The organism is Pseudomonas sp. NFACC45 (genome assembly GCF_900113505.1).
Lineage (GTDB): Bacteria > Pseudomonadota > Gammaproteobacteria > Pseudomonadales > Pseudomonadaceae > Aquipseudomonas > Aquipseudomonas tehranensis.
Genome location: NZ_FOPO01000001.1, coordinates 230,337 through 288,007, shown reverse-complemented (window position 1 = coordinate 288,007; position 57,671 = coordinate 230,337). Strand labels below are relative to the sequence as shown.

The window sequence follows — 57,671 nt, the reverse complement described above, 5'->3', positions numbered from 1 at the left end:
CAGGAGTGTCCAGCGCCGCCAGCACCAGGTTCAGCCCGGTATTGTCCTTGTCGTGTCTCAAGTCGCCCGAGATATGGGCGGCCCAGGCCTGAGCCCGTATCTGTTTCGCTTTCACGGACATCCACTCGGCCTGCCGACGGCGCGCCGCGAGCTGCAGTTCGGCCGGTAACCGGACCCCTACGTTGGCTCGTTCAATGACCTCCACGATCTGCGTAAAACTCAGCGGTCCTTCTACCGTAACGTGAGCGGCGTTGCGTTCGTCGGGGGTGAGGTTGGACATCGCCCACTCCGTCAGGGAGCGCCGGTCGTCAACTATCGCCTTGATCTTGTTCAGTGTGACCCCGGAGCCAAACGGGGATTCGCCCGTCGGTGCATGGGGGTCGACGATCTGCTTGCGTATGCTCAGAGAAATCTGGTCCGGGTCGGCCGGCGCGTATTTTTCCTTGATGAAGTCGGCAAGCAGCGTGCGGATCCGGTCCTGGAGAGCGTCGTGGGTAGCCAGGACCACCGGATCCGGCGGTGGTGATTTGTCTTCCACGGCTTTTTGCAGGTCCTGCACCGCCCTCCACCAGGCCACACGCTCGCTACCGGTTACATTCGGGTTGGCGTGCAACCAGTCGTCGAGCTTTTTTTGATTCAACCGCCATTCTCGCTCGTCCATGGCCCCCGCCAGATCCAGCCTGTCCCGCAGGTTCGCCGCCGCGTCCATCCGGGCCACCCAGTTGCTGAGTTTTTCTCCCTGTGCCGGACCGCCCAGCAAAACGTTGCTCATGGCTGTTTTCTGCTCTGCCCGCAATTGAGTGACCAAGCGGGTAAGGAAGCTCTCTGCTATTGGCGCCGTGTCCACCTTGTCCTGAGCGTTGTCGTCCTTTGCCAGGCTGCGCTTCAACGTCGACAGGTCAGCATATGTTTCCAGTGGGTCGCCTGGGCGATAAAGCACCGCGCTTGCGGAGTTGTCTTGATTGTCATGCTGCGTCAGCGCAACGGCGTATGGCATCGGGACCTCGAACCCCCATCCTTCGGGGGTGATACTCAGGCTGTAGACCCCGGGTCGGAAACGCTCCGCCAGTTTGGCGCGAGACGCCGCGTCCTGCGCCGACAGCCCAAGGTCCGTCAGCGCCTTGTGCATCGGCAGGCTCAGCATCCCGTCGAGCCGATGCAGATCCGCTTGCGCCTTGAGTTGTGCAGCGAACTCATCCGTCAGCCAGTCGCTGACGTTGCGGCCCTGGCTGAAGGGGGCAGGTTTATCCCAGAAATCATCCAGCGCCTGTGTCAGGAGTTGTTCATAAGCCTGCGGCGTGATGTGTAACAGCCGCTTGATCTCTTCCTTTGCGTTACGGCTATTCAGCGCCGCCGGCATTTGCGTAAGGCTGTCCTTGCCGGTGATGAGGTCGATGCTGCCTGATTCGAGAAAGAATTCGCGCGCATTCAACTGTCCAGCAACCGCACGCCAGAACAGTGTCTCGAGGGGGGCGGTATCCGTCACCGTCCGTTTGAAAACGGGTCCGTCGGCGGTGCGCTCGGAACTGGGAGTAACCTCGTCCTGTAACCTGCAAACCAGGATTTCTTCGACTGACACGCTGCCCGCCAGGGTGGGGAAGGCCCTTGTGAACCAATCCTCCAAGTGCTGCGCAGCCACCTTCGAGCCGTGTGGGACGGCGTCATTCAGGCGGATCATCTGCTGTTGCGAGGCGTCGAGTTGCTCTATCAGCTGCGCGCTAGCGGTTTGTATCGGGTTGTTCTCCTGCATGTTCTCTTCCTGAAAATAATCGGAAGGAACAACTTATTGAAGATGCACAAGGAAAGGGCGATATATAGATACCGCACATTGACGTATCCGCTGCGGTACGAAAAAGTGCCGACATTCAATACGCACACGGGTCTTTATTTGTTTCGTAAAAACGCCAGAATGGCTTCGCGGGTAAGCTGGGTTTTTTCTTCCAGTGGCCAATGCCCGGTATTGTTCAAGATCAGAGAGTGCGGTTGCGTAGTAATATGTTTGACCTGTTCGGCCAAGGTCTTGCCTCTTGAATGGTCACCACCCAGGGTGAGCACCGGCGTGGTCAACTTATGCTTGGCGAACGCCTGGTTGTCATTCACATCCTGTTCTACCCAGGCTGCATAAAGTTTGAAGGCCGCCTCCATACGTCCGGCCCGGGAATAATCCCTCACCAACGCCTCCTGAATCCAGTCAGGCACTGTAGGGTTACCTGGGAATACAAAGTCCTGAAAAAACATATTGAGATAGGTCTTTTCCCGACCTTGGATCATGTTGACGGCGGTCTTGCCGAAAAAGCGAAAGTGCCATTTGCTTGCAATGCCGGCTGCGGGGTTTCCGTTGTAAGCAGTTTCCCACCCTGAGATACCTGGAATAAATCCATCCATCAAGATAATGTGTTTGGTTTCATCCGGATAAAGCGCTGCGTAGGCATAGGCAATAATCAGCCCCATGTCATGGCCGATAATGTCAATGTGTTGAAAGTTCAAGTGAGCGATCAACCCACGCAAGTCGTGCGCCATGCTTTTTTTATCGTAGCCAGTATCCGATGCCTCTGTTTTTCCAGCGCCGCGATAATCGGGAACGACAGGGGTGTAACCCGCACGCATCAGCGTCCCCATCAACGCTTCCCAATTGCACCAGCTTCCCGGAAATCCATGAACCAGCAACACCGGATGTTCGCCATCACCGCCGATGAGATAGTGAAAACGGATGCCGTTGACATAGGCATACTCACTTCTAAAAGTCGCCCCATCCACAACGATACTGCTGGGTGTTTTTGAAGCGGCTGACTGTTCCGGTAGTGGTTTTTTGTTCATGTGGTATCCCACCTTGAACTCAATAAAAAGCTGAGCAGCAGCTTCCATGGCTAAGGCGATGGTATCGAAGCGTTAACCCGCCTTACTCTTTTTCAGGTTTTAAAAGATTGAAGCCATCCCAAGTCTGTCGGTACTGTCAAAGATAACAGTCCCGACAAACGGCAAGAGTGCTTGTGGGGCGCGGCACCTGTGGTTACATCCGAATCACTGCCAGCGCCGGAAAATCAACGAGGTATTGACCCCGCCAAAAGCAAAGTTGTTGTTCATCACGTACGTGTTGCTCATCGACCTGAACTCGTTGCGCAGGTAGTCGAGCTTGCCGCACTGGGGATCGACCTCATCGAGGTTGAAGGTGTGCACGTAGCGATCGCGGTTCATCATTTCGATGCTGAACCACGATTCCAGGGCTCCGCAGGCGCCGAGGGTATGCCCGAGAAAGCTTTTCTGCGAGCTGATGGGCATGTGTTCGCCAAACAGGCTGCTGGTGGCCAGGGTTTCGGCGATGTCACCCTGTTCCGTGGCGGTGCCATGGCCGTTAACGTAGCCAATGGCAGACGGCTCGAGGTTGGCGTCCTGCAGGGCCAGTTCCATGGCCCGGCGCATGGTGCTCAATTCGGGACGGGTAGCGTGTTGACCGTCGGCGTTGCTGCCGAAGCCGACGATTTCGGCATGGATTCGCGCGCCTCGGGCCAAGGCGTGTTCCAGCTCCTCAAGTACCAGCATGCCGGCGCCTTCACCGATCACCAGGCCATCGCGGTCCTTGTCATAGGGGCGCGGGCTGGTCTGTGGTGCATCATTTTTCAGGCTGGTGGCGTACAGCGCATCGAAGACCATCGCTTCGGTCGGGCAAAGTTCTTCCGCGCCACCGGCGAGCATCAGCGGCAGGCGACCGAACTTGATCGCCTCATAGGCATAGCCGATGCCATGGCTGCCGCTGGTGCAGGCGCTGGAGGTGGGGATCAGCCGTCCGGTAAGCCCGAAGAAGATACTGATATTGGCCGCCGTGGTGTGGGGCATCATCCGTACATAGGAGTTGGCGTTCAGCCCTTCGGCCACGCTGTTGAGCAACATGTTGCCGAACGCCTTGATCTCGTCGGTACTGCCGGTGGACGAGCCACAGGAGACGCCCATGCGCCCGTCCTTGATCGACTCATCGCCCAACAGCCCCGCATCAGCCAGGGCCTGCTCCGCGGCGCCGACGGCCAGGCGCGAGACCCGGCCCATGCTGCGCAGTTGCTTGCGCGTCCAGTGGGCCGGGACCTGGAAGTCATCGATGGGCCCGGCCAGGCGGGTGTTCAGCTCGGTGAAGCGGTCCCATTCATCCATGCGTCGTATGCCGCTGCGGTTGGCGGCGAAGTTGGCGGCGATGGTTTCCCAGTCGCTGCCCAGAGAGGTAATGCCGGCCATGCCGGTAACAACAACGCGTTTCATCAGCACAGGCCTCCGTTGACGGCCAGGACTTGCCGGGTGATGTAGCCGGCCTCGGCGGACATCAGGAAGTTCACCGCGCTCGCGACTTCCTCCGGGGTGCCCATGCGTTGGGCGGGGATCATTTTCATCAGTTCTTCCACGGGCACGTTTTCATCGAGCATGGCGGTATCGATCAGCCCGGGCGCGACGCAATTGACGGTGATCTTGCGCTTGCCCAGCTCGATTGCCAACGCCTTGGCCGCGCCGATCAGGCCGGCCTTCGACGCGCTGTAGTTGACCTGGCCGCGATTGCCGATCAGCCCCGAAACCGAGGTGATGCAAACGATTCGCCCAGCGGCGCGGCGACGGATCATCGGCATCATCACCGGGTGCAGGACGTTGTAGAAACCGTCCAGGTTGGTCCGCATCACCACATCCCAGTCGTCCTCGCTCAAGGCCGGGAATGCGCCGTCGCGGGTCAGCCCGGCGTTGAGCACCACGCCGTAATAGGCACCGTGGGTTTCAACATCAGCCTCGAGAATGGTTTTGCACGCGCTGCGGTCCGACACATCGAATTGCAACACTCGGGCATTGCGGCCCAGGGCCTGGATTTCGACCTGGACGGCCTCAGCCTCGGCGCGTCCGCTGCGGCAATGCAGCACGATGTCGTGCCCGGCCTGGGCCAGGCGCAGGGCGATGGCACGGCCGATGCCACGGCTGGAGCCGGTGACCAGTACGGATTCAGTCATGGCGTATTTCCTGTTGCGGACGGTTCATGAAGGTAATGAGCTGGCTGAGGTGGCCGGAACACATTCAACCGGGCCATGGCATGAATGCCCGGGGCGTTGATGTGGCATTCGAACACGCCCATGCCGTTGTCGTCTTCCAGCGAGCGCAAACCGTGTATGGTCAATTCGGTCCCGGCCGGGAAAAATTCGACATTGCATTCGAACTTGCGGGTGCCGAGCAAAAAACCCAGCTCCACGGCGTCGCCGCGACGGCGTGCATGACAACCGGCAAACGCGGCGACGCTTTGGGCCATCAACTCAATGCCGACCCAGGCAGGCAGCCCGCCGTCGTCGCGGCTGAACAACCCGTCGGGCTTGACGGTGGCGAGGGTGTGGATTTGCTCATCATCGAACGCCAGGACGCGGTCGATCAGAATCATGTCGCCGGCGTGGGGCAGCAGTTCGGCGAGCGGCCAGTCAATCATGGGGCGTCTCCGATAATCAGGCTGACGTTGTTGCCGCCGAAGGCGAAGGAGTTGCTCATCAGGCGGCGCGGTGCTGTCGGGTTCAGGCGGGTGCCGGTAGTGACCCACTTCAACGCCGGCAGTTGAGGATCGGCCTGGCCGTCCCAGACATGAGGCGGCAAGGCCTGGGCAGTGTTTTGCGCACTCAGGCTCAACCAGCAGAACGCCGCTTCCAGCGCCCCGGCGGCCCCGAGGGTATGGCCGGTCATGGGCTTGGTCGACGAACAGGGCACTCCTGCTGGAAACAGCCCGGCCACTGCCTGGCTTTCCATGGCGTCGTTGTGTTGCGTGGCGGTGCCGTGCAGGTTCAGGTAATCGATCTGGCCGGGTTGCAGGCCGGCGCGACGCAAGGCTTTTTCCATGGCCTGGCGGGCGCCGCGACCACTGGGCTCCGGCGCTGAAATATGGTGGGCATCGGAGCTGGCGCCGTCACCCAGCAAGGCTATTGGTGCCGGATGGCCTGGCGTCCTGCTCATGAGAAACAGCACGGCGGCCTCGCCGATGTTGATGCCGCTGCGGTTGACCGAAAACGGATTACAGCGCTCGCCCGATACCGCTTCCAGGGCCGAAAAGCCGTTGAGGGTCAGTTTGCACAGGCTGTCCACGCCACCGCAAAGCACCGCATCGCACAGGTCCAGGTCGAGCAAACGTCGGGCGCTCATCAAGGCCCGGGCGCTGGATGTGCAGGCGGTGGATATCACATAGGACGGGCCGCTCAGGTCCAGCCAGTCGGAAAGGAAGTTGGCCGGCGCGCTCAGTTCCTGTTGCTGGTAGTCGTAGCCGTCGGGGAAGTGCTGCTCACGCAGGTAATGGGCAATGCCCTGACTGGCTTCATCGATGCCCGAGGTACTGGTGCCCAGCACGACACCGATGCGAGCGCGGCCGTAGGTCTGGATGGCCTGATCGATCTCACCGCGAATCTGTAGCCCCGCTTCGAGCAACAACTGATTGTTGCGGCTGCGATGCGCGATCAGCGATTGCGGTATGCAAGCGAGTTCACCGGGCACCGAGGCCACCGGCAATTGGCGCTCGGCCACCCAGCCATCCTGCACGCGCACGCCGCTGCAGTCGCCGGCAAACAGGTTGCGCGCCACTTCATCTTTACCCCGGCCTAGGGCGCAAATCACCCCCAGGGCATTCAAATAAGCGGTCATGGGGTGCTCTCGGTCAACGGCATGATGCGGTAGTGCGGGCCTTCGTGCAGGCCCAGTTCAAAATTCAGCGGTTGCTTGTAGCGCACTTGCCAGCGTTGGCCCAGGGTTCGTTGCCGAGCCTCTTGCCGGGCGGTGGGGTAGTTGCCCGGCAGTTCGGTTTCGGGCGTCAGGGCAAACAGCAGCGCGGCGAAAAGCTCACGGGCTTCGGCATTGGGTGGCAGCAGTCCGTCGGCTTGCCATTGGCCGTCCACCAGGCGTTGGCGGGCCAGGGGAATGCCCAGCGGGTCCATCATCGACCAGCGGATGCCGGCGCCTTCGCGCTGGATCACCAGCAGCCAATCCTGGCGCTGTCCGGCCAGTTGCCGCTCGACATGCAACTGCAGCGGCAGTGCCAGGGTTGGTGTGCGTTCCGGCAGCGGCGCCTGACTGGCGCAGGCACTGAGCAACAGCAAGCAGCCAAAAAGCAGCGCACGAATCATTCGGCAGTCCCTTCAACGGGTTTACGGGCCACTACATTGATCAGGGTTTCCTCACGCTCACCAAAGGGCCGCGGGCGGCGCAGGCCGAAGCGTTCGAGAAGGCCGAAATCCTTGGCGCGGCTCCACCACAGATAGGGATACGAGACGTTGGCGGCCTCGAACTGGAAACCCTGACCGCGGATCATCTCCAGGTACTGCGCGGCACTTTTCTGCACATGCATGGGATGACGGAACAGCCAGCGGATCACCCAGGTATCGATGTAGGCCGCAGTGGACTCCGCGAACATCAGATAGCCGCCGGGCTTGAGCACGCGATAGAACTCGGCGAGGGCTTTTTCCTGCTCTACCAGGTGATGGAAGGTTTGATGGCAGAACAGCAGGTCGACGCTGTCATCAGGCACCGTCAATGTCGCGCAATCGCTGCCGACCAGTTCCACGGCCATGCCTTGGCGTGCGGCTTCCGCCAGGCTCAGGTCCAGGCTATGGGGGTCGGCGTCGACGCCGATCAGGCGTTGCGGGGCGAACACCTGGCGCAGGTATTGGAACGATTTGCCCTGGCCGCAACCGGCATCCAGCAGCACCGGGGCCACCGGCAACGGGCCGCTGAATAGGTTGCGCAGGTCATTGATCGCCACCCGCAAGACATGGTGCTGCCAGGTGTGGCTGCGCAGGAACCAGAAGCCGAAGCGGGTCTCTTCGACGTAGTTGTCGCTCAGGTAGCTCATGGCTGCTTTCTCATGGTGCCGGGCTCGCACAGATTTCCGACAGCATGCGCAAGCGCCGCTTGGGTTCGCTGACGAACGGATTGCGCTCATCCCAGGCGTACCCGGCCAGGATCGCGCTGATCATGCGGCGAATGTCTGGTGAGCCGTCGGTGTAGAAAATCACATCCTGGAAGGTGCCGGCGTACCAGCCTTCGACGTAACAGCGGAAGGTATCGACGCCCCGTTTGAGTGGCTCGGCGAATTCGCTTTGCCAGTCCACGCTTTCGCCTTGCAACTGACGATGCAGTACACCCGCCGCCATGCTCGCTGAGCGCATGGCGATGGTCACGCCGGAAGAGAACACCGGGTCGAGGAATTCCGCGGCGTTGCCCAGCAGGGCGAACCCGGGACCATGCAGCGTTGTGACATTGGCCGAGTAGCCGCCGATGGTTCGCGCCGGGGTGTCCCACACGGCATTCTTCAACACACCGGCCAGGCTTGGGGTTTCGTCGATGAAACCGCGCAGGCAGGCGTCGAGGTCGTCGGTACGCCCGGCAAAATGCTCTGCCGCCGCGACCACACCCACCGAACACCGCCCGCCACTGAAAGGAATGGTCCAGAACCATACGTCGCGTTTGCTTGGGTGGGTGGTGATCAGGATTTTTTCCCGATCGAACGCCGGGGCGTCGATGCGATCTTCAATGTGGGTGAATACCGCTTGGCGTACCGGGAAATTCGACGGAGCCTCAAGGTCCAGCAGGCGCGGCAGGACCCGGCCATAGCCGCTGGCGTCGAGAACGAAGTCGGCTTCGACCAGGTACTCGCTGCCATCTTCGCGCTGCACGCCCAGTTGTGGGCTGGCAAGTGTGAAGACGGCGCGGGTGATGGCCTGCCCATAACGGATCTCGACACCTTGCAGCGCCGCCTGATCGGCCAGCAGCTTGTCGAAGTCGGCGCGCTGCACCTGGAAGGTGGTGGGCTTGCCTTTGCTGAAGGTATCGCCGAAATCGAAGGCGCTGTAGCGCTCGCCCCAGGCGAACGCCGCGCCGTTCTTGCGCTGAAACCCGGCGGCATTCACCGCGTCGAGCATGCCGGCCTCTTCGACGAAGTCCAGGCAATGGGACAACAGGCTTTCGCCGATGGAAAACCGAGGGAAATGCTGGCGCTCAATGACTAGCACATCGTGGCCCTTGCGCTTGAGCAACGCGGCGGCGATAGCGCCAGAGGGGCCTGCGCCGATGACGACGACCTGTCGACGTTCCATTTCAACTGTTGGCACTGGAGCTCCTGGCCGGGACGGCAATCGAGGGAATACGGTGGAGGCCGGCCAGGGCCGGCAGCAATGTCGCGATCAGGCCCATCAGCATCAGCGCAAAGTACAACGCCGGGCTGATGAGCTGTTGTTGTAGCAGCAGGTTGAGGAACACGATTTCACTCAAGCCGCGAATATTCAGCAAGACACTTTCGCGCCAGCGACTGGCGCCAGGGAATGAGGCCCCGGCCCAGCCCAGTCCCAGCCAGTTGCCCAGCAGTTTGCTGGCGATGGGTAACAGCAGCAATGCGCCGATCTGCAGCCAATCGAGGCGACTCAGGGCGCTATGGACGTTGATCTGCACGATGCCGAAGGTGAGGATCAGCGGGATCGCCAGGTAGGTCTGCAAACCTTGCATCCAGTTCGCGTTGAGCGGCAACACCAGCGGCACCTTGAGCGCGGCCATGCACAGCAGATAACCGATGCCGACAATCAGCGCGTTGAGCCGGTAGTGTTCGGCCACCACCAGCAGGGCGAAAAAGATCCCGCTGTGCAGCAGCGGCTGGCGCAGGCCAAGCAGTCGCAACAGCAGCGGCACACAGGCGCCGGTCAACGGCAGCAACAGGCTGGCCAGGTGCAGGCTGCCTTGGGCCAGGGCGAACAGGCTCCAGCAGATCAAGTCGATCAGAATCGCGGTTTGCACCAGGCGCCGTGTGGCGGCGGGCGGGTAGTCGATGTGACGCAGGTACAGGTACAGCACCGGGATGGCGGTGATCGCAAACAGCAGCCCCACCGCCAGGGAACTGATCCAGGGCTGTGGCGGCAGCAGCCAGAGTGCGGTCGCCAAACCGCAGGCGAAGGGAACGCCGAAGCTGGGCAGGGCGACTTTCACGCTCTGGCGGTCCAGTCGCAGGTCGATCACGTCGCTGAGGATGTATCCCAGCAACAGGGCGAAGGCGAGGCTGTAGAGAGTGCTCAGCCACACCGGCGCCACCAGTTGCGCGCCGCTGAGCTGCCAGCCTGGCTCGATCCAGAAGTACATCAGCAGCGGCAGGCCAAACGTCGCCAACAGCAATTGGCTGACAATCGGGATCAGTCCGAAGCGACGGCCTATGACTGTCGCCATTGCGAACAGCCCCAGGGCCATGATCCAGAACATGAGGATGATCACTGGGCGGGCTCCGTAACCGCTGCCGCGTGGGCCTGATGCCCGGCCCACGGCGCCAGCATGAAACTGAAGGCCAGCCCCAGGCTGACCGCCAGGCCGAAGTTGCTCACCGCCGGCGTGCTGGAAACTGCCAACAGGCCGAACGACAACCAGGTGGTGACTGCCGCCAGCAGGGTGCCCAGCAGGCTCACCGCAGCGCCGCCAATCTGTTCGCGCATCAGGATCGCGTAATCGACGCCGATGGCGGTGACCAGCAACAGACCGAACAGTCCGAAAAGGGTCAGCGGCTGGCCTAGCCAGCCGAGGCTCGCCAGGCTGCACAGCGCCGCCAGCAACGGCAGGGCGACGACGCGAAGGGCGCCGCCGACGCCGAACGGCCAGGTCAATAACAGCAGGATGAGCACGCAGGAGGCCAGTTTCAATTCGGCGGCGCTGACTTGCGTGGCGGCAAAGACCCGGTTCAGGTCCCCCAGGCGATCGACCAGTTGTACGCCGGGCAGATCCAGCGTCTGCACCCTGAGTAGCGCTGCATCATTCAAACCTTGCAGGCTGACGACCGCCGCCACGCCGTCTGTCGTTGGACCGAGCCAGAGTGTGCGGTACGGTTCGGCCAGGGGGCCGGTCAGCGCGGTATCGATGTCGGTCACCGGCAAGGCCTGCAATTGTGCCAGCTCGGTTTGCAGTGCGCTGACCGGAACGCCCAGGTCCAGCAGCGGTTGCCAGAACGCCGGCAACCGGGCCAGGGCTTCACGCACTTTCTGCTGTTCGGCGGGTGGGCTGAGCAGTTGGTTCAGCGACAGGTAGCCCTCCAGCTTCTCCAGGCCTATCAGCTGCTCCAACCGCTCGTTGAGCACCGTCTGACGCTCCAGCAGGTGTGACTGGTTATCGGCGCGGATCAGGAAGAACTGGCTGGTGGGTTGGAAACCGGTGATACGGGCGATGGCCTGGGCTTCGTCGGTCAACTGCTCGGGCGTGCCGATCCATTGGCGGATGTCGTTTTTCGTGGTCAGTTGCCAGAGGCCGCCGGCGCAGAAGATCAGCAAGAGCCCCAACAAGACCGGTGTACGCACCCGCGCCAGCAACGCTTCGCGCGCCCTGAGCAGGTGTTCGCACAGCCGCAGCGGCCACTGGGCCGGGTGTAAGTCCACGCCCTTGAGCAGCGCCGGCAAGAGGCAAACCGCTGTCAGGTAAGCACCGATCAAACCGGCGGCGGAAAATATCGCGATCTGGGTCAGGGCCGGGAAAGGCGTCCAGGCCAGGGCCAGGTAGCCGATGCAGGTGGTCGCCAGGCTCAGGCTCAGCCCCGGCAGGGTCAGGCGCAGGGCCGACCAACTGCGCCACGGTTTGAGGCTCCAGCTTTTGGACAGGTAGTGCAGCGGGTAATCCACCGCCACACCGATCAGGCTGGAACCCAGCACCAGGGTCATGACATGCATGCGACCGAACAGCGCCACGCAGGCCACCGCCCCGAACAGAATGCCCACCAGTACCGGTACGAATGCCAGCCACGCTCGCAAACGGCGGAAGGCCAGCAACAGCAATAGCAAAATGCCGATTGTCGCCCCGCCGCCGACCCAGGTGATTTCCCGCGAAGCCTGTTGTTGACCACTGGCGGCGTACAGCAGGCCGCTGGCCGCCAGCAATTGCCCTTGGGTCTGGCCCGCCTGAGCACGGCTGCGTTGCAGCAGGTCGGCCACTTGCAGCGGCAGGTCCATGTCGAAAGCGTTGCCATGGGTGCGGGCTCGCAACAGCACCCAGTGTTTGCCGTCGGCTTCAGCGATCAGCGCGCCGCTGCCCACGTCCAGCTGTATCGCTCCGCGTTGGGGCTGGCTGTTCTGGATGCGCCCGGTCAGGCCCAGCCAGTCGTCCTGGCTCGGCACCAGGCTGAAGCCGCTGAATGGATCGAAGAGCGCCTGCACCCGTTGCTGGATGAAAGCCTGGGGCTGATCGATCAGTTGTTGCCGATCCGCTGCCGAGAGCATTGCCAGTCGCCCTTCGAGCAATTGCGTGCGCAAGGCCGGCAGGTCGGCCTGCAACGTCCACTGGACCTTGTCGAACAAACCGCTGGCCTGCCACTGCTCGCCAAGGGTTTGCGCCAGAGTGATCGCCTGTTGGCGCTCGGTGTGCCCGACCAGTAGCAGCACCTCGCGGTTGAGGGGTTCTTGCATGCGTTGTTCGGCGATGAGCTCAAGCGCATCAGGCGCGGTACCGGGCACCAGCTCCATGAGGTTGGCCGACAGCGGCGCGCCATTGCGCCACTGCCAGCCGGCCAGCGCCAGCACCGCCAACAGCAGAATCAGGAACAGTCGCGGCAGCCTGTGTTCACTCGGCAAAGTCATGTTGCTCCGCTTCGCTCAAGGCTTTCGCGTGGGTGCTGTCCTGCATGCGCAGCACGGTACGGTCACCCTGGGTTTCCAGCAGTTCGATGCGCTGCACCAGTTCGCCGCCATCGATGTTGATCTGCTTGAAGATTTGTTTGAGCAGCACCGAGCGCGGGGTCAAGGTGAGTTTCCACTGCTGCGGTTGGCCCGACAGATTGAGGTCGAAGTCCCGCTGCAGGCCGCTGCTGTCGCCCTGTAACACCGCAAGGAACAGACGATTCTGCTCGGCGCCGGCACTCTTGTTCGGCAGTGTCTGCCAGGTGCCGCCATCGCGCCGGGCGATTCCCTGGGGGGTGATGCGGTAATCCTGCTGCAGCGGGGTTTGCAGCAGCCACAGCAGGCCATGGTTTTTTGCCAATACGAAACGGCCCTTGCTGGTGAGCGGCTGGGGCAGGGCGCGCAAGTGTTTTTCCTGGATGAACTGGCCGTGGATCACGTCCGGGCGCGCCAGTTGTTCGCTCAACTGTTGCAAGTTGAACGCCTGGGCCAAGGGCGCCAGGCCCCATAGCAGCAGCCAGATGAACAGGCGCTTCACGGTAGTTTCCTCTCGACGGCTTGGACAAAGACCCGCGGCGAGGCCAACAGCATTTCGCGACTGGCGACGTCCACCGCCACTTGCACCGAGCTGGCGCGGGTCAGGCGTTCGCCGGTGCTCGCGTCGCTGATCAGGTAATTGATCTTCAGGCGGTTTTCCCATTCCACCAGGCTGGCGCGCACGGTCAGGGTCTGACCGAACACGGCGCTGCGCACGTAGCGCAGTTGCAGGTCGATCACCGGCCAGGCATGGCCGGAGGCGAGCATGTCGTTGTAGTTGTGGCCGATCAGGTCGAGCAAGGCGCAGCGGGCCACTTCCAGGTACTTGACGTAGTGACCGTGCCAGACCACGTTCATCGAATCGACATCGAAAAACGGCACCACGATCTGCGTTTCGACGTGCAACACCCCTTGGCTACGCATGCAGCCTCCAGTGTTGCTCGGCGATGCGCTGCAGGCACAGGCGCAATTCGCCTTCCAAGGCCCGGTCTTCGATGACCGGCGGGAAATCCACAGCCAGTTGTTCGTGCATGTCGGCCAGGGCCGGCGGCAGCGGTCGGGCATCTTCGGCACGGCTGCGCAGCCACACGCCCTGGTTGGCGGCCAGCAGTGTCGCGGCGGCCACTTGTTCGGTCAGTTCCAGCACGCGGATCGCATCCCGGGCAGCGATGGTGCCCATGCTCACTTTGTCCTGGTTGTGGCATTCGGTGGAGCGCGAGAACACGCTGGCCGGCATGGTGTTTTTCAAGGCTTCGGCGGTCCAGGCGCTGGTGCCGATCTGCACCGCCTTGAAGCCATGGTTGAGCATCGCTCGCTCGGCGCTGGCGCCGGACAGGTTGCTCGGCAAACCGTGGTTGTAGCGTTCGTCGACCAATAGCGCGAGCTGGCGGTCCAGCAGATCGGCTACATTGGCCACCAGATTCTTGAGGCTGTCCATGGCAAAGGCGATATGCCCGCCATAGAAATGCCCGCCGTGCAGTACGCGCTCGGCTTCGGCATCGATGATCGGGTTGTCGTTGGCGCTGTTGAGTTCGATTTCGATGAATGAACGCAACCAGTTCAGACTGTCGGCCAGCACGCCGAGCACGTGGGGGGCGCAGCGCAGGGAGTAGCGATCCTGCAGGCGATGCAGCGGCGCGGTGGGGGCGTCGATCGCCAGGTCTTTGCGCAGCCACGCGGCCACTTGCATCTGCCCCGGGTGGGGCTTGGCGGCGAACAGGCGCTCGTCGAAGTGCTCCGGGTTGCCTTGCAGCGCGACCACGTTCAGCGCGGTGATGCGGGTCGCCAGTTGCAACAGGTAGTCGGCGCGGGCGAAGGCCAGGCAGGCCAGGCCGGTCATCACGGCGGTGCCGTTCATCAGCGCCAGGGCTTCCTTGGGGCGCAGTACCAGCGGCGTCCAGCCCAGTTCGCGATGCACATCGGCGGCGAGCCGACGTTCGCCACGGTACATCACTTCCCGTTCGCCGGAGAGGGTGGCGGCGACGTAGGACAGGGGCGTCAGGTCCCCACTGGCGCCCACCGAGCCTTCTTCCGGAATCAGCGGCAGGATGTCATGTTCGAGAAAGGCCTGGAGCCGCTCCAGCAGTTCCACGCGCACCCCGGACACGCCGTGGCACAGCGACTGCAAACGCGCGGCCAGCACGGCGCGGGTGGCCTGCGGGTCCAGCAGTTTGCCCAGGCCGCAACCGTGGAACGTATACAAGTGACGGGGCAGGGCCTCGACGTGGTGCAACGGCACGGCCACCACGCAGGAGTCGCCGTAACCGGTGGTCACGCCGTAGATCACGCCTTCCTTGTCCAGCAAAGAGTCGAGGAATTGCGCACCCTTGGCGATGCGCTGGCGGAATGCCGGATCATCCTGCAACCGCGTCTGCACCTGACGATTGGCCAGGGCCAGTACGTCCTCGATGCGCAAGGGGTGTTCGCCGAAAGTTACCGGCTCAAGAGTGGGCATCGTCATCGGTCTTCCAGAAAGGGTAAAAGTTGAACCACTGTTGCGGTGCCTGGAGGCAATAGTGCGCCAGGCGCTGGGCGTAGAGGCCGGCCCAATGGGTGATGACCTGCTCGCGGTCGCTGCGTTTCCACACCACCGCCTCGGCGAAGGGTTCGAGGGTGACTCGATAGCGTCCCTCGTGCTTGAGGCACATCAGCAGGTTGATCGGGCATTTGAGCAGCCCGGCCAGCAGCCAGGGCCCTTGGGGAAATGCTGCCGGGCGCCCCATGAAGTCCACGGTCACGGTGCGTGCGCCGTGCAGCGGGATGCGGTCGCCGGCGATCGCCAGCCACTCGCCGCGCTCCAGGCGTTCGCTCAGTTGCAGCATGATCACCGGGTCCAGCTCGCTGACCTGGATCAGCCGCAGATGCGTGGCGCCGGCTTCCCCCAGCAAACGATTGAACTGTTCGGCGTGCTTGGTGTGCACCAGCACGTTCATGGTCACTTTCTCGCCCAGCTCGGCCAGGGCCCGGCACATTTCCAGGTTGCCCAGGTGCGCGCCCACCAGCATTTGCCCACGGCCGTCGCGCAGGTGATTGCGCAGCAATGCCGGATCGACGATTTCGATCTGTTCCAGGCTCAGTTTGCCGTTCCAGACGTCGAGCTTGTCCAGCAGGGAGTCGGCAAACGCCATGAACTGCCCGAACACTCGCCAATGGCTGGGGCGCAGCTCGGTGCGGCCGCTCCAGTCGGCCAGGTGCTGCTGGTATTGCCAGGCTGCCTGCCGGGCGCTGCGGCCGAAAATGAAGAAGTACAGCACGATGCCGTAGAGCAACGGGCTCAATAAGCGGCGGCCCAATACCTTGGCGGCGAACGCAGTGAGTTTCATCAGCCAGAAACTGCCGCGCTCCTGGCGGTCGGCCCAGTGCTGCTTGTCTGTCTCAAGGCTCATGTTCGCCACCGTCGCCAGAGAATCAGGGGAGAGCGCACCAGCATGCCGAAGAACAACCGGGTGTGCATGCTGGAAATCAGTACGTTGTCGTGGAACAGGCGAAAGTGCGAAACCCCGTCCAAGGGGTAGTGAACCCGGGTACGCAACCAGCGCATCGGTTGATTGCGCCAGGCCAGGCGCACCAGGATGTCGGAGTCGAAATCCATGCGCTTGCCAATGTTCGCCGAATCGATCAGCGTCAGGACCGGTGGCAAGGGGTAGACCCGAAACCCGCACATCGAGTCGCGGATTTGCAGGGACAGGCTGTTGATCCAGACCATGACATGCGTCAGGTAGCGTGCATACAAGCGGCCTTTGGGCACGCTGTCATCGTATTGGGGATAACCGCAGATCACCGCCTCCGGGTGGGCGCGGGATTGCTCGATGAAGTTCTTTACGTCGCCAAGATCGTGTTGCCCGTCGGCATCGACCTGCAGGGCGTGGCTGAAGCCCAAGCGTGACGCTTCCCGCAGACCGGTCATCACCGCGCCACCCTTGCCTTGATTGACGGCCAGCCTGACCAGATGAACCTGCTCGCCCTCGGCCAACCGCTCCAATACCGCCGCGCAGGCCGGGCCGCTGGCGTCGTCCACCAGCACGCAGGGCAAGCCGTTGGCGAGCAGTGTCTGCACCACGGTCGCGATGGCGGTTTCGTGGTTGTAGACCGGGATGACGGCGCAGGGGTTATGCATAGATCCTGCCCTTTTGACGGGGGAGTTTGCTTGCCCTGTAGGAACTGCCGAGGGCTGCGATCCTTTGATCTTTCGCTTTGCACTCAATTGATAGGGACAAGATCGCAGCCTCGTTGCACTCGACAGCTCCTACGTAACCCCGCAGGAGTGAGCTCCCTCGCCACAGGAGGGCGGTGCAATTAATCATCGGTCACCCCCAGGACGATCCGCCCACTCGAACAGGCGGCCGTGTCATTGCGATAAGCGAAGTACAGCTTGCCGCGCTCGCGGTCGAAACGCAGGTGCAGCTGGATTTCATCGCCGGGGCGCATCAGTTGCTGGAACTTCAGCACTTCCATGCCGAGGAACCGCGGCGGCAGGTCCATCAGTTGTCGGCCCAGGCTCAAGGCCCAGTCGACCTGCACCACACCGGGCAGTACCGGTGCGGTGGGAAAATGGCCGCTGAAATACGCCAGGTCCGGGGGCACTAGCAGTTGCAGGCTCCATTGCCCGTCGGTTTCGACCTGTTCGAGCACTTGCGGGGCTTTGGGGCGCGCAGCCATCAGCAGGGCTTCGACTTCGGCCTGGGGCAGCTTGCCTTGGGCGTTGAGCGGCAACTGCCGCAGCCAGCGCCAGCGCCGAGGCAAGGCGAGGGTTTCGCAGTGTTCGCTCAAGTGACGGCGCAAGGCCTCGGTCACGGCGCGTCGACCCAGGTTGCGCAAGGCGTGCAGGCCGCTTTCGCTCAGCACCAGCAGCGCCCCGAGGGAGGCGCGATTTTCCTGGACCACCCCCAGTCGGGCTTCGCTGACCCAGTCGTGGGCCATCAACGCCTGTTCCAGCATGGGCAGTGATATGCGCTTTTCTTCAAGCTTGACGATGCGATCCAGCCGTCCGAGCAGTTCGAAGCGTCCATCCCCGGCGATCCGCGCCGCGTCGGCGGTGTGTTCCACATGGCCGGCCGGCAGATAAGGTGAGGCGATCAGCAAGGCGCCGTCACTGTCCTGGCTCAGCTTTACGTCGGCGAAGGGCTGCCATAAGCCTGCGCCCTGACGCCAGGCGATGCCGCCGGTTTCCGAACTGCCAAAGATTTCTGTCGGCCATTGCCCCAGTCGCTGGTGCAGGCTTTGGGCAGCCTCGGTCGGCAAGGCTCCTCCAGAGGAAAATACCCGGCGTACGCAGCTCAATGCTGGCCAGTCGAGGTTATCGCCCATGCGCTTGAGCAAGGCCGGGCTGGCGACCCAGGCAAAAGCCGGATACTGACGGCTGGCGCGTTGCAGGTCTTCGGGAAAGGCCAGTTGCCGGCGCACGAATGGACGCCCGACGCACAGCGGCCACAGCACCCGAAACAGCAGGCCATAGATGTGCTGGGTAGCGACGCTGCCGATCATGCAGGCCGGGCCCAGGTCGGCGCCCCACAATTGTTCCAGAGCCTGGACTTCGTTACTCAACTGACGCAGGGTTTTCTCGATGCGCTTGGGCTCGCCGCTTGACCCGGAGGTGCACAGGCTCAGGCAGCACTGATCGAGGTCCAGTTCAGTGCCCTCAAGGGGGGCTAGTCGCAGGTCGTCGAGACGGATGTCCGTGGGTTGATCGGTCAACCACAGGTCGACGTCCGCCGACCAGCGCTGGCGGGTCTGGGCTTGCAGGTCGGCGGGAAGCAGGACGCTGGCCCCGGCGCGCCAGGCACCGAGCAGGGCCACCGCCAGGTCGGCGGCGTCTTCCAGGTGCACCGCCAGGCGCCGTACGCCGCGGGCCTGCAGACCGGCGGCCAGGCTCAGCGCCGCGTCCCGCAGTTGCGAGTGGCTCAGCGCCGGGTCGACGGCCACAGCACGTTCCGGCTGGGCTGTGAGCAACATCTGCTCAAGTGTTATCCAATTCATGGGCGGCCTCTTACCCGTTGTCGTATAAGCCATTCAATGGCAAACAGCAGCCCCATCAATCCGTAGGAAATCAGGCCGGTGTACAACATCCACCAGCTCAGCGGCGCCCAGAGGGTCAGGGCGGCGGCGAGCAAGCCGTTACACAGGAAAAACACACTCCAGACCACCGTGACCTGGCGGGTATACACCACCGCGTTGGCCGGTAGCTGCGGTTCGCGCAGGCGCGCCAGGCGCTCGACCATCGGCGGACCGTATTTCAGGCTCAGGGTGAACAGCCCGAGCATGAAGGCGCTGATCAGCACCGGATACCAGCGCAGCAGGAGCGGGCTGTCGAACAGCGCGAGCAGTACACTGAAGGCAATCGCGGTAACCGCCATCCAGCGGCTGCCGGGCCCGCCTTTGCCGAGCAAAGCCCGGGCCAGCCACAGGCTACCCAGCAGCAGGCCGAACTGCCATGGGGCGAAATGCTCCATGCCGAAATACACCGCAAAGGGGTACAACAGGCCCACCAGCAGCAGGCCTAGGCCAATCAGCCGGGTCATGCGGCCGGTTGAACCAGTCGATAGACCGCCTCGACCACGTCGTTGACGGTGCGCACCGACTTGAATTCTTCGGCGGCGATCTTCTTGCCGGTCTGGCGCTTGATGTGATCGATCAGGTCGACCGCGTCGATGCTGTCGATTTCCAGGTCCTGGTACAGGTTCGACTCCAGTGTCACGCGCTCAGGGTCCAGCTCGAAAAGCTCGACCAGAGCATCGCGCAGGGTGTTGAAAATGTCGTCACGAGTTTGCATGGTCCGGTCTCAGGCTACGCGATTTGCAGTGACGAAGGCCGCAAGGCTTGCCACATTGCTGAAATGGTTGCGGGTGTCCTTGGCATCGGCATCGATCTTGATGCCGTACTCTCTTTGGATCGCCAGGCCCAGCTCCAGGGCATCCACCGAGTCCAGGCCCAGGCCTTCGCCGAAGAGGGTCTGATGGTCGCCGATATCGTCGGTGCTGATGTCCTCCAGGCCGAGGGCGTCGATGATCAGCTGTTTGATGTCATGGTGCAGATCGCTCATCTTCGGCGAGCTCCTTGATGTAATAGTGATGCAGAAAATCGTTGAGCCTGCGCGAAGCCTGCGGCGCAGGGCCGAGCGCGGCGAACGCCTGTGGATCTATATCGGCCCCCACGCGGAAACTGAAGTGCACGCGGCGCTGAGGGATGCGATACCAGGGTTCGGCCTTGGTCAAAGTGGTGGGGCTGACCTTGATGGTCACCGGAGTGAGGATTTTCGCACCTCGCAGCGCGATGGCCGCTGCGCCCCGATGAAAGGCCGGCGGTTGGCCTGGCCGAGTACGGGTGCCTTCGGGGAACACGATCAGGCTCTGGCCGTCCTGCAGGGCGTTGCTGGCGGCATCGAGCATGTCCATGCTGCCGTCGTTGCTGATGTATTGGGTCGAGCGCAGCGGGCCGCGGGTGAAGGGGTTGTCCCACAGGCTCTGCTTGACCACGCAGTTGGCGTCGCGCACCAGGCCGATCAGGAACACCACGTCGATCAGCGACGGATGGTTGGCGATGATCATTTGCCCGGGGCGACCGAGTTTCTCCGCACCGTCGATCTGGTACGTGAGCACGCCGGTGCGGGCCATGAAACGGATAAAGAACCAGAACAATCGCCCCACGGTACGGCGGGCTCGCAGGCGGTGGGCCTGGGCGTCGCCGGGCAGCCAGGTCAACAGTGGAAACACCAGCAATCGCAGGCACAGCCCGCCCAGCCCGAACAGGACGAAGCTTGCCGCGGTCGCGATCAGGCGCCAGTAGTAGGCGTCGCGATGTTTACCGTTCACCGGTTGCGTTGCCAGGTCCATACACGATTCTTCCAGGCATGTTGGCAGGTGGATAGGTTGTTCAGCAGCGTACGCAACAATCCCAGGGCATGGGGCCAGTCGCTGGCGGGCCTTTGATCGGTCTGGGTGGACAGGTCCAGTTGCCAATCGTCGCCTGGAGTCAACAGCAAGCCCACTGCATAGGGGAAGGGCACATCGTTGACCCAGGGAGCGTAGACCTGGGGTGGCTGCTCTTCGGCGATCACCAGCAGCACCGCCGCCGCTCCCTCGTTCAGCAGCGCGACGGCTTCCAGGATCCCGTGTTCCAGCCCGTCGCCCGTGGCCGCCAGGGCGGTCATTTCGCTGGTTTCGCCGCGCAGGATCGACCACAGGCCGATCACGGCGTTATGCACCGACAGGCTGAATTGAGTCGGCGATAACGGTTGGTTGGCTGCCAGGTCCTTGAGAATCTCAAACGTGCGCGGGGTTTCGCCATGGCGGGAAATAAAGACCAACGGCAGGTTCGGCCGGCCTTCGGCCAGTGGCCAGCCCACGCTGAAAGCCATCCGCGCCAGGCGACTGAGGCGACGGCGCTGCATGGCCGGCAGAAACGAAACGTCAGGGGCGGCATCGCTGGTGGGCAACACGACCGGCTGTCGGCTCCATGCCTGCCAGTCGTCCACGCTTTCGAGCCCAGGGGCCCACGCGCGCCATTGGGCGATGTTGAAATTGATCACAAATACACCCCACCCCTGCGGGCTTTTATTGTCACGGTTCAGTGGTTTGACCCGCGTCCAACCCTGCATGGTCTTGCGACCCAAGTGGCGCGCATTATCCGGGTGCGGTTGGCTTGTAGCAAATGCTGGTTACATTTTGCTCAGCGAAATCTACCGGTTCGTTCGTCCAGGCGCAGACAAGAGCTATTGTCGCGATTATGACGAGCATGTCTGTCGGATGTTTCTCTGATTATCGAGGTGAATGGATGCTCCGTTGTTCGAAAAAGCCACCGACCTTGTGGTCCGGCCACACCGAAGGTAGCGAAGCGGTATCGTGGCCTACTACACTCGGGAATCTTTGATACACGGAGGTTTTGACATGCGGCGCGTGGTGTTCAATCAGAAAGGTGGCGTGGGCAAGTCCAGCATCGCCTGCAATCTGGCAGCGGTCAGTGCCAGCGAGGGGTATCGCACGCTGTTGGTGGACCTGGATGCCCAGGCCAATTCCACTCAATACCTGACGGGCCTTACCGGCGACGACATCCCCATGGGTATCGCCGATTTCTTCAAGCAGACCCTGTCGTCCGGGCCCTTCTCGAAAAAGAACAAGGTGGATATCTACGAAACGCCATTCGACAACCTGCACGTCATCACCGCCACCGCCGAGCTGACGGATCTGCAACCCAAGCTTGAGGCGAAACACAAGATCAACAAACTGCGCAAGTTGCTCGAAGAGCTGGATGAGGATTACGACCGGATTTATCTGGATACCCCGCCCGCTTTGAATTTCTATGCGGTTTCGGCACTGATCGCTGCTGATCGTGTGCTGATTCCCTTCGATTGCGACAGTTTTTCACGTCAGGCGTTGTACGGGCTGTTGGCGGAAATAGAGGAGCTCAAGGACGACCACAACGAAGGGCTTGAGGTCGAAGGCATCGTCGTCAATCAGTTCCAGGCGCGGGCCAGCCTGCCGCAGCAGATCCTTGACGAGCTCATTGCCGAAGGCTTGCCGGTTCTACCGGTGTACCTGAGCAGCTCGGTGCGCATGCGTGAATCCCATCAGGCGAGCTTGCCACTGATCCATCTGGACCCGCGTCACAAGCTGACCCAGCAGTTCATGGAGTTGCATAGCTTGCTGGAAAGCGCCTGATTCTGGCCTGTGCCAAACCAAGGTGGGAGCGGGCTTGCTCGCGAATGCGGTGTATCAGACACATCGATGTCGACTGACACACCGCATTCGCGAGCAAGCCCGCTCCCACATTCATCTCATGGCTTCAGATCCCCTGGCTACGCAACCAACTCATCAACTGCGGCAACGGCAATGCTCCACTCTGGCGCGCCACTTCCCGGCCGTCCTTGAACAGAATCAGGCTGGGTATCGAGCGGATCCCCAACTGCGCCGATAGCGGCTGATTGGCTTCGCTGTCGAGCTTGGCCAGACGGCATTTGCCCACCAGTTGCGTGGCGGCCTGTTCGAACACGGGCGCAAAGGACTTGCATGGCCCGCACCAATCGGCCCACACATCCACCAGTAACGGCAGGTCGCCCTTGATCTGGCTGGCGTAGTCGCCTTGCTTGAGTTCGAACGGTTTGCTTAACAGCACCTGGGCTTTGCAGCGTCCGCACTTGGGCGCATCGCCCAGGCGTTCGGCGGGGATGCGGTTGAGCCCGTTGCAGTGGGGGCAGGGGATCAGCATTGGGGCAGTCTCCAGGAAAAATCATCGGTACAGATTGAACACTATATAGAAACCACCGCAAAACCCCCTGTGGGAGCGGGCTTGCTCGCGATGGCAGTGTGTCAGTCAACATCAGGTCGACTGTTCTGCCGTCATCGCGAGCAGGCTCGCTCCCACAGGTGTAGTTCAGTGTTGTTGGTTATTTCGCGCTGGTCAGCGTGTTGTAGCTGGTCATCAGGTTGCGGTAGTCCGGGATGTGGTTGGAGAACAAGGTCGCCAGCCCTTCCACATCGTTGCGCCAGTCGCGGTGCAGCTCGCAGGCCAGGCCGAACCAGGTCATCAATTGCGCACCCGAGGAGGACATGCGGTCCCAGGCCGATTGACGGGTCAGCTCGTTGAATGTGCCAGAGGCATCGGTGACCACGAACACCTCGAAACCTTCGGCCAGGGCCGACAGTGCCGGGAAGGCTACACAGACTTCCGTGACGACCCCGGCGATGATCAGTTGCTTCTTGCCGGTGGCTTTGATCGCCTTGACGAAATCTTCGTTGTCCCAGGCGTTGATCTGGCCGGGACGAGCGATGTACGGCGCGTCCGGGAACAGGCTCTTGAGCTCGGGCATCAACGGGCCGTTGGGGCCGGTTTCGAAACTGGTGGTGAGGATGGTCGGCAGCTCGAAGTATTTGGCCAGATCGGCCAGGGCCAGCACGTTGTTCTTGAAGCGGTCCGGGTCGATGTCACGCACCAGCGACAGCAGGCCAGCCTGGTGGTCCACCAGCAGAACGGCGGCGTTATCTTTGTCGAGACGGTTGTAGGAAGTGGTCATGGCGTTAGTCCTCTAAGTTTTGGCTGCCGAACGGTTCGGCGTGGTTGAAGTTTTCAGTGTTGGTGTGTTGCTAAGCGATGGACATAGATTAAAACTGGCACCTTTGATGCGCTAGACTGCAAAAATCAGCCCTAGCGTTCTATTTGGAGAACGATCATCGAAGACCTCAACACGCTTTACTACTTCACCCAAGTGGTCGAGCACGGCGGTTTTGCCGCTGCCGGCCGGGCGCTGGACATGCCAAAATCGAAACTCAGCCGGCGGATTGCCCAACTGGAAGAGCGCCTTGGGGTGCGATTGATCCATCGCACCAGTCGCCATTGCTCTTTGACGGAGATTGGCCAGGCCTACTATCAGCGCTGTCTGGCGATGCGGGTCGAGGCCGAGAGCGCGGCCGAAGTGATCGAACGCAACCGCTCCGAGCCCCAGGGGTTGGTGCGCATCAGTTGCCCGACAGCGTTGCTCAACAGTTGGGTCGGGCCGATGCTGACCCGCTACATGCTCAAGTACCCGCGGGTGGAGTTGTTCATCGAGAGCACCAACCGCCGGGTCGACCTGATCCATGAGGGTTTCGATATCGCGTTGCGGGTACGCTTTCCGCCACTGGAAAACACCGACATGGTCATGAAAGTATTGGGTAACAGCACCCAGTGCCTGGTGGGCAGCCCGGCCTACCGCGAGCGCCTGTCCTCACCCGCTTCACCGGCGGACCTGCACGGTTTGCCGAGCGTGCATTGGGGGGCTGCGCAGCGCGAGTACCAGTGGGAACTGTTCGGTCCGGACGGCGCCAGTGCGTTGATCCGCCATGAACCACGCATGGTCACCGATGACCTGCTGGCCCTGCGTCATGCGGTATTGGCGGGTATCGGCATCGCACACCTGCCCGGCGTGGTGGTGCGCGAGGACCTGGCGGCTGGACGACTGGTGGAGTTGGTACCGGGCTGGACGCCCAAGTGCGGGATCGTCCATGCGATCTTCGCCTCACGCCGCGGGTTGCTGCCGTCGGTGCGTACACTGATTGATTTTCTGGCCGAAGAATTCAGTCACAGCGACATGGCGTAGCGTGGAGGCAGCCATGCCAGCGGATTCTCCTTGTGGGAGCGGGCTTGCTCGCGAAGACGGTGTGCCAGTCAACATCTATGTGTCTGATACGCCGCATTCGCGAGCAAGCCCGCTCCCACAGGGAATCACAGTCCAGGCTTCTCCAAGGACGTTTATCAAGGCTGCCATTCATCAGGTGCGCCGCACTGAAAAGCTGTCAGGGCCTCAAAAAGACACCACGTATCTGTTTGCAGACTCAGGAGGTCCCATGAGCAATCCTCAAGACCCAACCATCCCCCCAACACCGGCCAACCCCAATGACGACGGCTTTGTCCTTGGCACCGCAGGCCGCGACGAAGACCCTAACGCCGCCCCGGCCTACGCCATCGACCGCCGCCACGAACGGGATGAACTGACTCCCGAAGACGCCCGCGGCATGCCCGGTTACCCCGAGAAAAAAACGCCGGCCAAACCGGCTGGCGAAGAGGGGGCCGAGACAGAACCGGGCATTGAGACGCCTGAGCAGGGCAACGACAAGGTTGGATGAGCAGGGCTCACACCCGCTCACATTGCCGGGCGTCGACACCCAGTCGGTGGTATGGGAGGTATTGAGCGGCAAACGCCCGCTCAATTTAAGGCAGATTCGCTGGTTGGTGGGGCGCTTCGGCGTATCGGTTGAAACCTTTATTTGACGGTTCGCTGTGGGAGCAAAGCTTGCTCGCGATACCGGCTCCTCGGTTTTGGGGAAGACCGAGTTGCTTTCATCGCGGGCAAGCCTTGCTCCCACATGTCTTGCCCTCGCAAGACTGAAGCCTTTACGACGAACAACTGATTTCCAGGTGCTTGCCCCACTCCGGCGGACGTTGCGCGTAGCTGTCCATACCCGGCTGTTCCTCGAACGGCTTGCTCAGCACCGTATGCAGGCGGCGCACTTCGTCGTAGTCGCCTGCCTCGGCAGCGTCGATGGCTTTCTGCGCCAGGTAGTTGCGCAGCACATACAGTGGGTTCACCGCGTGCATGCGGGCGCGCCGCGTGTCTTGATCGACAGCACCTTCACGGCTGACGCGGGCGACATAAAGCTCGCCCCAGGCGTCGAAGCCCTTGAGGTCGACGAAGTCATCGCGCAGGGCGGCGACGGCCTGCTTGGGGGACTGATCGCCTAGCCGGCGGAAGAACAGGCTGTAGTCGACGCCGCTGTTTTGCATCAATTGCAGCAGGCGCTCCACCAGTTTCTGGTCATCCTCCTCGGCGCTGGTCAGGCCCAGGCGGCGGCGCATCAGGTCCAGGTAGTGGGCCTGGTACAGCGGCAAATACAAACCGAGTGTTTCACGCAAGGCCTCGACGCTGATGAACGGCGTCAGGGCCTGGGCCAGGGCGCTGAGGTTCCATTGGCCAATCGGCACCTGGTTGCTGAATGAGTAGCGGCCCTGGTCGTCGGAGTGGTTGCAGATGAAATTGGCGTCGAAGTCGTCGAGGAAGGCGAATGGCCCGAAATCGAAGGTGATGCCCAGGATCGACATGTTGTCGGTGTTCATCACACCGTGGCAGAAGCCGTAGGCTTGCCATTTGGCGATCAGTTCGGCGTTGCGCTCGACGATCTCGCGGAACATCGCCAGGTATGGCTCCGGTTGTTCGCGGCACTCGGCAAAGTGCATGTTCAGCACATGTTCCGCGAGGCTGGCATGCAATTCGGGCTTTTTGGTGTAGTAGAAGTATTCGAAGTGCCCGAAGCGCACATGGCTCGGTGCCATACGCAACACCATGGCGGCACGCTCCTGCTTCTCGCGCCACACCGGGGTGTCGGAACCGATCACGCATAAGGCGCGGGTGGTGGGTATGCCCAGGGCGTGCAGCGCTTCGGACGCCAGGAATTCGCGGATCGAGGAGCGCAATACCGCCCGTCCATCGCCCATGCGCGAGAACGGGGTTTGGCCGGCGCCCTTGAGGTGCAGGTCCCAGTGTTCCCCGGCCTCGTTGTAGACCTCCCCCAGCAACAGCCCGCGGCCGTCCCCCAATTGCGGGTTGTAATGGCCGAACTGGTGCCCCGAATACACCATCGCCCGGGGCTCGGTTTCAGCCCACAGCTTGTGCCCGCCGAACAGCTCGGCGAACAGCGGTGCCTGGGCTTCGGCCGGGTCCAGGTCCAGCAAAGCCATGGCTTGGCGGCTGGCAACAACCAGCCGGGGGTTGTCGATGGGCTCGGGGAGCACGTGGGCCGAGAAACCGTCGCCGAGACGGGCGAAGCGGTTATCGAAGGTCAATGTTTCCAGGGTTTTCATGGCCGTCTCCGGCGCGATGCCCGCAGGCCTCGCGCGATCAGTCGAGGGTGGCTGCCGGCGGCTCTGGCAAGGACTTGGGCCCTGGCGTGAGGGGAGGCTCAGGCGTCGCGGTTTTGGCTTCAGGCAAGACAGGTGTCAGCTTGTATTCCAGGCCTTGAAGATTTTTCAAGGAGACTTCTACCTGCCGGAACGCAATGCTGATGCCCTGTTTCTTGAATTCGCGGCTGATGAACCGGTTGATCTCGTCCAGTACCGGGTTGCGGTCGCCCAGGTCACGCACATGCATGCGCAACTCATGGTCCAGGGTACTTTCCCCGAAGTTCAGGAAGTACACCAGTGGTTCCGGCTCCTTCAGCACGCGTGGGTTCTCACGGGCGGCCTTGAGCAGCAGTTCCTTGACCAGGTCCAGGTCCGACCCGTAGTCCACGCCCAGCTTGAGGGTCACGCGGGTGACGGTGTCGGTCAGCGACCAGTTGATCAACTGTCCGGTGATGAAGGTCTTGTTGGGGACGATGATGTCCTTGCGGTCGAAGTCGGTGATGGTGGTGGCGCGGATGCGGATCTTGCTGACCGTGCCCGACAGGTTGCCGATGGTGATGGTGTCGCCGATCCGCACCGGACGCTCGAACAGAATCATGATCCCGGAGATGAAGTTGGCGAAGATTTCCTGCATGCCGAAGCCCAGGCCCACCGAGAGCGCGGCCACCAGCCATTGCAGTTTGTCCCAGCTCACGCCCAGGGTGGAGAGTGTGGTGACGAAGCCTATGCCGGCGATCACATAGGACAGCAGCGTGGTGGCGGCGTAGGCGCTGCCCTGGGCCAGGTTGAGTTTGGACAGGACAAACACTTCCAGCAGGCCCGGCAGGTTGCGCGCCAGGGCAAAGGTGATGCCGATGATGATCAGCGCGCCGAGCATGTCGCCAATGCTGATGGGCACCATGCTCATGTTGGCGCCGGTACCGCTGGTGTATTCGTAGAGGGTGATGTTGTCCAGGTAGGAGAACACGCTGATCAGGTCCGACCAGACCCAATACAGCGCGGCGATGAAACCGCCCAGCAGGGCCAGGCGGATCAGGCGCAGGGACTGTTCGTTGACCTTTTCGATGTCCAGGGTCGGCTCCTCGACCACTGCTTCGCCATCACCGGCTTCCTTGGTCGCCTGACGCTTGGCCAGGGCGCGCTGGTAGGCCAGGCGCCGCGCCGCAACCGACAGGCCGCGCACGAAGGTGGCCTCGATCACCAGCCAGAACATCAGCAGGTACAGGGTATTGATCAGTCGGTCGCTGAGTTTGAGCGCGGTGTAGTAGTAGCCAAAGCACACGGCTACGAACAAGGCGATTGGCAGCGCGGTGAACATCACCCCGACGGCCTTGCGGAACAGCGAGGTGTTCTGGTGGGTCGGGCTGCTGAGCAACAGCCGGCTGAGCAGCCAGGCCATCAGGGCGTAGCAGGTCAGCACCACCGGCATGCCCAGTACATCGTCGGCCAGGGCCGAGGGTTGCAATTCGGCCACCGCCACCACGGCGACCAGCGCCAGTACCACCAGCCCGAGCCGGCGGATCCAGCCCTGGAGGAATTCGACCTGGGGTTTTTCCCAGCGGAAATGCAACTCGGCCACGCCACCGGGCGCCAGCACCCTATAGGCGGTATAGAACACCAGCCAGGCCTGGCCGATCTGCAGCAGCGCAGCGCCGAGGTTGGCGTTCTGGCCCCGGGCGTCGATCTGCAGGGCGTAGCCGCACAGGGCCAGCGCCAGGGCTACCGGCATCGCCAGGAGGATATTGATCAGAATCGCCTGCGGGGTATGCCACTGACTGTCACGCTTGAAGTGGCCGACGTCCTGGTGAACCTTGTTCAGCCGGGCATACAGATTCTTGCGTCGCCACAGCAGAGCACCGATGAGCAGCGCCAGGGGCAGGAACAGCAGCGGCCGCTGGGTCAGGCCGTCCGCCAGCTCACTGAGGCTCGAGGCCCAGGGTAGCGAGTCGACCTGTTTTTCCAGGCGAGCCGGCACGCCCCGCATCCATTCGAAATCCAGCGGCTTGTTGCTGGGAATCCAGAACATTTGCTCTTCGAGGGTCGCCCGCAGGTTTTGCGCGGTACTGAGCAGTTGCTTCTGGTTGAGCTGCAAGGTGATGGATTCGTTAAGCACCGCGCTCAACTCGCGATTCAGGCGTTCCAGCAGGTCGACCCGGGTCAGGGCCAGTTCCAGCAGGGTTTTGCGCAGTTGCGGCGTGACTTGTTCGGCAGGCTGCGATGCCAGCAGATTGTCGACATAGGCGCTTGGATTGTTCAGCAGTTCGCGTTGCTGGCTGACCTCGAACTGGTAGAGGCGGATGTCGGCAATCTGGTCCGCCAGATTCTTGTCCAGTTCCAGGCGTGGCAGGGTCTGGCGCTGTTTGTAGAGAATCTTGGAAAGCAGCAGGCTGCCCTTGAGGACGCTGATTTGCTCGTCCAGGGCCGCGTCGGTCTGGGTAACGCTGTCCAGCAGTTGCTTGGTCTGCAGGTTCTGCTGGGTGACCTCATTGAGGCGGTCGGTGCTTTTGAGCAGATAGTCGGAAAGTTTCAGGTTGGCCGTGCTTTCGGTCGCCAGCAGGCTGCTGCCGCCGGCCTTCTGGGCTTCGATGGATTGCTGGGTCACCGTTTCCTGGGACTGGGCCAGTCGCTTCTGGTTGATCAGCGTTTGCAGGTCCTGGATTTCCTGCTCCATGCGGTCGATCTTTTCCGTCAGCAAGTCGTGCTGACTGTTGCCCAAGTCTTGCAACTGGCTGTTGCCGGCCAGTTCCTGGCGTCGCAACGGAATCAGCGCATTGAGTGCTGCCAGTTCGGCGTTGAGCTGGTCGCGCTGTTCGCCGTTCAGGGTTTTACCGGCATCCTTGCCCGTCTTGAGGATGGTGTTGATCTGCTGGATGCGGGTCTGGCTGCTGGCGATTTCGGCCTGGGCGCGCTCGGGGCGGGTCTGGGCGGTGATGATCAGGCTGTTGGCATCGGCCAGGGCTTTTTGCAGGTCACTCTGCTGGGTGGAACGGTCCGTCAGCATCTGTTCGAGCTGGGGAACCGGCAGGTTGGCGTAACGCTGCGCCACCGGCACTACGGGGGTGCTCTTGAGCCGGGCCAGTTCGCGCTGGTTTTCAATGTTTTGCTTGGGGGCACTGGCCAGCTGCTGTTTGAGATCGACCAGCTTCTGCTCGTATTCGTCTTTGCTGGTGAGCTGAGCCAGGGTCTTTTGCAGTATCTCCTGCAAGGACTTCTGCTCGGCTTCCGGCAGTTTGCGGTCAGCGATTTTGTCCAGGCTGGCCTGTACCGAAGCGCTGGTGAGCGGTTCGGCGGCTTGCAGTGGGCAGACGGAAAGACTCAGGCCCAGCAGGGCAATGGTGAAAAAGGAGCGCAGGGTAGGCATAGAGACCGGTCGAGCAAGTGAAAGTGGGAGCAGTTTAGAGGAACAAGCCGGGACCCGGGCGACTTCCTTCGGGGAATCTGACGCCCACTTTGCCGATCTTGTTCCCGTCCATGACCGCAACGGTCCAGAGGGTGTTGTTCCAATCCACCTGGTCACCGACCACTGGCGCGCCACCGACTTTCTGGGCGATGAAGCGGCCCAGGGACATGTCCGGATCGATGCCGTCCAGCTTCAGCCCGTACAGGGCCGCAACCGCGGCCAGCTGGGCGTCTCCTTCGAGTACGAAGTCGCCGAAGAAGCGCAGATCCAGGCCCCTTTGCGGTGCCTGGCTGAACAGTTTTCCAAGGGCCGGCAAATCGTGTTCATGGCCGATGACACACAGCAAATCACCGACCTCCAGCACCGTACTACCCGACGGATGGAGCAGTTGCTGGCCACGAAACAGTGCCGCGATCCGTGTGCCGTCGGGCATTTTCAGATCCCGAAGGGGCGAGCCGATGCACCATTTCTCCGCACCGAGGCGATAGATGAACAGTTCCCACTCGCTGGTGACGTGGACCTCCAGCGCTGCCCGGGAGATCGGCAGCGGTTCTGGCGGGACGGTGACGTGCAGAAGTTTGGCGACCCATGGCAGGCTCGTGCCCTGCACCAGCAGCGACACCAGCACGATAAAGAACGCCAGGTTGAAGTACAGCTGCGCGTGAGGCAGGCCGGCCATCAGCGGGAACACCGCCAGAATGATCGGCACCGCACCGCGCAGGCCGACCCAGGAAATGAACGCTTTTTCGCGGCCATGGAAGGCCTTGAACGGCAACAGCCCCACCATCACCGACAGCGGACGTGCTATCAAGATCATCCACAACGCCAGACCCAGGGCAGGCAGGGCGATCGGCAGCAGGTCATGGGGCGTGACCAGCAGCCCCAGCACAAGAAACATGCCGATTTGCGCCAGCCAGGCCATGCCATCAAGCATGTGCAGGATGCCGTGACGGCTGCGCACCGGGCGGTTGCCGATCACCAGGCCGCACAGGTAAACCGCGAGGAAGCCGCTGCCATGCAAGGCGTTGGTCAGGGCGAACACCGCCAGGCCGCCGCTGATGACGAGGATCGGGTAGAGCCCGTTGGCCAGGTTGATGCGGTTGACCAATTGCAGCATCAGCCAGCCACCGCCCAGGCCGATTACCCCGCCAATGCCGAATTCACGCAACAAGTGCCCCAGCAGGTTCCAATGCAGACCTGTTTCACCGCTGGCGAGCATGCCGATCAGGGTTACGGTCAGGAACACCGCCATGGGGTCGTTGCTGCCGGATTCGATCTCCAACGTCGCGCTGACCCGCTCGTTCAGGCCCTTGCCGCCCAACAGCGAAAACACCGCCGCGGCATCGGTCGAGCCGACAATGGCACCAATCAGCAGACCTTGCATCAGGTTCAGATTGAACAGCCACGCCGCCGCCAGGCCGGTCAGCCCGGTGGTGATCAGGACGCCAACGGTGGCCAGCGACAAGGCTGGCCACAACGCCACGCGAAAGCTCGAAACCCGCGTGCGCAAGCCACCGTCCAGCAGAATCACGGCCAGCGCGAGGTTGCCGACCAGATAGGCCGTGGCGTAGTTATCGAACAGAATCCCGGCGCCGTCGACACCGGCAACCATGCCCACGGCCAGGATGATCACCAGAATCGGGATGCCCAGGCGGGACGAAAGAGAACTGACCAGAATGCTCGCACCTACCAGCAACGCGCCGATCAAGAACAGGCTGTTGATGGTCGTCGCAGTCAAAGGCAGTACTCCGAGCAAGCGTTGGGGGCGGGCGCAAACTGACCATGCAGTCTGCGTGCCAGCGATTCTAACCTGTTGAAATGTGATGCTGTCAAAAAAGGTTGGGTACAAGCGCGGCAGCACCGTGGCGAGAGGGCTTGCTCCCGCTGGGCCCTGTAGGAGCTGTGTAGGAGCTGTCGAGTGCAACGAGGCTGCGATCTTTCCACTACCCATTGAGTCGAAAGATCAAGATCAAAAGATCGCAGGCTTCGCCAGCTCCTACAGGGCCCCGCGGGAGCAAGGTCCCTCGCCACAAAAGCCAGAGAGTTAAAGGCTGAACCGCCCAACCATGCTGTTCAAGTCTACGGCCAGGCGCGACAGTTCGGCGCTGGCGGCGCTGGTCTGGTTGGCGCCGGTGGCCGATTGCACCGACAGGTCGCGGATGTTCACCAGGTTGCGGTCCACTTCACGGGCCACTTGGGCCTGTTCTTCGGCGGCGCTGGCGATCACCAGGTTGCGTTCGTTGATCTCGACGATGGCGGTGTTGATCGTGTCCAGGGACATGCCCGCGCCGCGCGCGATGTTCAGCGTCGACTCAGCGCGTTCGGTGCTGTTGCGCATCGAATCCACGGCGTGTTCGGTGCCGCTCTGGATGCTGCCGATCATGCGTTCGATCTCGCTGGTCGACTGCTGGGTGCGATGGGCCAGGGCACGCACTTCATCGGCCACTACCGCAAAACCACGACCGGCTTCACCGGCACGCGCCGCTTCGATGGCGGCGTTCAAGGCCAGCAGGTTGGTCTGGTCCGCCAGGCCGCGGATTACATCCAGCACCTTGCCGATGTCACGGGACTCATTGGCCAGGTCGCCGATCAACGTGGCGGTGCTCTGTACATCGGCGCTCATGCGTTCGATGGCGCTGACGGTTTCCTGCACCAGGTCGCGACCATCGCCCGCAGAGGCAGTGGCGTCTTTCGAGGCTTCGGAGGTGCTCACCGCGTTGCGCGCCACTTCTTCGACGGCGCTGGTCATTTCATTGACCGCCGTGGCGGCCTGTTCGATTTCATTGTTCTGCTGGGTCAGGCCACGGGCGCTTTCGTCGGTGACGCTGTTGAGCTCTTCGGCGGCGGAGGCCAGTTGGGTGGCCGAGCCGGAGATCCGTTGCAGGGTGTCGCGCAGTTTGTCCTGCATGGTCGACATCGCCCGCAGCAGGCGACCGGCTTCATCGCTGCCATCCACGGTAATCGGTCGGGTCAGGTTGCCCTTGGCGATTTCTTCGGCGGCGTCCAGGGCGCTGCCGATCGGGCGGGTAATGCTGTTGGTCAAAAGCCAGGCGAACAGCAGGGTCAGGCCGGTGGCGATGACCAGCAGCGTAACCACCCAATTGAAGGCCGTTGAATACTGGTGTGTCGCGTTCTGATTGAGGGCCTCGGCTTGCTGGTTGTTGATTTCTACCAGCCGATTGATTGCCACGTTGATGGCGTCGGAGTTGCTCAGCAGTTCAGTGTTGAGCAGGGCGCGCAACTCATCGAGCTGATTGTTGCGCGAAAGGGTTTTCATCCGCTCTTCGAGCTGGCGGTATTGGCCCAGCAATTGAACGTACTGCTCGTAGGCGGCCCGCTCTTGCGGGGAGCTGATGAGTTTTTCGTAGGCGCTTTGAGCAGCCTGAATCTGCTGGTTGCGTTGCTCGAACAAGCTGAAGGTTTTCTGCTGGATGTCCGGTTCGCGGTTGACCAGCAAGCGATAGGACAGCACGCGCAGGCGCAGGGTCAGCGAGGTGAATTCATCCAGAGCCTTGATGCTGGGCACGCTGTTCTGGACGAGGCTTTCGCCGGACGCACGGATTTTGCTCATCTGGCTCAGGGCGAACACCCCCAGGGCCAGCATCAGGGCGCCGATCAGGGCAAACCCCAGGAACGCCCGCGGCGCGATATTCATATTACGTAGGGACATGGAAAGTACCGGAAGAGGGCGCGTCCGTGCGGGGGCTGTGACAGGTGTTCCCTGACTTATCGGTCATACGACTAAAGTCTTGAGTCGCTGCGTGCTTTTGTCGCAGGGCAGCGCCTGCTGCGCGACGAAGGGCGGGAACCAGATCTTCCATTCACAGTCTTTACAGCTCGCCAGCGAAGCACCGCCGCCCAAGCCGTGGCATTGACGGTGACTTTTCTTTATCGTACGCGCCCCTTTGAAAAAGCCTGGAAATCAATATGTTGGAAACATCCCTCAGCCAACTGGAACAACTGGTCAACGACCTGGTGCAACAGAACCGCCACCTCGCCGGCCTGAATGAGACGCTGAACGCGGAACTGGCCAAGGCCAAGGATGAAAATGAAAGCCTGCAACTGAGCCTGATGGAACAGGAAGAGCTGCACGGCACCACCGCCGCGCGCATCCAAGCCCTGATCGAGCGCGCCAGCGCCGGTCCTGTCAGCGCATGAAGCATGGCGCCGACGGGGTGACAGTCGTCTCGATCCTGGGAGAAGACTATTCAATCAAGGCACCGGCCGGGCAGGAACAGGCCCTGCTGGACGCCGCTTCGATGCTCAAGGCGGCCCTGGCCGACACCAAGAGGAAATACCCGACGCTGATCGGTGATCGCCTGCTGGTGCTGGCGGCCATGAACCTGTGCTCGCAACAGATGGAAATGCAGAAGCAACATCAAGCGGAACTCGACCGTTACCAAGAGCAAGTCAGCGCCACGGTCGAGGTCATTGCCAAGACGATTCAGCAGGCTTGAAGTCGCAACTTGGCTTACAAAGTGTCGTTGTCTGTACTTAAGTCATCGCGAGCAGGCTCGCACACATGGGGCTGAGTGAACGCAATATCCGTGTTCACCGCCGATCCACTGTGGGAGCGAGCCTGCTCGCGATTGGATTTCAGCCTCGCCGCAAGAACTGGATCAGAACCACTCATCCCGCATCCCAAGGCATGTATCATCCCGCGCCTCGAGAATCGCCAGCTCATGGTGGCACCCTGGCACTTCCCAGGTCAGGAAATACCGCGCCGCTTGCAGCTTGCCTTTATAGAAGTCGGTGTCCGCCGCGCTCCCCTTGGCCAGACCTTCCTCGGCCCGAATCGCCTGTTCCAGCCAGCGCCAGCCAATCACCATGTGACCAAACACCTTGAGATACAGCGCCGAGTTGGCGAGGCTGCTGTTGACCTTGCCCTGGGCCAGGTCCGTCAGCAATCCCAGGGTGACCGTTTGCAGGCGCGCCACCAGCGCCTCCAGTGGCTGACGCAATGGCGTCAGTGATTCGTACGCCTGAGCGCGTTCGCTGGTGTCGGCCACGAGGCGGATCAGTTGCTTGAGCCCGGCACCGCCGTTTTGCGCCAGTTTACGGCCCAACAAGTCCAGGGACTGGATGCCGTGAGTGCCTTCGTGAATCGGGTTCAAGCGGTTGTCGCGGTAATACTGCTCGACCGGGTATTCGCGGGTATAGCCGTGGCCACCCAGAATCTGGATCGCCAGTTCGTTGGCCTTCAGGCAAAACTCCGATGGCCAGGATTTGACAATCGGGGTCAACAAATCCAGCAATTCATGAGCGCGTCTGCGCTCGGCTTCGCTTTCAAGGGTGGTGGTGTCGTCGAACAGGCGCGCCGCGTATAGGCCCAGGTCAAATGCGCCTTCAACGTAGGCCTTCTGAGTCAGCAGCATGCGACGTACATCGGCGTGCTGGATGATCGCCACGGGAGCGGTGGTGGGGTCCTTGCTGTCGGGCACCCGGCCTTGCGGACGTTCGCGGGCGTATTCAAGGGAGTACAGGTAGCCGGCGTAACCCAGCATTACCGCACCCATGCCAACGCCGATCCGCGCTTCGTTCATCATCTGGAACATGTAGCTCAGGCCGTGGTGCGGTTTTCCTACCAAGTAACCGACGCATTCGCCGTTGTCGCCGAAGTTCAGCGCCGTGGAGGTGGTGCCGCGCCAGCCCATCTTGTGGAACAGCCCGGCCAGCAGCACGTCGTTACGCTGGCCGAGGCTGCCGTCGTCGTTGACCAGGAACTTGGGCACGATAAACAGCGAGATGCCCTTCACGCCAGGTGGCGCGTCCGGCAGTTTCGCCAGGACCATGTGCACGATATTTTCCGACAGTGGATGATCGCCGCCGGAGATGAAGATCTTGTTGCCCTTGAGCCGATAAGTGCCGTCGGATGCCGGCTCAGCACGGGTACGAATATCCGACAGCGAAGAGCCCGCGTGGGGTTCGGTCAGGGCCATGGTGCCGAAGAAACGGCCCTCGATCATTGGTTGCAGGAAACGTTGTTTCTGCTCTTCGCTGCCGAAGCTTTCGATCAGGTTTGCCGCGCCCATGGTCAGGAACGGGTAAGAGGTCGACGCGGCGTTGGCCGATTGGAAGTGCGCGAAGCAGGCTTGGGACAGCAGCGTCGGCAATTGCATGCCGCCGGCGTCGAAATTGCGCGCGGCATTGAGAAAACCGGCCTCCAGGAAGGCATCCACCGCCGGCTTTACTTCCGGAATCAGGATCGCCTGACCGTCCTCGTAGCGCGGCTCGTTTTCATCGTTTTTGCGGTTATGCGGTGCGAAATATTTTTCGGCGATGCTGCGGGCGGTGCCGATGGCCGCGTCGAAGGTTTCGCGATTGTGCTCGGCGAACCGCTCGCGCTGGGTCAAGCCCTCTGCATCAAGGACTTCATACAGCTCGAAAGCCAGATTTCGGGAACTGAGCAACGTCTCGGACATGGCGGCTTACCTTTTCTTGGAATGGGCCGAGTCTAGGTGGGGGAATAGAGGGTGAACAGGAAGATTGATGACGGTGATGGAGGGGTGAGGGCGACACTAATCAATGTGGGAGCGGGCTTGCTCGCGAAAGCGCTGGGTCAGGCAAATCAATTGCGACTGATACACCGCTTTCGCGAGCAAGCCCGCTCCCACAGGATTCGATTGCCAGGCACCCATTGCAGGTGCCTGGCCTACAGCGGGTTTAGCCGATAGTCATCAGACTGGCGTTACCACCCGCTGCGGCGGTGTTGACGCTCAAGGCGCGCTCGATCACCAAGCGTTCCAGCGCAATGTTGGTTTCACCCTGGGACAAACCATGGACCCCGACAATGGCGCCGGCACGCTTGGCCACTTGCTGGCAAACGCTGCGCAGTTGATCCGAGTCGCCATGATGCAGGACGGCGTCGTACGCCACTTCGTCCTTGGCCCAGTCGGAAACCCGCTGGATGCGCGTTTGAATTTCTTTCGGCAAGCGTGCGAACAAAGCCTTGCTGGTGTCGGTTTCCGGCCACACAGCCGAGCCGCCTACCGCCAGCACCGCCGCCAGTTGCGTCAGCAGATCGCCCTCTACGTCCGCCAGGCACAGCACGTGCTCGCGGGGCAGGATGGCGTAGCTGTTGCGTTCGCCGGTCGGACCGGTCAGTTGGCGGGTGATACCGCTTTGCGACTGAGCCGAGAACTGTACGCACAGGGCGCTCAATTCGGCGAGTTTCTGGCTGTCTGCCCAGGCTTGCAGGGCGGTCAGCGGCTTGCTCATGGCGTCACGCAAACGCAGGTCTGGCGCATTGAGGGCGTCGTCACGGACGAACGACTGCTGGATCGCATCGGTAGGACGGGTCGACAGCAAGCGGTACAGGTACAGCGGACCACCGGCCTTGGGACCGGTGCCCGACAGGCCTTCGCCGCCGAACGGTTGCACGCCGACCACGGCACCCACGATGTTGCGGTTCACGTAGACGTTACCGGCATGGACGTTATCGATCACCTTGGCGATGGTCTCGTCGATGCGGGTGTGTACGCCCAGGGTCAGGCCATAACCGGAGGCATTGATCTGGTTGATCAGTTGATCCAGTTCCTTGCGCTTGTAGCGCACCACGTGCAGCACTGGGCCAAAAATCTCACGCTGCAGCTCGTCGAAGCTTTCCAGCTCGATCAGCGTTGGCATCACGAACGTGCCGCGCTTGCACTCGGCGCTGTCAGCGATTGCCATCTGATAAACCGTGCGACCTTTGTCGCGCATGGCCTGGATGTGTTTTTCAATGCCAGCCTTGGCTTCGGCATCGATCACCGGGCCGATGTCTACCGACAGGCGTTCAGGGTTGCCGAGGCGTGATTCGGCCATGGCGCCCTTGAGCATTTCGATAACGCGATCGGCCGAGTCTTCCTGCAAACACAGGACCCGCAGGGCCGAGCAACGCTGGCCGGCGCTGTCGAATGCCGAAGAAACCACGTCGATGACCACTTGTTCGGTCAGGGCCGAGGAGTCGACGATCATTGCGTTCTGGCCACCGGTTTCGGCGATCAGCGGGATCGGCCGCCCCTGGTTGTCCAAGCGCCCGGCGATGTTGCGTTGCAACAGACGAGCGACTTCGGTGGAACCGGTGAACATCACGCCTTTGACCCGATCGTCACCCACCAGGCGGGCCCCAACGGTTTCGCCACGTCCCGGCAGCAGTTGCAGCACGCCTTCCGGAATACCGGCTTCGAGCATCAGTCGCACGGCTTGGGCAGCCACCAACGGCGTCTGCTCGGCAGGCTTGGCCAGTACCGGGTTGCCGGCGGCCAGTGCGGCTGCCACTTGTCCGCTGAAAATCGCCAGCGGGAAGTTCCACGGGCTGATGCAGACCACCGGGCCCAGTGGGCGGTGGGCATCGTTGGTGAAGTCGTTGCGGGCCTGCACGGCGTAGTAACGCAGGAAGTCCACGGCTTCACGCACCTCGGCGATGGCGTTGGCGAAGGTCTTGCCGGCTTCGCGGGCCAGCAGCCCCATCAACGGCTGGATCTCGCCTTCCATCAGGTCGGCGGCGCGCTCCAGGATCGCAGCGCGTTCGGCCGGTGGCGTAGCCTGCCAGATCGGCGCCGCGTTGAGGGCGCACTGGATGGCGTTGTCGACGTCAGCGACCGTGGCTTCCTGCACATGGCCGACCACGTCACGGTGATCGGACGGGTTCAAAACCTGCGCCGGTGTTTCTTCGCTGGCTGGGCAACCGAGCATCGGCGCCGCTTTCCAGTTGTTGTGAGCGGTAGCCAGCAGGGCGCAGGACAGCGAGGCCAGGCGATGTTCGTTGGCCAGGTCGATGCCGCTGGAGTTGGCGCGTTCGCTGCCATACAGGTCGCGCGGCAGCGGAATACGCGGGTGCGGCAGGCCGAAACCGCCTTCCAGGGTTGCCATCTGCTCGATGCTGGCCACCGGATCGGCCACCAGCTCCTGAATGGAAATGGACTGGTCGGCGATGCGGTTGACGAACGAAGTGTTGGCGCCGTTTTCCAACAGGCGACGCACCAGGTACGCCAGCAGCGTTTCGTGGGTGCCGACCGGGGCGTATACGCGGCACGGACGGTTCAACTTGCCTTCGGAAACTTTGCCTACAACCTGTTCGTACAGCGGTTCACCCATGCCGTGCAGGCACTGGAACTCATACTGGCCCGGGTAATAGTTCTGACCGGCGATGTGATAAATCGCCGACAGAGTGTGGGCGTTGTGCGTGGCGAATTGCGGGTAGATGGCTTCCGGCACCGACAGCAGTTTGCGCGCGCAGGCGATGTAGGAGACGTCGGTGTACACCTTGCGGGTGTAGACCGGATAGCCTTCCAGGCCTTCGACCTGGGCGCGTTTGATCTCGCTGTCCCAGTACGCGCCTTTCACCAGGCGGATCATCAGGCGGTGACGGCTGCGGCGGGCCAGATCGATGACGTAGTCGATCACGTACGGGCAACGCTTCTGGTAGGCCTGGATCACGAAGCCAATGCCGTTCCAGCCGGTCAGCTGTGGTTCGAAGCACAGACGTTCCAGCAGGTCCAGGGACAGCTCGAGGCGGTCGGCTTCTTCGGCGTCGATGTTCAGGCCGATGTCGTATTGCTTGGCCAGCAGGGTCAGTGACAGCAGGCGCGGGTACAGCTCTTCCATGACGCGCTCGTACTGGGCGCGGCTGTAGCGGGGGTGCAGGGCCGAGAGCTTGATGGAAATGCCCGGACCTTCATAAATCCCGCGGCCGTGGGACGCCTTGCCGATCGAGTGGATGGCTTGTTCGTACGAGGCCAGGTACTTCTGGGCGTCATGTTCGGTGAGTGCGGCTTCACCCAGCATGTCGTAGGAATAGCGGAAACCCTTGGTCTCGAATTTGTTGGCGTTGGCCAGGGCTTCGGCGATGGTTTCGCCGGTGACGAACTGCTCGCCCATCAGGCGCATGGCCATGTCGACGCCCTTGCGGATCATCGGCTCGCCACTCTTGCCAATGATGCGGCTCAGAGAGGAAGTCAGGCCCGCTTCATTATGGGTGGCGACCAGTTTGCCGGTCAGCAGCAGGCCCCAAGTGGCGGCGTTGACGAACAGCGATGGGCTGTTGCCCAGGTGTGGGTGCCAGTTGCCGGTGCTGATCTTGTCGCGGATCAGTGCATCGCGAGTACCTTTGTCCGGGATACGCAGCAGCGCCTCGGCCAGGCACATCAGCGCTACGCCTTCCTGGGACGACAGGGAAAACTCCTGCAACAGCCCCTGAACAATACCGGCACGGCCGCCGGCACTCTTCTGGTTACGCAGTTTTTCAGCAATCGAGGCGGCCAGTTTGTTGGTGGCTTCGGCCATGTCGGCCGGCAGGCGCGCCTGCTCGATCAGCATCGGCACCACTTCCGGCTCCGGACGACGGTAAGCGGCGGTGATCGAGGCGCGCAGGACCGATTGCGGCAAAATGCTTTCGGCAAACTCCAGGAAGCACTGGTGCGCGTGGTCGACCTGGACGTCGCCGGCTTCATCGTTGTCGGCACGGGTCGAACCGTTCAGTTCGGTCAGGGTTGCACCACCCTCGAGTTTTTCCAGGTAATTGAAAATTGCCTGCTTGATCAGCCAGTGGGGCGTGCGATCAATCGAGGTTGCGGCCGCCTTGAGGCGTTCGCGGGTCGGGTCATCGAGTTTGACCCCAAGGGTGGTGGTAGCCATATTTTTATCCTCATGTTTACCACGTATTGCGTGGCATCAGCTGGCGGCAAGATTAGCTGTGAGCTGGTCGAGGTGCAACCGGGTGCAACCTTTTTTCGACGAAAAAATAAGCAGCTCATCAGGAAAGTAAAATTCGTGACTCCAGCGGTGCCTCTGCTTAGTGCATTGGCTTCTAGCCAAAGGTTGATACCGCACTAAAAGGGAGCAAAAAACCGTCATTGAGCGAAAAAACCGACTAGGTGCAACTGATTCGAGCGAAACTGGTTGCACCTTATTTCATTTGTTGAATAGCATTCGCCGCCAAGGTGCAACCGGCTCGAAGTCGAGGGGCATCGGCTGATGGCTTTCCTGGGGAAACATCAGTCATAAATTCGCGGGTCCTGGAAACGTCAAACAAGGTCTATGGTTGACTTGTCGACGCTTCCTACTGCCACCGCTACATAAAAACAAAGCCAGGGCGTAACTCATGAGTGTTAGTAATCCCACCCTGATCACTTTCGTGATCTATATCGCAGTAATGGTCCTGATCGGCCTGATGGCTTATCGCTCCACCAATAACCTTTCCGATTACATCCTGGGCGGTCGCAGCCTGGGCAGCGTCGTGACTGCACTGTCCGCCGGTGCCTCCGACATGAGCGGCTGGCTGTTGATGGGTTTGCCCGGTGCTATCTACATGTCCGGCCTGTCGGAAGGCTGGATCGCCATCGGCCTGATCATCGGTGCCTACCTGAACTGGCTGTTCGTGGCCGGTCGCCTGCGGGTACAGACCGAGCACAACGGTGATGCGCTGACACTGCCGGATTACTTCTCCAGCCGTTTTGAAGATACCAGCGGCCTGCTGCGGATCATCTCTGCGGTGGTGATCCTGGTGTTCTTCACCATCTACTGCGCTTCCGGCATCGTGGCCGGTGCCCGTCTGTTTGAAAGCACCTTCGGCATGTCCTACGAGACAGCGCTGTGGGCCGGTGCGGCGGCAACCATTGCCTACACCTTCATCGGTGGTTTCCTGGCCGTGAGCTGGACCGACACCGTACAAGCGACGCTGATGATCTTCGCGCTGATCCTTACGCCGATCATCGTGCTGCTGGCTACCGGCGGCGTGGACACCACGTTCCTGGCCATCGAAGCGAAAGATCCTACCGCTTTCGACATGCTGAAAAACACCACGTTCATCGGCGTGATCTCGCTGATGGGTTGGGGCCTGGGCTACTTCGGCCAGCCGCACATCCTGGCGCGTTTCATGGCTGCCGATTCGGTCAAGTCCATCGCCAAGGCCCGTCGTATCTCGATGGCCTGGATGATTCTCTGCCTGGGCGGCACAGTGGCTGTCGGCTTCTTCGGTATCGCTTACTTCTCGGCACATCCGGAAGTGGCCGGTCCCGTGACCGAGAACCCTGAGCGCGTGTTCATCGAGCTGGCCAAGCTGCTGTTCAACCCATGGGTGGCCGGTGTGCTGCTGTCGGCGATCCTGGCGGCTGTCATGAGCACCCTGAGCTGCCAGTTGCTGGTGTGCTCCAGTGCGCTGACCGAAGACTTCTACAAGGCTTTCCTGCGCAAGGGTGCGTCCCAGCTGGAGCTGGTCTGGGTCGGTCGCGCCATGGTGCTGCTGGTGGCGGTGGTTGCCATCTTCCTGGCGGCCAACCCGGAAAACCGCGTGCTGGGTCTGGTGAGCTACGCCTGGGCCGGTTTCGGTGCGGCCTTCGGTCCTGTGGTCCTGATCTCGGTGATCTGGAAAAACATGACCCGTAACGGCGCGCTGGCAGGCATCCTGGTGGGGGCGATCACCGTGATCGTCTGGAAACACTTCGAGCTGCTGGGCCTGTACGAAATCATCCCAGGCTTCATCTTCGCCAGCCTGGCTATCTACTTCGTCAGCAAGATGGGCTCGCCTACCGCCGGTATGCTGCAGCGCTTCGAAGCGGCTGAAAAAGATTTCCGCCTGAACCAGTAAGGCTTTCAGCGAGGCCTCGACGGCTCGCGCGAAGGTTCTGAAATAAAAAACGGCCCGTCCTCCATGAAGACGGGCCGTTTTTTATGGGGATCAGTCCAGCTCCGCGTCGGGCTGATTGAGAAATATCAGCACGCCCAGCAGCGCCATGTAGAACCTGAAGGCTGCGTCCTGGCCATTCCAGATTTCTGATTGCCACATCAGAAACCATTCCCCGCCGATGACCATGAAACCAAAGAACCAGACGAAAAAACCCATCGTCAAACCGATGATGGCCCAGCGCTTGGCCTGGGTGAAAACCACGCTTGGGAAATTACGTGCCTGCCAGAGACTGAGCGCGCCATAGCCCAGCAAGCCTGCGGTGAGCGCTTCGCCGAGGATGATCAGCCAGTAGGCACCGTGCCATGCCCAAGGCTGGTCGATGGCGCGATAGCGCGCGGCATTGTCGGGAAAGGTGGTGTCCATACTCAGCACGTGATGGACGAAATTGAAGTTGGAGTTGTAGTCCGTGAGGTTGTTGAACACGGTCAGCAAGGCGAAAGCGGCGAGCGCCAGGGTCATTGCGATTTTTGCGTAGCGAGTCGTCATGGGTTGCATCCTTGGCTTTTTGCGACGAAAGGACGGTATCACGACCTATTGCAGTCCCGGAGGCCGTCACGTTGTAGGAAGTTGCTGATTGTTTCGTGCGGCGACTTTTGTAATCCCCCTTACGAGGGATGTCTGTCGGAAAACACAGCGCGCGATGCGGCTTTAATCTCCTCGAATGTAAGGCAATTCTGTTTTTCCTGAGGTCCGATCAACTCTCTCTGATGCTCATGCAGAATCGCCCGCTTTTATTCAGCAGAGGCACATCGGATGTTCGCGCCTGCCAATCAACCGCGTTTCACCCTGGCACTCGACAGCGGGCCGAATGAACTCAAGGTGCTTGAGTTCAGGGGCAAGGAAGCCATCAGTCAACCCTATTGCTTTGATCTGGAATTGGTCAGTGAGCGGCCGGATCTGGCGCTGGAAGACCTCCTGCATCGTCAGGCCTTTCTGGCATTTGATGATCAGGGGCGGGGGATACACGGCCAGGTGTATAGCGCGGCCCAGGGCGACTCGGGCAAGCGCTTGACCCGTTATCAGATCAGTCTGGTACCACGCCTGGCTTACCTGGACCATCGAATCAACCAGCGGATCTTCCAGCACCTGAGCGTGCCGGCAATCATTACCCTGATCCTGACCGATCACGGGATTCAGGGCGACGCGTTCCAGTTCAACCTCGGCGGGCAATACCCCGAGCGCGAATACTGTGTGCAGTTTGGTGAAAGCGACCTGGTCTTCATTGGGCGGATCTGCGCCGAGGTGGGGATCCACTATCACTTTCGGCACAGCCGCGACGGCCATCTGTTGGTGTTCGGTGACGACCAGACGGTGTTTCCCCGTCTGCCCGAGTCGACGCTGTACCTGCCCGGCAGTGGCATGGCCGCCAGCGAGCCGGCGATCAAGCGCCTGGCTGTGCGACTGCAGACCCGGACCACGGCGGTGACGCTGCGTGACTACGATTTCCACAAGCCCGGCCTGCTGTTGCAAGCCAATCTGGACAGTCAGCAGCAACCGGTTCTGGAGGCGTATCACTACCCCGGCCGGTTTACTGATCGCGACCATGGCCGGCACCTTACCCAACGCGCACTGGAGCGCCATGGCGCCGATCACCGTCTGGCCGAGGGGCGCAGCGACCAATGCGCACTCGTCAGTGGGCACTTTCTTCAAATCAACGGGCACCCCCGAGCGCAGTGGAATGATCTCTGGCTGCTCACGCAAGTCACCCACCATGGGCGCCAGCCACAAGTGCTGGAGGAAATGGTCAGTGACAGCCCGGATGAGTTCCAGGGCTACAGCAATACGTTCCTCGCCACCCCGTGGGATGTTTTCTTTCGTCCGCCCTTGTCCCACGAAAAGCCACCCGCCCTTGGTTATCAGTCGGCGGTGGTGACGGGGCCGGTGGACAGCGAGATCCATTGCGACGAATACGGACGGGTCAAGGTGCAACTGATCTGGGATCGCCACGGTCAGCGCGACGAGCACTCCAGTTGCTGGCTAAGGGTGGCTTCGGGTTGGGCTCATGATCGCTACGGCAGCGTGATGATTCCCCGGGTCGGCATGGAGGTGCTGGTGGGTTTCATCGACGGTGACGTGGACAAGCCATTGGTCGTGGGCTGCCTGCCGAACGGCGCGACCCCGGTGCCCCTGGACCTGCCGGCCGATAAAACCCGCAGCATATTGCGCAGCCAGAGCAGCCCTGGCGGGGGCGGCTATAACGAATTGCGCATCGAGGATCGCCAGGGCGCCGAGGAGATTTACCTGCGGGCTCAACGCAACTGGACCCAGCATGTGCTGCATGATCAACGGGTTCAGGTTGATCACGAACGCAGCATCGTCGTCACCGGCACCGCGCGGCATGAGCTCAAGGCCGATGAGTTGCGCATCACCCATGGTCTGCGCCAGGTTGAGGTCAGGCAGGATGATCATCTGGTGGTGGCCGGCGAGCGGTACATTCGGGTAACCAGTCAGGCCCTCAATGCCACCCAGCAATTTCACGTCAGCGCCGGGCAGCAAGTGGTACTGGATGGTGGCGTCAGCGCGACCATTCAGGCCGGCGGGCATTGGATCAACATAGGGGCCGGGGGGATTTTCAGCAGCGTGCCGATCCAGGTGGGTGGGGCACCGATAACCGCCAGGAGTGCCGCGCCAGGTTCACCTGGCAGTCCCGAAACACTTGTCGCGGCGGCAGCCGCTCAACTTTCCCTCGCGCAAATTTTCAGCCTGCAGGGCCAGGCGCCATTTTGTGAGGAGTGTGAGCGTTGCAAAGGAGGCGTCTGCGAACCCTTGCCGGTGATGCCCAGGCGGGCTGATGTCCAGGAGCGTCCATGAGCACCGGTCAATCTCCCCGCGCCTGGCTTGAGCAACACCCCTTGCGGGCATCCGAGCAGCTCTACGCCATTTTCACTCGCGCCAGCACCGCCGGGCCGCTGATGGCCTGGAGGCGTTCGATGACGGTGGCGCCCAGCCCGATCTGGGCCGATACGCCTTACGCCGATTGGGAAGCGGTTATGCCCTATGTCGGAGCTGTCGCCCCGGACAGTGAGTTTCTTGACTGGGTAGAGACGACCGACTCGCCCGATTGGGGCTGGCTGGCGGTGACCGCTTGCAGCCAGCAAAGCCTTGCCGAACATCTGCGCGGGCTCACCCAGGTTCTGCTGCCCGGTGGCAAATCGGTTTTTTTCCGCTTTTGGGATGGGCGTTTTATCCAGCCGATCCTGCGATCGGATGCGGTGGAGGTCGGCCAGTTATTACCGGTCATCAGCCGTTGCCTGATCAACGGTCGGTCTTTCGAGATCCCGGGAAGTGCCCTGCGCCCCGCCCGGGCGTTCCCCTGGTGGGAAGTGCCTGCGCTGTTGTTGCAGGAACTGGCCGGGGATACGACGGACTGCCTGCTCAATAACCTGCTCAAGTGGTTGAGCGAAGAGCATCCGTATTTGTTCGAACAGGCCGACGAGGACATCCTGCGCTGCAAGATCAGGCATTTTCTTGGGGCGCCAGGGATGGCCCATGGACCAAAAGCCCCTCTGCAAGAATACTTGATGCAGGAATTGGGCAGATGACCACCGGGTGTGGTCACGGCCCGTCCACTCGGCTGCGACCCCCTGACGTTGGGCGCGCTTCAAGGTAAACTCCTCGGCCTTCGCAGGAGCCGCCATGAATTATCGCCACGCCTTCCACGCCGGCAATCACGCCGATGTGTTCAAACACCTGACCTTGACCCGTCTCATCGCTTTGATGTCGCGCAAGGAGCAGCCCTTTGCCTATCTCGATACCCATGCGGGCATCGGGCTTTACGACTTGCAGGGCGATCAGGCCAATCGTACCGGCGAATACCTTGAAGGCATCGCGCGGTTATGGGACCAGAAGGATCTGCCCGCGCTGACCGCCGACTACATGAAAGTGCTGCACGAGATGAACCCGGACGGGCAGTTGCGTTACTACCCGGGGTCACCGGAACTGGCGCGGCGCCTGACCCGGCCGCAGGATCGGGTGCTTCTGAACGAAAAACATCCAGAAGACGGTGTTCTGCTCAAGGACAACATGAAAGGCGATCGTCGCGTGGCGGTGCACCTGGGGGAAGGCTGGCACGTGCCCCGGGCGCTGCTGCCAGTGGCGGAAAAACGCGGCCTGATGTTGATCGATCCACCTTTTGAGCAGCTTGACGAGATGCAGCGCTGCGCCGCGTCACTCAAGGAGGCTATTGGCCGGATGCGCCAGACAGTGGCAGCAATCTGGTATCCGGTGAAGGACCAGCGGATGTTGCGCCGTTTCTATCAGGACCTGGCCGGCACCGGTGCGCCGAAATTGTTGCGAGTGGAATTGCTGGTGCATCCGCTGGCCACGCCCAATAGCCTGAACGGCTCCGGTTTGGCGATTGCCAATCCGCCATGGGGGCTGGAGGAAGAGTTGCGCGAGCTGCTGCCTTGGTTGTCGAAGAAGCTTGGTCAGACCCAGGGCGGCTGGCAGATGGATTGGCTGATCGCTGAAAGCTGATGGTTGGCCAGGTGCACTAATGGCATCGACGCCGGACATGTGGGAGCGAGCCTGCTCGCGATGGCGGAGGTACATTCAACATCAATGCAAGCTGACCCACCGCTATCGCGAGCAGGCTCGCTCCCACATTGGCTCCAAGGTGTACCCAGGAATCAGATCGGGCAAGTCACGCCCGTGCCGCCAATCCCGCAATAGCCCTCGGGATTCTTCGCCAGATATTGCTGGTGATAAGCCTCGGCGAAGAAGAACGTCGGGGCTTCTTCGATTTCGGTGGTAATGACGCCTTTCCCGGCCTTGGTCAATTCAGCTTGAAATACTTGCGCGCTGTGCTTGGCGGCAGCCAGTTGGGTTGGGTTGGTGGCATAGATCACCGAGCGGTACTGGGTGCCGATGTCATTGCCCTGGCGCATGCCCTGGGTCGGATTGTGCAGCTCCCAGAACATCTTCAGAAGTTGCTCGTAGCTGACTTTTTCTGGCTCGTAGACTACCAGGACCACTTCGCTGTGGCCGGTAAGGCCCGAGCAGACTTCTTCGTACGTCGGGTTCGGCGTAAAGCCACCGGCGTAACCCACCGCTGTACTGACCACGCCTTCGCGCTGCCAGAACTTGCGCTCCGCACCCCAGAAACAGCCCAGGCCGAAGATCGCGAAATCCACGTCCATGGCAAACGGACCCAGCAGCGGCGCATCGTGGACGAAGTGTTTTTCCGGCACGGTCATTGGGGTTTCGCGGCCAGGCAGAGCTTGTTCTTGAGTAGGGAGCACGTTTTTGTTCACCAGGATTTCCGAGCGCAAGACCATCATCAGTCCTCTCAGTCAGATTGAATTGAGCGAATAAGACCGTCAGTGTGCCCAATGCCGATTAGTTAAGAAAGCGACAACTGTGGCGAGGGATTCAGCCCTGTTGGGCTGAGTCCTGCGGGCGCTGCCGACGGCCGTGACCCTTTGATCCTTCACTTTGGACTCAATTGGCGCGGGAAAGATCGCAGCCTCGTTGCACTCGACAGCACCTACTGGCGTCAGACGAGCGGCCCCCGCGGATAGCGCTTGAGCTTTTCGATCAGCTCCGCGCCAGGGATCGGACGGTCGAACAGGTAGCCCTGGCCGACGTCGCAGCGATGGCGCCGCAGGAACGCCAGTTGCTGTGCGGTTTCGATACCTTCGGCCACCACCTTGAGTTTCAGGTTGTGGGCCATGGCGATCACCGCGGAAGTGATTTCCATGTCGTCCTGGTTGTCCGGGATCTCGTGGATAAAGCTGCGATCGATCTTGATGATGTCGATCGGGAATTTTTTCAGGTAGCTCAGGGATGAATAACCGGTGCCGAAGTCGTCCATGGCCAGGGTCAGGCCCAGGCGCTTGAGTTGGTCGAGTTGCAGGTGGGTGTCTTCGGTGGCCTCCAGCAGCAGGCCTTCGGTCAGTTCCAGTTCCAGCAGGCGGGCCGGCAGTTGTTCTTCCTTGAGGATGCTGGCGATCGAGGCGACCAGGTCCGGATCGGAGAACTGCTTGGGCGAGAGGTTGATCGCCACTTGCAGGTTGCCCAGGCCGGCGGCGGTCAATTGCTTGCTCATGCGGCAAGCCTGACGGGCGATCCATTTGCCAATGGGGATGATCAGGCCGGTTTCTTCGGCCACGCTGATGAATTGGTCCGGGCGAATCATGCCCTTCTCGGGATGGTTCCAGCGCAGCAGCGCCTCCATGCCCAGCAAGCGACCGCTGCGCAGGCACAGTTTTGGCTGGTAGAACACGTCCAGCTCGTTCTGGGTCAAGGCGCGGCGCAGGTTGTTTTCCACGAACAGCTTGTAGCTGGCCTCGGCGTTCAACGCCTCGGTGAAGACCTGGACCTGATGTTTGCCGTTGGCTTTGGCCTTGTGCAGGGCGAGTCCGGCGTTGCGCATCAGGGTCTGGGGGTCGCGGCCGTGCAGTGGCGCGCAGGCCAGGCCCACGGAGCCGGTCACGCTGATCAGCTGGTTATCCACGAACATCGGCTTGTCGAGCGTCATCAGCAACTGGCTGGCGATCTGCTGCCCGGCCTCCAGGTCGGTGTCGTCCAGCAGTACGGCGAATTCATTACTGGCGAAGCGTGCCAGGCTGCCGCTGGGGCTCAGGCTGTTGCGCAAGCGTCGGGCCAGGCTGATCAGCAGCTTGTCTCCGGTCTGATGGCCGAGGCTGTCATTGATGCGCTTGAAGTTGTCGATGTCCACCAGCAACAGGCTGATGGGCGAATCGCTGTCCCGGGCAAAGCGCTCATCGAGGTTGCGGATGAACGCCGGGCGGTTGCCCAGGTTGGTCAGGTTGTCGGTGTAGGCCAGGCGTTCGATGCGCTGTTGGGCCAGTTTGGTCTGGGTGATGTCTTCGTAAATGCCGATGTAGTGGGTCAGTTCACGGTTATCGCCATAGACCTTGGAAATCGACAATTGGCCCCAGTAGGGTTCCAGATTCTTGCGCCTGCTCTTGAATTCACCTTGCCAGCTATTGCTCTGGGCCAGGGCCGACGGTGCATCGAACAGCAGCTCGCTGAGGTTTTCCAGGGCCGGCAGTTCCGAGAGGCGCTGGCCGTGGACTTCCTCGGTGGAATATTGGGTGATGGCGGTGAAGCTGGGGTTGACGTATTCCACCACGCCGTCGCAATTGACCAGCAGGAACGCGTTGGCGCTTTGCTCTACGGCGCGCTGGAACAAGTGCAGGGCGTTGGTGGCCGTCCGTCGGTTGTGGTTGTTGATGACCTGGGCGAACTGGTCCGCCAGTTCACCGGCAAAGGCGATTTCGTCGGACTGCCAGGCGCGGGTGACGCCTATTTGCTCCAGGCACAGTACGCCCACCACCTGGCCGTCGATACGAACGCTGGCGTCGAGCATGGCATTGACTTCGCGGGAGCGCAGGCTTGCGGCCATTTCCCGGGTACGCGGGTCGCGCATCGCATTGTGCGCGTCGATGGCGCGGCAGGTCTGCAGAGCCTCCATATAGTCAGGAAACTCGTTGGCGTTGATCACGTCCGGCAGAAAGTAGTCCTGGGAGGCGCGGTTATAAGCCGAAATCGGCACCAACTGGCCGTCTTCCAGGTTCCAGATGCTGGCGCAATCAATCTGGTAGATGTCGCAGGCGCTGCGGGTGATGAGTTCGGCGGCTTCCTGCAGGGAGTTGTTGGCGCTGTAGCGCTGGCGGGTCAGTAGCAGGATCAGGTCCTGCTGGGCGCGCACCCGGTCCAGGTGTTGAAGCTGCTCCTGCTGGGCGCGCTGGTTCAGTTCCAGGGCAATTTGCAGGCGCGAGTTTTGCGTTTCCAGGTCCAAGGCCGGCATCGACGGCTCGCTTGCCAGCAAATCGTCCACGGCCAGCAGATAGCCGCGTAGTAGATGGCGATTGTGCTGTTTATAGGGCTCGCCCATTTCCAGCAGGTTCATCGCGCCCTTGGCGGTGTGGAGCGTGTAGCGGACCTGGTAATGCGGGGCCTGGGCCAGTTGCTGCTGGATCGCATCGTGGAGTTGATAACGCGCTTCGGGCTCCATCAGGCTGGCGTAGGGCGAACTGACCAGCGAGCAAAGCTCGACGGCCGGCACGCCGAAATACCGTTCGCAGTTGGGATCGAGGAACAGCAGTGCCCAGCTTGCTTCATTCAGCCGTTCGAAACGCAGCATGCCGAGCCGCGAGGGCACCGGTAACTGCGTCACTACCTCGGCCGCCATACGGCTGGCGGCATCGGGTTGGCTTTTCATGGGGAAACTCGCTTCGAAAATGCTGATCGCGCCGGGCTGACGCCCTCGTTATTACGGACTGGCGCAAGGTTGCATCATTGCGGCACTGGCTGACAAGAGAGATGAAGGCCAAGTGCTATAAACCTTTTATCGGCCGACGAAGGGATTTCTCCAGTCGCCCGCCGATCAGACGGCACGGGTGGTTATACCACCCGTCAGCGCAGCGGGATATCTACTGTCTGTAATGGGGTGCCATCACGGTCGTGAAACGTGACCTGAACGCTCTGCGCCGTGACCTGCAGGTGGGCGAAGTTGTCCTGGCTGATGACCGTGCCGCTTAACCCATAGTGATAGTCCCCGCTGGGCGTGCGGGCCATGGCATCACCAAAAATAAAACTCGCGGCGCTGGCATAAGGAAGCAATTTGCTGTTGCAAAACGGCGAGGAAACGATGGTATGCACCTCGAAGTCAGAATCCTGGCTATGACTCAGGCGACTGGTAAGAGAACCATGGACGTCGCCGGACACGAAAATAACGTTCTTGATCCGATGGCGACGAACGGTTTCCAGCAGGCGCAGACGCTGTTCCGGGAAGGCCTGCCAGGCGTCCGAGGTATTGAGCTTGCGGTCCGGGTAGAACATCACGCCGGTCACGATGAACTTGACCCGCGCCGGACTGTTGACCAGCCATTTGATCAGCGATCGTTCCTGCGCTTGATCCAGGATACGTCGATCATCCGCCGACAGATTGCGCTGGGTCCGACTATCGGTGACGAACCATTCGATATCGCCGTGAGCGAACTGATACCAACATTGTCTCAATGGTTTGCTTAATGTTCCGTCACTTAAAAGTTCATGTGCCGGACTATGGCTGGCTTGATAAAGCGCATAGGCATCCATGGCATTGGCATAAAAATTTTCGTCGCCTTTTTTCTTGCTGGCAGGCCAATTGTCTTTGATTTCATGGTCGTCGAGAATCATGTAGCTCGGTGTTCCAGCCATCAACTTTCTGATGTGCGGCTGGGAAAAGGCGGTGCGGTATTTGAAAAGAATATCCTTTGGGTTCCGGTCCGGGGCGACAATATTCAAATCGTCTAGATAAACCTGGTCGCCGGTCATCACTACAGCACTGATCGGCGGGTCGGCCTGGGCCACGATGCGGTTGATGCCGGCGAAAGTCCGGTCGCCCAGTTCAGGTCTGGACGGGACGCCGGCCGTCACCCGCAGGTAGCGGCAGGAACCCACGATATAGCTGCGCGGTGCACTGCTTTTGCTGGACGGCGTGCGCATTTGATAAATATCCCGAGGCCATTGCAGCGGCAGTTCCTGAACGGTTTCGATTGTATGAGTAGGGCTCAGGCGGCTGAACCAGCCGGCTTGGTATTCATAGACGGTATCGGCTTGAAGGTTCTTCAATACGATGACATCGGACATGTCACGGTAAGCATGCAACTGAACAAAGTGTCCTTTCGACCAGATTGACTCTCCCTGGCGCCGGTAACGGATGGCGGCAAATACCAGGCTGTTCTTATCGTTATCCCCTCGCAGGAATATCCGCGTGTGATGAGGTGTCGTGTGGCCGACAATAGGGCCAACAGTGGGTTTGAACATCATTCGAGTCCATTCGAAGTTAAAGTTTTTTTCGGTTTTTGAGGTAAGTAGTTAATGGCTTCCCTGAACTCATCCTAAAGCGATGCATGAGATAAATATTGATAGGGGAGGGGGCGTGAGTTGTGGGAAACGTCCAATAGATGGCGTAGTCATCTAGGTGGAGTGCAGTAGGAAAGTTGGGCCATGGAACGGGCTGCTCTGCACGTTCGATTTTATTTCAGGCAAAAAAAGCCCCGCCAAATGGGCGGGGTTGAGGTACGAGCGTGGCGCTCGGAAAACAGCGGTCCGAAAGGCCCTCCGTGGGGAGGGCCGCCCGGTGTTACAGCAAGATGGTACGGATGTCGCCCAGCAGGTCGCTCAGACGCTTGGTGAAGCGAGCAGCGGCGGCGCCGTTGATCACACGGTGATCGTAGGACAGCGACAGTGGCAGCATCAGCTTTGGCTGGAAGGCTTTACCGTCCCAGACGGGCTGGATGGTGGCTTTGGAGACCCCCAGGATCGCCACTTCCGGCGCGTTGACGATCGGCGTGAAGCCGGTGCCGCCAATGTGGCCGAGGCTGGAAATGGTGAAGCAGGCGCCCTGCATGTCGTCGGCGGTGAGCTTTTTGCTCCGGGCTTTTTCGGCCAGGGCAGCGGCTTCGCCAGCCAGTTGCAGCAGGCTCTTCTGGTCGACGTTGCGGATGACCGGTACCAGCAGGCCTTCCGGGGTGTCGACGGCAAAACCGATGTGCACGTATTTCTTGCGGATCACAGCTTTGCCGCTTGGGGCCAGCGAGCTGTTGAAGTCCGGCAGTTCCTTGAGCAGGTGCGCGCAGGCCTTGAGCAGCAGTGGCAGCACGGTCAGCTTGACGCCGGCCTTCTCGGCCACGGCTTTTTGCGCGACGCGGAAAGCTTCCAGTTCGGTGATGTCGGCCTGGTCGAACTGAGTCACGTGCGGAATGTTCAGCCAGCTGCGGTGCAGGCTCGACGCGCCGATTTGCATCAGGCGAGTCATTGCCACTTCTTCGGTTTCACCGAAGCGGCTGAAATCCACTGCCGGGATCGGCGGGATGCCCGCACCACCGGCAGCGCCTTCGGCCGGAGCGTTCTTGGCCTTCTGCATCATGGCCTTGACGTAAGCCTGCACGTCTTCCTTCAGCACACGACCATGTGGACCGCTTGGGCCGACGGCAGACAGTTCGACGCCAAATTCACGGGCCAACTGACGTACCGCAGGGCCGGCGTGCACCTTGGCACCGCTTGGGGCGGGTGCGGCAGCTGGTGCTGGTGCTGGTGCAGCCTCGGCTTTGGCGGCAGGCGCGGCAGCCGGAGCCGGAGCCGCTTCGGATTTGGCGGCAGGCGCAGCAGCCTGGGCTGGGGCAGCAGGTGCCGCAGCACCGGCCACTTTCAGCTTCAGGATCAGGTCACCGGTGCCCACTTCGTCTTCCAGCTTGATCTCGACGCTTTCCACCACGCCGGCAGCCGGCGACGGGATTTCCATGCTGGCTTTGTCGGATTCCAGGGTGATCAGCGACTGGTCGGCTTCGACGGTGTCGCCGGCCTTGACCAGCACTTCGATGATCTTGGCCTTGCCCGACGAGCCGATGTCCGGAACATGAATGTCCTGGACCGTGGCAGCGGCAGGCGCGGCGGCCGGGGCGGGAGCCGCCTCGGCAACCGGTGCGGCGGCAGGCTTTTCAGCCGCCGCCGGGGCAGCAGGAGCCGCTGCCTCAGGCGCCGCAGCGGCGCCCTCGACTTCCAGCTCCAGCAGTTCGTCGCCTTCTTTCAGGCGATCACCCAGCTTCACTTTCAGGCTTTTGACGATACCGGCCTTCGGCGCAGGCACTTCCATGCTGGCCTTGTCCGATTCAAGCGTCAGGATGCTCTGCTCGGCTTCGATACGGTCGCCGACCTTCACAAACAGTTCAATGACTTCACCTTCACCGCTGCCGATGTCAGGTACGCGAATGAGTTCGCTCACAAAAATTCTCCTCAGCAGTCCAGTGGGTTGCGTTTTTCCGGATCGATGCCGAACTTGACGATGGCCTCGGCCACCACCTTGGGTTCGATATCGCCACGGTCAGCCAGGGCTTCCAGGGCTGCCAACACAACGAACTTACGGTCGACTTCGAAGAAGTGACGCAGCTTCTTGCGGCTGTCGCTACGGCCGAAACCGTCGGTGCCCAGCACCTTGAATTCCTTGGAAGGAACCCACTGGCGGATCTGCTCGGCGAACAGTTTCATGTAGTCGGTCGAGGCGATGACCGGACCTTTGCGGCCGTTCAGGCATTCTTCGACGTAACTCAGTTTCGGCTTCTGGCCTGGGTGCAGACGGTTGCTGCGCTCTACGGCCAGGCCGTCGCGACGCAGTTCGTTGAAGCTGGTGACGCTCCACACGTCAGCGCCGACGTTGAACTCTTCGCGCAGGATCTTCGCTGCTTCACGCACTTCGCGCAGGATGGTGCCGGAGCCCATCAGTTGGACGTGGTGCGCCGCTTCGCGGGTATCTTCTTCGAGCAGGTACATGCCCTTGATAATGCCTTCCTCCACGCCGGCCGGCATGGCTGGCTGCTGGTAGGATTCGTTCATCACGGTGATGTAGTAGAAAACGTCCTGCTGCTCTTCGGTCATCTTCTTCATGCCGTCCTGGATGATCACCGCCAGCTCGTAGCCGTAGGTTGGATCAAAGGTGCGGCAGTTCGGGATGGTGGCAGCCAGGATGTGGCTGTGACCGTCTTCATGTTGCAGGCCTTCGCCGTTGAGCGTGGTTCTGCCGGCGGTGCCGCCGATCAGGAAGCCACGGGTCCGGCTGTCGCCAGCGGCCCAGGCCAGGTCGCCGATACGCTGGAAGCCGAACATCGAGTAGAAGATGTAGAACGGCAGCATCGGCTGGTTGTGGCTGGAGTACGAAGTACCGGCTGCGATGAACGAGCTCATGGCGCCCGCTTCGTTGATGCCTTCTTCGAGGATCTGGCCCTTCTTGTCTTCCTTGTAGAACATCACCTGGTCTTTATCGACTGGCTCGTAGAGCTGGCCGACGGAGGAGTAGATGCCCAACTGACGGAACATGCCTTCCATGCCGAAGGTACGGGCTTCGTCCGGGATGATCGGTACGATGCGCGGGCCGATTTCCTTGTCCTTGACCAATTGCGCGAGGATTCGCACGAAGGCCATGGTGGTGGAAATCTCACGGTCGCCCGAGCCGTCAAGGATGGCCTTGAGGGTATCGAGCGATGGGGTCGGCACGCTGAAGCTCTGGGCGCGGCGCTGGGGCACGAAACCACCCAGTGCGGTGCGACGCTCGCTCAGGTAGCGGGCTTCGGCGCTGTTGGGCTCCGGCTTGAAGAACGGCAGGTTTTCCAGTTCCTCGTCCTTGACCGGGATGTCGAAGCGGTCGCGGAACAACTTCAGGCTGTCGACGTCGACTTTCTTGGTGTTGTGCGCAGTGTTTTTCGCTTCGCCGGCACCGGTGCCATAACCCTTGATGGTCTTGGCCAGGATGACGGTCGGTTGTTCCTTGTGGTTGACCGCTTCGTGGTACGCCGCGTAGACCTTGTACGGGTCGTGGCCGCCACGGTTGAGCTTCCAGATCTCGTCGTCGGACAGATCGGCAACCATTGCCTTGAGTTCAGGCGTGTTGAAGAAGTGCTCTCGGACGAACGCGCCGTCCTTGGCCTTGTAATTCTGGTATTCGCCGTCGATGACTTCGTCCATGCGGCGTTGCAGGATGCCGTCGACGTCCTTGGCCAGCAGTGGGTCCCAGAAACGGCCCCAGATGACCTTGGTCACGTTCCACTGAGCGCCGCGGAACACGCCTTCGAGTTCCTGGATGATCTTGCCGTTGCCGCGAACCGGGCCGTCGAGGCGCTGCAGGTTGCAGTTGATGACGAAGATCAGGTTGTCCAGCTTCTCGCGGCCGGCCAGAGAGATGGCGCCCAGGGATTCCGGCTCGTCGCACTCGCCGTCGCCCAGGAAGCACCAGACTTTCTGCTTGCCTTCGGGAATGAAGCCACGGGCTTCCAGGTACTTCATGAAGCGCGCCTGGTAGATGGCCTGAATCGGGCCCAGACCCATGGATACGGTCGGGAACTGCCAGAAGTCCGGCATCAGCCAAGGGTGCGGATAGGACGACAGGCCCTGACCATCCACTTCCTGGCGGAAGTTGTTCATCTGCTCTTCGCTGATGCGGCCTTCCATGAATGCACGGGCGTAAACGCCTGGCGAGGTGTGGCCCTGGAAGTAGATCAGGTCGCCGCCGTGTTCGTCGGTCGGGGCCTGGAAGAAATAGTTGAAGCCGATGTCGTACAAGGTTGCGCTGGAGGCGAAGCTGGAGATGTGACCGCCCAGGTCAGAATCTTTCAGGTTCGTACGCATCACCATGGCCATCGCGTTCCAGCGTACCAGCGAGCGAATGCGGCGTTCCATGAACAGGTCGCCGGGCATGCGTGCTTCGTGGGTAACGGGGATTGTGTTGCGGTATGGCGTGGTGATGGCGTAAGGCAATTGCGAACCGCTGCGGGTTGCGAGTTCGCCCATACGGGTCATCAGATAGTGAGCACGGTCTTCGCCTTCTTTGTCGAGAACCGATTCCAGGGCGTCCAGCCATTCCTGGGTTTCGACGGGATCGAGGTCTTGCATGGCTTGCTCCAGGGCGGAAAGGCTACCAGAATCGGTTGCCTGAGTTTGCGACTGGCCTTGTGGGCAGACGGTATAAATTCTTGGATTGCCGAAGGTTGTTTCGGCGGCGTGTAGTTTTACTACAAATCGTCGGCCGTTTCAGCCTTTCGAATGTATAGACGAGTAGTAAAACTACACATGAGCGGCTTGTGGCCCC

At 61.3% G+C, this 57,671-nt stretch carries 44 protein-coding genes and 3 pseudogenes (1 of these 47 only partly in view); 10 read left to right on the top strand and 37 right to left on the bottom strand.

The features are described 5' to 3' along the window. The 22 genes from BM132_RS01250 to BM132_RS01145 all read right to left on the bottom strand — a co-directional run. Positions 1-1,750: the start of a dermonecrotic toxin domain-containing protein gene (locus tag BM132_RS01250; RefSeq protein ID WP_092452536.1), read on the bottom strand. 2,318 nt of this gene lie to the left of the window's left edge; only the first 1,750 of its 4,068 coding nucleotides appear in the window; it begins with the start codon at positions 1,748-1,750; its stop codon lies beyond the left edge, outside the window. 134 nt (positions 1,751-1,884) lie between these two features. Then, on the bottom strand, positions 1,885-2,817 hold the full coding sequence (locus BM132_RS01245; RefSeq protein WP_092453073.1) for an alpha/beta fold hydrolase: 933 nt from the start codon (positions 2,815-2,817) through the stop codon (positions 1,885-1,887). 204 nt (positions 2,818-3,021) lie between these two features. After that, positions 3,022-4,248, bottom strand: a complete 1,227-nt coding sequence (locus BM132_RS01240; protein ID WP_092452533.1) for a beta-ketoacyl-ACP synthase — start codon at positions 4,246-4,248, stop codon at positions 3,022-3,024. Beyond that, the gene (locus BM132_RS01235; protein WP_092452529.1) at positions 4,248-4,976 is read right to left on the bottom strand and encodes a 3-ketoacyl-ACP reductase FabG2; all 729 of its coding nucleotides are present in this window, start codon (positions 4,974-4,976) and stop codon (positions 4,248-4,250) included. Before BM132_RS01235 ends, BM132_RS01240 begins: the two co-directional genes overlap by 1 nt. Then, positions 4,973-5,440 (bottom strand): hotdog family protein, encoded by a 468-nt coding sequence (locus BM132_RS01230; RefSeq protein ID WP_092395582.1) that lies wholly within the window; start codon positions 5,438-5,440, stop codon positions 4,973-4,975. The genes BM132_RS01235 and BM132_RS01230 overlap by 4 nt, the downstream gene beginning before the upstream one ends. Next, complete coding sequence (locus BM132_RS01225) at positions 5,437-6,633, bottom strand: beta-ketoacyl-[acyl-carrier-protein] synthase family protein (RefSeq protein WP_092452526.1); 1,197 nt, start codon at positions 6,631-6,633, stop codon at positions 5,437-5,439. Before BM132_RS01225 ends, BM132_RS01230 begins: the two co-directional genes overlap by 4 nt. Then, the gene (locus tag BM132_RS01220; RefSeq protein WP_092395586.1) at positions 6,630-7,112 is read right to left on the bottom strand and encodes a DUF3261 domain-containing protein; all 483 of its coding nucleotides are present in this window, start codon (positions 7,110-7,112) and stop codon (positions 6,630-6,632) included. Before BM132_RS01220 ends, BM132_RS01225 begins: the two co-directional genes overlap by 4 nt. After that, positions 7,109-7,837 (bottom strand): class I SAM-dependent methyltransferase, encoded by a 729-nt coding sequence (locus tag BM132_RS01215; protein WP_092452523.1) that lies wholly within the window; start codon positions 7,835-7,837, stop codon positions 7,109-7,111. Before BM132_RS01215 ends, BM132_RS01220 begins: the two co-directional genes overlap by 4 nt. A gap of 10 nt (positions 7,838-7,847) precedes the next feature. After that, positions 7,848-9,095 (bottom strand): NAD(P)/FAD-dependent oxidoreductase, encoded by a 1,248-nt coding sequence (locus BM132_RS01210; RefSeq protein ID WP_092452520.1) that lies wholly within the window; start codon positions 9,093-9,095, stop codon positions 7,848-7,850. Further along, positions 9,082-10,227, bottom strand: a complete 1,146-nt coding sequence (locus BM132_RS01205; RefSeq protein WP_371264088.1) for a cation:proton antiporter — start codon at positions 10,225-10,227, stop codon at positions 9,082-9,084. The genes BM132_RS01210 and BM132_RS01205 overlap by 14 nt, the downstream gene beginning before the upstream one ends. 8 nt (positions 10,228-10,235) lie before the next feature. Then, complete coding sequence (locus tag BM132_RS01200; RefSeq protein ID WP_092395594.1) at positions 10,236-12,575, bottom strand: MMPL family transporter; 2,340 nt, start codon at positions 12,573-12,575, stop codon at positions 10,236-10,238. After that, positions 12,559-13,152: an outer membrane lipoprotein carrier protein LolA gene (locus BM132_RS01195; protein WP_092452515.1), complete on the bottom strand. Its 594-nt coding sequence runs from the start codon at positions 13,150-13,152 to the stop codon at positions 12,559-12,561. The genes BM132_RS01200 and BM132_RS01195 overlap by 17 nt, the downstream gene beginning before the upstream one ends. Then, positions 13,149-13,574: an acyl-CoA thioesterase gene (locus tag BM132_RS01190; protein ID WP_092452512.1), complete on the bottom strand. Its 426-nt coding sequence runs from the start codon at positions 13,572-13,574 to the stop codon at positions 13,149-13,151. Before BM132_RS01190 ends, BM132_RS01195 begins: the two co-directional genes overlap by 4 nt. After that, positions 13,567-15,111, bottom strand: a complete 1,545-nt coding sequence (gene hutH, locus BM132_RS01185; protein ID WP_092395600.1) for an HAL/PAL/TAL family ammonia-lyase — start codon at positions 15,109-15,111, stop codon at positions 13,567-13,569. The genes BM132_RS01190 and hutH overlap by 8 nt, the downstream gene beginning before the upstream one ends. Then, positions 15,092-16,036 carry an LpxL/LpxP family acyltransferase gene (locus BM132_RS01180; protein ID WP_092395602.1) on the bottom strand — a complete coding sequence of 315 codons (945 nt, stop codon included), beginning with the start codon at positions 16,034-16,036 and terminating at the stop codon, positions 15,092-15,094. The genes hutH and BM132_RS01180 overlap by 20 nt, the downstream gene beginning before the upstream one ends. After that, a complete protein-coding gene (locus BM132_RS01175; protein ID WP_092452509.1) occupies positions 16,033-16,767 on the bottom strand; it encodes a glycosyltransferase family 2 protein in 735 nt (244 codons plus the stop codon). The genes BM132_RS01180 and BM132_RS01175 overlap by 4 nt, the downstream gene beginning before the upstream one ends. Before the next feature lie 179 nt (positions 16,768-16,946). Next, the gene (locus BM132_RS01170; protein WP_092452504.1) at positions 16,947-18,626 is read right to left on the bottom strand and encodes an ApeI family dehydratase; all 1,680 of its coding nucleotides are present in this window, start codon (positions 18,624-18,626) and stop codon (positions 16,947-16,949) included. After that, a complete protein-coding gene (locus tag BM132_RS01165) occupies positions 18,623-19,168 on the bottom strand; it encodes a COG4648 family protein (RefSeq protein WP_092395608.1) in 546 nt (181 codons plus the stop codon). Before BM132_RS01165 ends, BM132_RS01170 begins: the two co-directional genes overlap by 4 nt. Continuing rightward, on the bottom strand, positions 19,165-19,419 hold the full coding sequence (locus BM132_RS01160; RefSeq protein ID WP_030140951.1) for an acyl carrier protein: 255 nt from the start codon (positions 19,417-19,419) through the stop codon (positions 19,165-19,167). The genes BM132_RS01165 and BM132_RS01160 overlap by 4 nt, the downstream gene beginning before the upstream one ends. Positions 19,420-19,428: 9 nt before the next feature. Next, on the bottom strand, positions 19,429-19,689 hold the full coding sequence (locus BM132_RS01155) for a phosphopantetheine-binding protein (RefSeq protein ID WP_047225937.1): 261 nt from the start codon (positions 19,687-19,689) through the stop codon (positions 19,429-19,431). After that, on the bottom strand, positions 19,670-20,479 hold the full coding sequence (locus BM132_RS01150) for a lysophospholipid acyltransferase family protein (protein WP_092395610.1): 810 nt from the start codon (positions 20,477-20,479) through the stop codon (positions 19,670-19,672). The genes BM132_RS01155 and BM132_RS01150 overlap by 20 nt, the downstream gene beginning before the upstream one ends. Then, positions 20,455-21,174 (bottom strand): beta-ketoacyl synthase chain length factor, encoded by a 720-nt coding sequence (locus tag BM132_RS01145; RefSeq protein ID WP_092453070.1) that lies wholly within the window; start codon positions 21,172-21,174, stop codon positions 20,455-20,457. Before BM132_RS01145 ends, BM132_RS01150 begins: the two co-directional genes overlap by 25 nt. 358 nt (positions 21,175-21,532) lie before the next feature. On the opposite strand from BM132_RS01145, the gene BM132_RS01140 reads away from it, so the two are divergent. After that, the gene (locus BM132_RS01140; protein ID WP_092395612.1) at positions 21,533-22,303 is read left to right on the top strand and encodes a ParA family protein; all 771 of its coding nucleotides are present in this window, start codon (positions 21,533-21,535) and stop codon (positions 22,301-22,303) included. Between the two features lie 124 nt (positions 22,304-22,427). Here the strand turns inward: BM132_RS01140 and trxC are convergent, their stop codons facing one another. Then, positions 22,428-22,850 carry a thioredoxin TrxC gene (gene trxC / locus BM132_RS01135; protein ID WP_092395614.1) on the bottom strand — a complete coding sequence of 141 codons (423 nt, stop codon included), beginning with the start codon at positions 22,848-22,850 and terminating at the stop codon, positions 22,428-22,430. Positions 22,851-23,028: 178 nt separating this feature from the next. Further along, positions 23,029-23,655, bottom strand: a complete 627-nt coding sequence (gene ycaC / locus BM132_RS01130; RefSeq protein WP_092395616.1) for an isochorismate family cysteine hydrolase YcaC — start codon at positions 23,653-23,655, stop codon at positions 23,029-23,031. Between the two features lie 156 nt (positions 23,656-23,811). On the opposite strand from ycaC, the gene BM132_RS01125 reads away from it, so the two are divergent. The 3 genes and pseudogenes from BM132_RS01125 to BM132_RS28605 form a co-directional block, all read left to right on the top strand. Further along, entirely contained in the window at positions 23,812-24,717 is a 906-nt protein-coding gene (locus BM132_RS01125) for a LysR family transcriptional regulator (protein WP_218157828.1), read from the top strand. A gap of 247 nt (positions 24,718-24,964) precedes the next feature. Continuing rightward, positions 24,965-25,243: a hypothetical protein gene (locus tag BM132_RS01120; RefSeq protein ID WP_092453067.1), complete on the top strand. Its 279-nt coding sequence runs from the start codon at positions 24,965-24,967 to the stop codon at positions 25,241-25,243. Positions 25,244-25,253: 10 nt separating this feature from the next. Next, positions 25,254-25,388: pseudogene (locus BM132_RS28605) on the top strand (transcriptional regulator); the annotation flags it as partial. Positions 25,389-25,511: 123 nt separating this feature from the next. Here BM132_RS28605 and selO read toward each other — a convergent pair. From selO to BM132_RS28825, 5 genes and pseudogenes are all read right to left on the bottom strand, one after another. Continuing rightward, positions 25,512-26,975 carry a protein adenylyltransferase SelO gene (gene selO / locus BM132_RS01110; protein WP_092452495.1) on the bottom strand — a complete coding sequence of 488 codons (1,464 nt, stop codon included), beginning with the start codon at positions 26,973-26,975 and terminating at the stop codon, positions 25,512-25,514. A 37-nt stretch (positions 26,976-27,012) separates the two neighbouring features. Beyond that, on the bottom strand, positions 27,013-30,375 hold the full coding sequence (gene mscK / locus BM132_RS01105; RefSeq protein WP_092452492.1) for a mechanosensitive channel MscK: 3,363 nt from the start codon (positions 30,373-30,375) through the stop codon (positions 27,013-27,015). A gap of 34 nt (positions 30,376-30,409) precedes the next feature. After that, entirely contained in the window at positions 30,410-32,152 is a 1,743-nt protein-coding gene (locus BM132_RS01100; RefSeq protein ID WP_092395626.1) for a potassium/proton antiporter, read from the bottom strand. Between the two features lie 306 nt (positions 32,153-32,458). Continuing rightward, positions 32,459-33,058: pseudogene (locus tag BM132_RS28830) on the bottom strand (methyl-accepting chemotaxis protein); the annotation flags it as partial. Between the two features lie 303 nt (positions 33,059-33,361). Then, positions 33,362-34,018 (bottom strand): annotated as a pseudogene (locus tag BM132_RS28825) (MCP four helix bundle domain-containing protein); the annotation flags it as partial. 323 nt (positions 34,019-34,341) lie between these two features. Here BM132_RS28825 and BM132_RS01090 point away from each other — a divergent pair. Together BM132_RS01090 and BM132_RS01085 are read left to right on the top strand one after the other, a co-directional pair. Further along, positions 34,342-34,572: a hypothetical protein gene (locus BM132_RS01090; RefSeq protein ID WP_092395630.1), complete on the top strand. Its 231-nt coding sequence runs from the start codon at positions 34,342-34,344 to the stop codon at positions 34,570-34,572. Beyond that, entirely contained in the window at positions 34,569-34,871 is a 303-nt protein-coding gene (locus BM132_RS01085) for a cell division protein ZapA (protein ID WP_092395632.1), read from the top strand. Before BM132_RS01090 ends, BM132_RS01085 begins: the two co-directional genes overlap by 4 nt. Positions 34,872-35,033: 162 nt before the next feature. On the opposite strand, the gene BM132_RS01080 is transcribed toward BM132_RS01085, so the two are convergent. Further along, positions 35,034-36,836 carry an acyl-CoA dehydrogenase gene (locus BM132_RS01080; protein ID WP_092452486.1) on the bottom strand — a complete coding sequence of 601 codons (1,803 nt, stop codon included), beginning with the start codon at positions 36,834-36,836 and terminating at the stop codon, positions 35,034-35,036. 241 nt (positions 36,837-37,077) lie between these two features. Then, complete coding sequence (gene putA / locus BM132_RS01075) at positions 37,078-41,031, bottom strand: trifunctional transcriptional regulator/proline dehydrogenase/L-glutamate gamma-semialdehyde dehydrogenase (protein WP_092452483.1); 3,954 nt, start codon at positions 41,029-41,031, stop codon at positions 37,078-37,080. A gap of 466 nt (positions 41,032-41,497) precedes the next feature. On the opposite strand from putA, the gene putP reads away from it, so the two are divergent. Next, the gene (gene putP, locus BM132_RS01070) at positions 41,498-42,982 is read left to right on the top strand and encodes a sodium/proline symporter PutP (protein ID WP_092395638.1); all 1,485 of its coding nucleotides are present in this window, start codon (positions 41,498-41,500) and stop codon (positions 42,980-42,982) included. Positions 42,983-43,072: 90 nt separating this feature from the next. Here the strand turns inward: putP and BM132_RS01065 are convergent, their stop codons facing one another. Continuing rightward, positions 43,073-43,567: a DUF2165 family protein gene (locus BM132_RS01065; protein ID WP_092452480.1), complete on the bottom strand. Its 495-nt coding sequence runs from the start codon at positions 43,565-43,567 to the stop codon at positions 43,073-43,075. A gap of 267 nt (positions 43,568-43,834) precedes the next feature. Between BM132_RS01065 and tssI the strand changes: the two genes are divergently transcribed. From tssI to BM132_RS01050, 3 genes are all read left to right on the top strand, one after another. Then, the gene (tssI, locus tag BM132_RS01060) at positions 43,835-45,892 is read left to right on the top strand and encodes a type VI secretion system tip protein TssI/VgrG (RefSeq protein WP_092452477.1); all 2,058 of its coding nucleotides are present in this window, start codon (positions 43,835-43,837) and stop codon (positions 45,890-45,892) included. Then, on the top strand, positions 45,889-46,623 hold the full coding sequence (locus BM132_RS01055; RefSeq protein ID WP_092452474.1) for a DUF4123 domain-containing protein: 735 nt from the start codon (positions 45,889-45,891) through the stop codon (positions 46,621-46,623). The genes tssI and BM132_RS01055 overlap by 4 nt, the downstream gene beginning before the upstream one ends. A gap of 94 nt (positions 46,624-46,717) precedes the next feature. Continuing rightward, positions 46,718-47,557: a 23S rRNA (adenine(2030)-N(6))-methyltransferase RlmJ gene (locus BM132_RS01050; protein ID WP_092452472.1), complete on the top strand. Its 840-nt coding sequence runs from the start codon at positions 46,718-46,720 to the stop codon at positions 47,555-47,557. A 152-nt stretch (positions 47,558-47,709) separates the two neighbouring features. On the opposite strand, the gene msrA is transcribed toward BM132_RS01050, so the two are convergent. The 5 genes from msrA to aceE all read right to left on the bottom strand — a co-directional run bounded on the left by msrA (position 47,710) and on the right by aceE (position 57,475). Then, positions 47,710-48,357, bottom strand: a complete 648-nt coding sequence (gene msrA, locus BM132_RS01045) for a peptide-methionine (S)-S-oxide reductase MsrA (protein WP_047226186.1) — start codon at positions 48,355-48,357, stop codon at positions 47,710-47,712. Positions 48,358-48,575: 218 nt separating this feature from the next. After that, a complete protein-coding gene (locus tag BM132_RS01040) occupies positions 48,576-51,269 on the bottom strand; it encodes a putative bifunctional diguanylate cyclase/phosphodiesterase (RefSeq protein WP_092395648.1) in 2,694 nt (897 codons plus the stop codon). Between the two features lie 194 nt (positions 51,270-51,463). Beyond that, the gene (locus BM132_RS01035; RefSeq protein WP_092452468.1) at positions 51,464-52,858 is read right to left on the bottom strand and encodes an alkaline phosphatase D family protein; all 1,395 of its coding nucleotides are present in this window, start codon (positions 52,856-52,858) and stop codon (positions 51,464-51,466) included. Positions 52,859-53,177: 319 nt separating this feature from the next. Then, complete coding sequence (gene aceF, locus BM132_RS01030; RefSeq protein ID WP_092452465.1) at positions 53,178-54,818, bottom strand: dihydrolipoyllysine-residue acetyltransferase; 1,641 nt, start codon at positions 54,816-54,818, stop codon at positions 53,178-53,180. A gap of 11 nt (positions 54,819-54,829) precedes the next feature. Beyond that, positions 54,830-57,475 carry a pyruvate dehydrogenase (acetyl-transferring), homodimeric type gene (gene aceE, locus BM132_RS01025; protein ID WP_047225912.1) on the bottom strand — a complete coding sequence of 882 codons (2,646 nt, stop codon included), beginning with the start codon at positions 57,473-57,475 and terminating at the stop codon, positions 54,830-54,832. Positions 57,476-57,671: the final 196 nt, after the last annotated feature.

Coding starts and splice junctions, on each gene's coding strand:
- hutH (WP_092395600.1), bottom strand. CDS start 15,111: ATGACGATGCCCACTCTTGAGCCGGTAACTTTCGGCGAACACCCCTTG.
- ycaC (WP_092395616.1), bottom strand. CDS start 23,655: ATGACCACTTCCTACAACCGTCTCGACAAAGATAACGCCGCCGTTCTG.
- BM132_RS01085 (WP_092395632.1), top strand. CDS start 34,569: ATGAAGCATGGCGCCGACGGGGTGACAGTCGTCTCGATCCTGGGAGAA.
- BM132_RS01050 (WP_092452472.1), top strand. CDS start 46,718: ATGAATTATCGCCACGCCTTCCACGCCGGCAATCACGCCGATGTGTTC.
- BM132_RS01230 (WP_092395582.1), bottom strand. CDS start 5,440: ATGATTGACTGGCCGCTCGCCGAACTGCTGCCCCACGCCGGCGACATG.
- BM132_RS01245 (WP_092453073.1), bottom strand. CDS start 2,817: ATGAACAAAAAACCACTACCGGAACAGTCAGCCGCTTCAAAAACACCC.
- msrA (WP_047226186.1), bottom strand. CDS start 48,357: ATGGTCTTGCGCTCGGAAATCCTGGTGAACAAAAACGTGCTCCCTACT.
- BM132_RS01225 (WP_092452526.1), bottom strand. CDS start 6,633: ATGACCGCTTATTTGAATGCCCTGGGGGTGATTTGCGCCCTAGGCCGG.
- BM132_RS01150 (WP_092395610.1), bottom strand. CDS start 20,479: ATGGACCTGGCAACGCAACCGGTGAACGGTAAACATCGCGACGCCTAC.
- BM132_RS01035 (WP_092452468.1), bottom strand. CDS start 52,858: ATGTTCAAACCCACTGTTGGCCCTATTGTCGGCCACACGACACCTCAT.
- BM132_RS01205 (WP_371264088.1), bottom strand. CDS start 10,227: ATGTTCTGGATCATGGCCCTGGGGCTGTTCGCAATGGCGACAGTCATA.
- BM132_RS01240 (WP_092452533.1), bottom strand. CDS start 4,248: ATGAAACGCGTTGTTGTTACCGGCATGGCCGGCATTACCTCTCTGGGC.
- tssI (WP_092452477.1), top strand. CDS start 43,835: ATGTTCGCGCCTGCCAATCAACCGCGTTTCACCCTGGCACTCGACAGC.
- mscK (WP_092452492.1), bottom strand. CDS start 30,375: ATGCCTACCCTGCGCTCCTTTTTCACCATTGCCCTGCTGGGCCTGAGT.
- BM132_RS01165 (WP_092395608.1), bottom strand. CDS start 19,168: ATGACCCGGCTGATTGGCCTAGGCCTGCTGCTGGTGGGCCTGTTGTAC.
- putP (WP_092395638.1), top strand. CDS start 41,498: ATGAGTGTTAGTAATCCCACCCTGATCACTTTCGTGATCTATATCGCA.
- BM132_RS01200 (WP_092395594.1), bottom strand. CDS start 12,575: ATGACTTTGCCGAGTGAACACAGGCTGCCGCGACTGTTCCTGATTCTG.
- BM132_RS01215 (WP_092452523.1), bottom strand. CDS start 7,837: ATGAGCTACCTGAGCGACAACTACGTCGAAGAGACCCGCTTCGGCTTC.
- BM132_RS01055 (WP_092452474.1), top strand. CDS start 45,889: ATGAGCACCGGTCAATCTCCCCGCGCCTGGCTTGAGCAACACCCCTTG.
- trxC (WP_092395614.1), bottom strand. CDS start 22,850: ATGCTGATCCCCTGCCCCCACTGCAACGGGCTCAACCGCATCCCCGCC.
- BM132_RS01090 (WP_092395630.1), top strand. CDS start 34,342: ATGTTGGAAACATCCCTCAGCCAACTGGAACAACTGGTCAACGACCTG.
- aceE (WP_047225912.1), bottom strand. CDS start 57,475: ATGCAAGACCTCGATCCCGTCGAAACCCAGGAATGGCTGGACGCCCTG.
- BM132_RS01220 (WP_092395586.1), bottom strand. CDS start 7,112: ATGATTCGTGCGCTGCTTTTTGGCTGCTTGCTGTTGCTCAGTGCCTGC.
- BM132_RS01175 (WP_092452509.1), bottom strand. CDS start 16,767: ATGCATAACCCCTGCGCCGTCATCCCGGTCTACAACCACGAAACCGCC.
- putA (WP_092452483.1), bottom strand. CDS start 41,031: ATGGCTACCACCACCCTTGGGGTCAAACTCGATGACCCGACCCGCGAA.
- BM132_RS01065 (WP_092452480.1), bottom strand. CDS start 43,567: ATGACGACTCGCTACGCAAAAATCGCAATGACCCTGGCGCTCGCCGCT.
- BM132_RS01235 (WP_092452529.1), bottom strand. CDS start 4,976: ATGACTGAATCCGTACTGGTCACCGGCTCCAGCCGTGGCATCGGCCGT.
- BM132_RS01120 (WP_092453067.1), top strand. CDS start 24,965: ATGAGCAATCCTCAAGACCCAACCATCCCCCCAACACCGGCCAACCCC.
- BM132_RS01190 (WP_092452512.1), bottom strand. CDS start 13,574: ATGCGTAGCCAAGGGGTGTTGCACGTCGAAACGCAGATCGTGGTGCCG.
- BM132_RS01160 (WP_030140951.1), bottom strand. CDS start 19,419: ATGCAAACTCGTGACGACATTTTCAACACCCTGCGCGATGCTCTGGTC.
- BM132_RS01040 (WP_092395648.1), bottom strand. CDS start 51,269: ATGAAAAGCCAACCCGATGCCGCCAGCCGTATGGCGGCCGAGGTAGTG.
- BM132_RS01080 (WP_092452486.1), bottom strand. CDS start 36,836: ATGTCCGAGACGTTGCTCAGTTCCCGAAATCTGGCTTTCGAGCTGTAT.
- BM132_RS01180 (WP_092395602.1), bottom strand. CDS start 16,036: ATGAGCCTTGAGACAGACAAGCAGCACTGGGCCGACCGCCAGGAGCGC.
- BM132_RS01140 (WP_092395612.1), top strand. CDS start 21,533: ATGCGGCGCGTGGTGTTCAATCAGAAAGGTGGCGTGGGCAAGTCCAGC.
- BM132_RS01155 (WP_047225937.1), bottom strand. CDS start 19,689: ATGAGCGATCTGCACCATGACATCAAACAGCTGATCATCGACGCCCTC.
- BM132_RS01170 (WP_092452504.1), bottom strand. CDS start 18,626: ATGAATTGGATAACACTTGAGCAGATGTTGCTCACAGCCCAGCCGGAA.
- selO (WP_092452495.1), bottom strand. CDS start 26,975: ATGAAAACCCTGGAAACATTGACCTTCGATAACCGCTTCGCCCGTCTC.